Here is a 44,206-nt window from a genome sequence, read left to right on the forward strand (position 1 = left end):
GTAAAAACTTAACTTTAAAATATCTTCATGTCTATTTAATTAACTCTTGTCTACCAGAGTTCGTGGATAATATTAATTCTACTCATATAGGTTGTTAAACCGGTGAAAAATCCATTTTTAGGGTTTTTAAATAGTTTTCAAATTGTTATTTTCAATTCATATCAATAGGTTATGTTTTTTATATGTAGCTTAACTAATATTTCGAGTTGTGGTTCAGTTATATATTCTAAAAATAATTTAATTAACATGTTAATTCAGGCGTAAATGTTGAAATTAACATTTACACACAATTTGTCGCTAAAAATAACACACAAGATGCGTATGCGGGCTAAATGTTACGAATAACTACGAGGTGTGATAAAAATGCCTATTATTTATTTTCTATTAACACTTAAATTAATCTTGATCATTTTTTTGGTAACGTACATAGAACACCATTAATTAAAAGAAGATAGTTGTTAGCCTCATCGAAATAGAGGGAAATGTGAAAACAATGTTTTTCTATTTTTTCTCTGGGATTATTCTTATAAAAATTTGCTATTTCTGTTTATTCTGAGTTTCACACGGGGAGATACTCGTTATAGTATCTAGTGTATAAGTGAAATCACTAAGCGATAGTGTCTGATTATCATAAAGAACAATTGATACAGGCTGACTTAAAACAAGGGAAAACCATGATGCATTATTTTATAAGTGTTCTTTCATTAGTTTTTGTCTCTTTTTTGTCTGTTGGGCAAGGCCTTGATGAACAATTTCGTTTATGGGTTTCTGGTGAGAAAGACAATATTCAGTGTTTTGACAACCAATCTTATTTTCAATATTGCTTACGCAAACTATCGAATAAGGGGTTAGTTGTGGTCGATAAGAAGGGGGATGAGGTTTATCAACTTTATTATTTTGATAATTGGCCTGATGAACCTCAAGAGGGGTTATATCGGTTTCGTAAAGGGAACAAAATAGGTTTTGCAGACGAAGTCACAGGGAAAATTGTATTCGATGCTATTTATGATTGTGCTTACCCTTTTAAAGGTGGGAAAGCGAAAGTCGGTATTGGTTGTGAAACACAAACGGATGGCGAGCACAGTTGGTGGACAGGTGGTAAATGGACAACAATTACTCACTAGTAACGTGTTTTGATATTTAAACACATTAATTACGAATGATTGGCTGTTTTTACGTTTTATTTGCCATTTATTTACAATAATACTCATTTTAGTTAATTAATTTATAGTAATTAACTAATTGAAAACTAATTGTAATTGTTATTTAGATCACAGTTTTTATCTTGTTTACCCCCCCTAAAAACCATTCACAGCAAAAAATAAACCGCTTAAGTCTGTATAACACCGCTTAGCATAACTTTAAACAATGACGGCGTATAATTTATTACCATAGACCCCATGGCAGAACTCATTTTTATTTTTACCGTTCAACCACTGCCAATAAAAAATCATCAGTGATGAATGACACGCTAGCAATAAATAGTTATCCATTTTTCACTGATGGTAAATACAAAATCAAAGGCATGTTCGTTTTACCTCAGAAGGGTGTTCTATGAACAAAAATGGCATTTTAAAGCATATTCCGTGGATGATCCTTGGAATTATTGGTGCAGTCTGTTTAGGTGTAGTCGCGCTTAGACGTGGCGAGCACATCAGTGCGCTATGGATAGTTGTTGCTTCTGTAGCGGTCTATCTCATTGCATATCGATATTACAGTTTATACATCGCTAAAAAAGTGATGAAGTTGGATGAAACTCGTGCAACACCCGCCGTCATTAATAATGATGGATTAAATTATGTACCAACAAATAAAAACGTTCTTTTTGGTCACCACTTTGCTGCAATTGCAGGGGCGGGGCCATTAGTTGGGCCGGTGCTTGCTGCTCAAGTTGGTTATTTACCCGGTACGTTATGGTTATTGGCCGGGGTTGTGCTTGCGGGCGCGGTGCAAGACTTTATGGTGTTGTTTATTTCTTCACGCCGTAATGGGGCATCATTAGGGGAGATCGTTAAGGAAGAGTTGGGGCCAATCCCAGGTACTCTAGCACTTTTTGGTTGCTTCCTTATTATGATCATTATTCTTGCTGTATTAGCATTGATTGTGGTGAAAGCTCTAGCGGAAAGTCCATGGGGGGTATTCACTGTTTGTTCTACAGTACCAATCGCATTGTTTATGGGGATATATATGCGATATATCCGGCCGGGACGTGTGGGTGAAGTTTCGGTTATTGGTATTGTATTACTTGTCGCATCAATCTGGTTCGGTGGGGTGATTGCTCATGACCCATATTGGGGACCTGCACTGACCTTTAAAGATACAACTATTACCTACGCATTAGTTGGCTATGCATTCATTTCTGCATTATTACCTGTTTGGTTAATTTTAGCGCCACGTGACTATTTAGCGACCTTCTTAAAAATTGGGGTCATCGTGGGTTTAGCCATCGGTATTGTTATTCTTAACCCTGAACTGAAAATGCCAGCAGTAACACAATTCGTTGATGGAACTGGCCCAGTTTGGAAAGGGACATTATTCCCATTCTTGTTCATTACCATTGCATGTGGTGCCGTATCTGGTTTCCACGCATTAATTTCTTCGGGAACAACTCCGAAATTATTAGCAAACGAAAAAGATGCGCGCTATATCGGTTATGGTGCCATGTTAATGGAATCTTTCGTTGCTGTTATGGCGCTGGTTGCTGCTTCAATTATCGAGCCTGGTCTGTATTTTGCTATGAATACACCGCCAGCGGCTTTAGGTATTACAATGCCTAACTTGCACGAACTCGGTGGGCCTGACGGCGCAGCTATTATGGCTCAACTGAAAGATGTTTCTGTTCATGCGGCGGCAACAGTCAGCTCTTGGGGCTTCGTAATTTCACCTGAACAAATTATGCAAACGGCGAAAGATATTGGTGAGCCGTCTGTTTTGAACCGTGCGGGTGGTGCGCCAACTTTAGCTGTCGGTATTGCATTTGTATTCCATGAAATTATGCCAGCGGCAAATATGGGCTTCTGGTATCACTTTGGGATCTTGTTTGAAGCGCTGTTTATCTTAACTGCACTTGATGCAGGAACTCGTTCTGGCCGCTTTATGCTGCAAGATTTGTTAGGTAACTTTGTTCCATTCCTGAAGAAAACGGACTCATTGGTTGCGGGTATTATCGGTACCGCAGGGTGTGTTGGTCTATGGGGTTACTTACTGTATCAAGGTGTTGTTGACCCTCTGGGTGGTGTTAAGAGCTTATGGCCATTGTTCGGTATCTCCAACCAGATGTTAGCTGCGGTTGCATTAGTCTTAAGTACAGTTGTTCTGATTAAGATGAAGCGCAGTAAATATATAATGGTTACCGTATTACCAGCAGTATGGTTATTAATCTGTACTACTTGGGCGCTAGGTCTGAAACTATTCAGTGATAATCCACAATTAGAAGGCTTCATGTATTTAGCTAAATCTTATAAAGATAAGATTGCAGCGGGTGGTGCGGAATTAACGGCACAAGAAATTACTAATATGAATCACATTATTATTAATAACTACACCAATGCTGGCTTGAGTGTTCTATTCTTAGTGGTTGTTTACGGTATCATTTTTTATGGTATCCGCGTCGGGATGAAAGCACACAAAAATCCGCAGCGTACAGATAAAGAAACACCTTATGTTCCTGTACCGAAAGAGGGCGTGAAAGTTTCATCTTCACATTAAGTCACCCTTCAATCATGCTGAGTTACCGAAAGGTACTCGGCAACTGAAAGGTCGCCCTACATTGTGTATTCATAATGTAGGGCATTTACATTGGAGAGGCTGATGTTTGGAAACCTCGGCAAAACAGGTAAGTACCTTGGGCAAGCTGCGCGTATGTTAATCGGTATCCCTGACTATGATACTTATGTGCAGCATATGAAAGATAATCATTCCGATAAACCGGTGATGACGTATAACGAGTTTTTTCGTGAAAGGCAGGATGCACGATATGGTGGCAGTGGCAAAGGCGGGTTTCGCTGCTGTTAATGATTACTTCGGTAAATGAATGCGGTGGGGGTAATAATGAAACCAATTAATGTCACAATTTTAACCGGTTTTCTCGGTGCAGGTAAAACGACACTCCTTAGTCATATTCTTCATACAGAGCATGGCCATAAAATAGCGGTGATTGAAAATGAATTTGGCGAAGTGCCTATCGATAATGCATTAATTGGCGATCGAGCGACACAAATTACCACATTAAGTAATGGATGTATTTGTTGCAGTCGTTCCAATGAATTAGAAAATGCATTATTAGACCTATTAGATGGGTTGGATAGTGGGAAATTAGACTTTGACCGTTTAGTGATTGAATGTACTGGCATGGCAGATCCAGGGCCAATTACTCAGACGTTTTTTTCCCATGAGGTATTGTGTGAACGTTATTTGTTAGATGGTATTATTACTTTAGTGGATGCCGTTCATGCAGAGAAACAACTGAATGATTTTGCTATTGCTCAAGCGCAAATTGGTTATGCTGACCGCATTTTACTCACCAAAACAGATATTGAGCCGAATACTGAAGCTTTAATTGAACGCCTACAACGGATCAATGCGAGAGCTCCGATTTACCCTGTTATTCATGGGGACATCAATTTAAATTTATTATTAGATATTGAAGGTTTTTTACTCGATTCAACACTGAATGTGAAACAACCTACTTTCCGTTTTGCACCTAAACAACAAAACGAGGTGGGGTCGATTGTACTTGAATTTGATTACCCTGTTGAACTGATGGAAGTTTCCCAAGTGATGGAAGATTTGTTGCTCAGTTTTGCTGATAATCTATTGCGGTATAAAGGTATTTTATCCATTAAGGATGAACCTAAGCGGCTCTTATTTCAAGGGGTTCAGCGTCTTTATAGTGCAGATTGGGATAGAGATTGGGAAGAGGGTGAACAACGTAGCAGTGTGTTAGTCTTTATTGGCATCGACCTTCCTGAAGCGATGATCCGTGAAAAATTTGCGGCATTAGAAGCCAAATAAAGCATGGCTGAAAAACGGATTTAAAGCGGTTTATTTCAACGAAAAGTCATTAGCGCTGATGGGGAGCAATGAATTTTAAGGTACCATCAGCGTTCAAGACGAAGAGTTAACGTGCTTTAGCAGCCATAATCTCAATGATTTGCACATCCGTATATTTCATTGAACCAGCAGCAAGTGAGCATAAATTAGCGATAGATTGGTCAACATCGTCAGAAACAATCCCATCAGACCCTTTGACACAGCTATTATCTAACGCCATGAGTACGGCTTTATAGGCTGCACTTGCACTCGTGGAAACTTTCATTGCACAACTGTTTGATGCACCGTCGCAAATCATCCCACTGACATCGCCAATCATGCTAGAAATTGCCATAGCGACAACTTCATAGCGGGATTCTAATAACCAGGCTATCCCCGCGGCAGCACCCATTGCAGCGGTAGTTGCTGCACATAGCGCCGACAGGGCTGGGAGTTGATTATGGATGTAAATTGCCATTAGGTGCGACAACATTAATGCACGAGCCAGTTGCTCCTCAGAGGACTGTAAATAATCGGCGGTGACAACAACAGGCATGGTTGCGGCAATACCTTGGTTACCCGAACCTGAGTTGCTCATCGCGGGTAAAACGGCCCCTCCCATTCGCGCATCAGAGGCAGCGGAGGTGCGGATCATAATTTCTGACATTAGATCTTTTGACAGCAAGCCACGGTCACGTTGAGTTTGCAGTGTTTTACCAATATGTAAACCATAGACATTACGTAGCCCTTCTTGAGATAACGCTTCATTTAAATGTGCGGCTTCTAAGATGAAACGAATATCTTCCAGTGGTGCTTGGGTCGCAAATTGATAAACTGACTTCGCGGTGACAGGGGGAAGGGCAACATCTGCTGCACAGTCAGCAGCATCATCGGATTGAGGTTTGTTTAATGTAGCATCGAAGCATATTTGCTGGTTATGAATGATTTTAACGATATTTGTGTGAGAACCCGCAATAATAACGGTAGCTGAACCCGTTTGTGTATACACCGTTGCTTCTGAATATATAACGTCACTGCATGGATGTTTAATATCAACGGTGATAGCTCCTTGTTCTAACATCGTTTTACTTAGCGCAATGGCCTGCGCTGATGCGGATTTTAGAACTTCTAAACCCGCTTCTGCATCACCGCCAATGGCGCCTAATGCTGCTGCGATAGGCAAACCCACCATGCCGGTTCCAGGAACGGTGACACCCATACCATTTTTCATTAAGTTTGGTGAAACAAAGGCACAAACACGAATAACTTGCCCATCAAGGAGGGACGCCGCTTTAGCCGCTGCATATGCCAATGAAATTGGCTCAGTACAACCTAAGGCTGGTTTGACTTCTTGTTTTACCGCATTGATAAAATATTGCCAAAGTAATGGTTGTGATTGAGCATGCATGGCAAGTCCCCCTTAATAAAATCTTTTTTGATTTTGTTATTTTAAACAACAAGCTGGAGAAAAACTTCGCTATGTTTGGGGGGATATAAGATGCAAAGAGAAAAATTTTCCCTAATTTAATTTATAAAGAATAAATTTTCCCAATGTTGAACTCGGTCACTTTGCCCTGCTGCTTAAAAATGAGCAAGACAAAGTGATCATAGTAGGTTACTAACTTTCAAGGTCTAGGCGTTTGCTTTGCCATTTGCGTGAACGCCAGCGCCATGCATTGGTTAAACCACGTAACCATTCATCGGCGAAGAAACCGAGCCAAATACCGAGTAAGCCCATTTCCATTTTAATGCCTAAGAAATAACCTAACGGAATAGCGACACCCCACATAAAGATAATTGCAGTGCACAGTGGAAAACGGGCATCTCCTGATGCGCGTAATGCATTCACCATCACAATATTAATGGTCCTACCTGGTTCTAAAAAGACAGACAGTAAGAACAGTGGCAATAGTAGTTCAATAATACCTTGGTCATCAGTAATGTTATTTAGGATAGGGTCACGTAATAACCAAAAGGCGATCACCACACCAATAGTGACGTAGAACCCCATCTTGAGGCTTTTCACTCCCCGATTAAAGGCATCTTCAAAACGTTTTGCACCAACAAGGTGACCAACCATAATTTCATTACCAATACTGATAGAAATACCAAATAGCATGATAAATAAGGATAATTGAAAATAGAGTGTCTGCGCTGCTAGTGAGGTTTCGCCCATTAAACCAATAAAGGCAGAAGCCGTCATAAAGTGTAGGATCCAGACAAGGTTTTCCCCTGCAGAGGGGAGACCAATATGCAAGATTTTGCCCAGCATTTTACGTGACCAGTGGACCAACATTATCGGCACAAATTTGATACGTAGGCCATAAAACAGCAGGCAAAAGAGTAGGATCACGGCAACAACACGACCGACAACTGTCGACCATGCAACGCCTTCAAGACCGTATTGAGGTAAGCCAAAGAAACCATAAAGTACAATAATATTTCCAAAAACAGTAATTACGTTGGCAATCAATGTAACCCACATGGCTGGCTGAGCCTTTCCATAAACCCGCAAGCATGCGGCTAAAATAATGGAAATGGCTTCAGGAATTAAGCAAATACCTAAAATACGTAAATAAGTATAACCGTCAGCCATCAAATGTGATGGCATATTCATAATGGTTAAAATACTGTAACCAAAAAATAAAGCGACGAGGGCACTAGAAAAGCCAAGAATAAAGTTAAATGCGATAGAAATATGGATCGCTTGGCTTGCCTTTTCACGGCGTCCAGCCCCTAAATATTGAGCAATAACAACACTGCACCCCACACTAATAAAGTTAAAAATAGTAATAAAAAGGTCAAACACTTGGTTACCTACACCCATTGCAGCTAAATAGGCAGTAGAAACGTGGCTGACCATATAGGTATTAATTAATAAAGTGGCCAAATGGAGAAAAATATCGATAAAAATTGGCCAGCTGAGCGAAAAGAGTGATCGCTCAGTCACATCGGATTGATGCATTGAGAACCTTTATATTCATAAGTATTTGGGAAAGTATTCTGAACCGCTAATTCTACATGGATTCCAACAATGAAAATAGGGTTAAAATGCTTCCATCTGAATAAAGCTAATGTTTTGTTTACTTTTACTTATTCTGTTAGATTTAATTTCGCTATAAATTAATTAATAAGCAACATCAGAACTGTATAGGAGTAAAAATGACAAAAATTAAAGCAGCAATAGTGGGCTATGGCAATATTGGTCGCTATGCACTAGAAGCTGTTCTAGCCGCTGAAGATTTTGAGCTGGTTGGCATCGTGCGTCGTAATACACAAGATATTCCTGCTGAACTTTCCGCTTATAAAGTGGTTGATGATATTGAAAAGCTAGGGAAGGTAGATGTTGCTCTACTGTGTTCGCCAACGCGTGCGATCGCGCCATTAGCAGAAAAAATACTGGCCAAGGGGATTAATACTGTTGATAGCTTTGATGTTCACTCAGATATTGTGGCGTTAAAACACCGTTTAGATGACGTGGCTAAACAGCATAATAGTGTGGCGGTTGTCTCTGCTGGCTGGGACCCCGGCTCAGATTCTATCATGCGTACTTTAATGTTAGCTATGGCGCCAAAAGGTGTGACTTATACTAACTTTGGTCCCGGTATGAGCATGGGGCACAGTGTGGCAGCCAAAGCCATTGATGGGGTAAAAGATGCTCTATCTGTGACTATTCCGTTGGGAACAGGGGTTCACCGCCGCATGGTATACATTGAACTTGAAGCGGGTGCAAAGTTTGATGATGTGGCTCAAGCCATTAAAGCGGATAGTTATTTTTCATCAGATGAGACGCATATTCGCCAAGTCGATAGTATTGATGCACTAAAAGATGTTGGTCATGGCGTTCATATGACCCACAAAGGGGTTTCAGGGGCAACACATAATCAGTTATTTGAATACTCAATGCGCATTAATAACCCGGCGTTAACCTCACAGTTTATGGTTTCTGCTGCTCGAGCTACCATGAAGCAAGCTGCGGGTGCTTATACTGTGATTGAAATCCCACCAGTGAATTTCCTGCAAGGTGATTTAGATACATTAATTGCCAAATTGGTTTAATCACAATAGGTAATTTTTCATTAATGGCATGGAGGTTCATTCCATGTCATCTTGTCTTAATTTATTACAGTTGTTCTTACGCTAAGTTTGTTATTCAGATTTAAGGCACTGTTTATTATTTGTATTATCAAGTAGCTTATAAAGAAAAAATATATTGTTGAAAAACGGAGTAAGATAATGGCGAAGTCGTCAGGGAATGGACAAGTGGAAAGCAAAACAAATAAAAACCAAGGTTTTTTCCCAAAAGAACCAGCAGTAAAAAGTGTGCAAGAAAGTTCACATTCTTTTAGTCTTATTCGCGTTTTTTCAAAGCTAATTAATTATGGTTTCTCTCTTTTCTATGTTGGCTTTATTTTATCAGTGTGGTTTTTTCCTGAGTATTACACGGTGGAAATTATCTATAACCTAACGCTGATCCTGATCTTTGAATTTATTTTAGTTCACTCCGGTGTATTTATGGCGGTATTTCGTGATTGGCGGATATTAATGCTATTTGCGTTGCTATATGGTTTATTTGCATTAGCAATTAATATGGCAGTATTAGGTGACTCTCCGCTAATCTTATACTTGTATAGTGCTACTGTGGCGAACCGAATGCTTTTTGGTATCAGTAGTCGTACAGAACAAGAACGCGGAGAAAATATGGGCTATTCGGCTTTGATGGCATTAAATTTCATGTTTTGTATTTTCTTTGTAATTATTTTGTCTTTTCTTGTTCCTTATGGTGGATTAACGCCAGAGTATTTAAGGTCCATTGATTATTATTCCAGTATTTCTTCAGGCGGTGAATTTCCAGAAAAACCTCATGTGGCTTTTGCTTTTGGTGTTCTTTACTTTGGAATGCCGTTATTTATGGCCTGCCTAATGCATTTTTTGTGTAAAGGGCACTCTATTTACCAAAAAAAAGAGAAGTAATATTGTGGCAAGGAAGATCAGAAATAGAAAACATGCCAATAAACGCTCGACATCATTTACAGCGAAAGGGAAACGTCATTTTGTTGCATCAGACAAACAGCAAGGAATGATGAGTTTTTTACCTGAGTTAGTGGATCATGGCTTAACTATTTTTTATATCGGTTTTTTATTGTCTTTATGGTTTTTCCCCGATTGGTCGGGGGTTGAAGTTGTTTACAATATGGTGTTGATTCTGCTGTTCGAATTTATTTTAGTGCATATGGGCACGATGATGGCAGTGTTACAACGTGGTTTTTTCTTTGTTTTTGTGGCTGCTATTTTAGGCGGTGTGGCCTATATTTTTCATACAACACAGATTAATTCTTCTGCTATTCTTTATATTTACGCTGCTACGTTAATTAATCGAATTATCATTGGACGCCAACAAGGGAGCCAATTTGATAATTTTAATGCCTTCGATGAAGGGATTGCAAAATTACGCCATTATGTTGCGTGTTTTATCATTGCTGTATTTCTAACGCATTATTTACCCCAAGGGGGGCTCACTGAGCAATACCTTGAAGAGAATAATTATTATGGCATGTTAAAAATGACAGGCATGACAGAAAACCCATTAATCATTATTCAATTTGGCGTTTTGTACTATTCTACTTCTCTGCTTTGGGTGTTGTGGCGTTTTTTAAAACGGCATAAAAAATAAAAAAGCGCCTATCGAAATAGGCGCCTGGTGTTGGCAAAACAAAAAAATAATAAAAATTAACGTGTTATTGTTTTAAATTGCTGTGTAGTCTTTGTGAGTGCAACTTCGGTAGGCAAACGTTCCATTGAACTTGCGCCATAAAAACCATGGCAGTCAGGGCAGTTTGCTAAAATATATTCGGCATCTTCAGGTGTTGCGATAGGGCCACCGTGACAAAGCACAATAACATCATCACGTACTGCTTTAGCGGCTTTAGCCCATTCATTGATTAGTGGCACACAATCTTTCAGTGTCAGTGCGGTTTCTGCACCAATATTACCACCTGTTGTTAGCCCCATGTGTGGCACGATGATATCAGCGCCTGCTTCAGTCATCGCTACAGCATCTTCAGCGCTAAATACGTATGGCGTTGTCAGGAGGTCTTTTTCATGTGCCATACGGATCATATCGACTTCTAGGTCATAACCCATTCCCGTTTCTTCCAAATTAGCACGGAAATTACCATCGATTAAGCCAACTGTTGGGAAGTTTTGTACGCCCGCAAAGCCTGTTGTTTTGATGTCATCTAAAAACTTATCAAATTGGCAGAATGGGTCAGTACCGTTTACACCAGCAAGAACAGGGGTGTGCTTAACTACTGGTAATACTTCTTTTGCCATATCCATGACAATTTCATTGGCATTGCCGTAAGCGAGTAAGCCTGCGAGTGACCCACGACCCGCCATACGGTAACGGCCTGAATTATAAATAACAATTAAATCAATACCGCCAGCCTCTTCACACTTAGCAGATAGACCCGTACCAGCACCACCGCCGATAATTGGTTCGCCACGAGCAATCATTGCTCTGAATTTTTTTAATAAATCTGCGCGGTTATGTTTCATAATTAACCTCTATTATTTGTTCAAAATATCCTGGTGTAGTTGAATAACCTGCTCACAAAACTCTTGGGAGTTAATGTGATAAGGACTCAAAATAAGCTGTCTTTTTTCTGTTTTAATTAAATTTTCATTGAGCGCATCAATAAAGGCTTGGTCAGCAATTGGGTCCCAGAAAGGAGCCCCATCGATATCTAATGCTGAAAACCCTGCTGTTGGAACAATAAAACGGATCTCTCCCTCACAACGATTTAATTTTTCGGCGATCCAGCGGCCCATCTGTTGGTTTTCTTCTTTTGTTGTTCTCATCAATGTGACTTGGGCATTATGATGATAAAATAAGCGGTCTTGGTAATGTTCGGGAACCGTAGAAGGGCGGCCAAAATTGACCATATCCAAAGCGCCACAGGACATAACGCAAGGTGTCTGAGTGCGTTCGATAGCGCCAAAACGATCTTCATCACAGGCTAACACGCCGCCAAAAAGGTAATCACAAACCTCAGTCGTCGTGATATCTAATACGGAATGAAGTAGCTTACTATCAATCAGTTTTTCCATCGCTTTACCGCCACTGCCCGTTGCATGGAATACAAGGCAGTCATATTGTTCTTCTAATTGCGCGGTTAATTGCTGAACACATGGGGTGGTGACACCAAACATAGTTAAGGCAATTGCTGGTTTCAAATCAATGTTTTCTTCGGTGTCTTGATCAAACCAAACAGCCCCAGCGATTTGGTTCGCGGCATTTTTTAATACCTTACGGGAAATTACATTTAATCCTGATACATCTGTTACGGAGTACATCATAGAAATATCACTGGCTCCGATATAGCCAGAAATATCTCCTGAGGCCATAGTGGATACCATGAGCTTAGGAATACCAACGGGTAATACTTGCATTGCTGGTGTGATTAGCGCAGTACCGCCTGAGCCGCCTAAACCAAGAATTGCAGCTACATCTGTTTGGGCTGAAAGATATAAGCTAAAGGCTTGTGCCATCGCTTCTATTGCTTTACCTCTATCGCCACAGAATACGGCGTTTGCACCAAGAGGGTGAAAACTTGCTACAGTACTTGCACTGACATCTGCATTTTTTTCTAATTGAGTCTTTTGTGTTGTCAGGTCAACAGTACGCACAGCTAATCCGGCACTTTTTATTAATTCACTGACATAAAAAACTTCAGCGCTTTTGGTATCAAGTGTTGTTGCAACATAGATAAAACCCTGATTTTTTTTCATTGAAAAATCCTTTCAGATAGAAGCAGGTCGTTGAATTTCCCATCACAATGAGACTATAGTATCATTGTGGATAAATGTAAAATGAGACTGCCGTCTCATTTTTAGGTTTGTTGTAGAGGTAAATAGTTGTTAGTATCTATATCTTATTGATAAATATTAGTAATTGTTTTTTATGATGGTGAATCAATGATTAGGTTGGTAATACAAAGTTACAGTATAATTTATCATGAATGATAATTTGTTTTATGGAGAGCAGGGAAAAGCTCGAGGTGACAGCGTAAATTCATCTTTTTAATAGAGATGGTTACTTGCTTGTTGTTGTGCTTTATTAGTGACATTGACTAAACTTGTGGTAAGAAACAGTATTTTAAGGGTAAATAATGCCGAAGATTAATTCAGAACTACAATATAAGGGCACTCGAAAACGTACCTATGTACTATTGGTCACTACGGCTTTAGATTTATTTGAAAAGGGAGCTATGCCTTCTGTTTCGGAACTCGCTTTAGAAGCAGGAGTTTCTCGTGCAACTGCATATCGATACTTTCCAACACAAACTGATTTAATTACCGCAGTAGTTAATGAGAGTTTAGGGCCTATTTTAACTTGGCGCCCACAAAGCGTAAAAACGGAAGAGCGCATTGATGAGCTATTAACATATGCTTTTCCTCGAATGTTTGAACATGAAGGAGTATTGCGAGCGGCGTTACAAGCATCATTACAACAATGGGCTCAAGGTCGGTCTACCCCACTCAGTATAAAAGACAAACGGCTGGAAAGAGGTAACCGTAAAGATATCCTAACGATGGTGACGTCACCAATGAAATCAGAATTTCCGCAAGAAATTATTGATAAAGTGATCCGTGCTTTTTCTGTTATTTACGGCTCTGAAATATTTTTAGTGTTGAAAGATATTTGGAAAATGGAAGATTCCCAAGTCACCGAATTAGCGCAGTGGATGGCAAAAGCGATCATGAACCAAGCCGTTGCAGATAATGCGAATAAGTAAATATTCGTTAACGGACTTAACTGGTTTTTATCGACTGAAGTCAAAAAGATAAAATCAAAGTCTGATAAATAATCAATTAGTAGTGAATAATTACTATGGTGATAATTAAATCGATACTAGCCCCATATGGCATCGTTAATATGATATAAACTAAGGCTATAAATAATCTGAACGGTTAATGCCATATGATGAAGTTATTGAAAATGATAGGTGGGATTGCCATCTGTTCATTGATCGGCGGTGGGCTTACTTACCTAGGTATCCCACTTGCACTTATGTTTGGGCCGATTATCGCTGTTATTATTTTTCATCGTTTTGGTGTTTCTTTTGCTGTACCTAAGCATACGATTACTTTCGTTCAAGTTACCTTAGGGACTTCTGTTGGGTTGATGTTTAATCAGGTTTCCCTTAATGAGGCAGATAATTTATTTCTTTTATTATTAATGTTAGTTGTATGTTTAGCGGTACAATTTTCATTTAGTTTTTTTTGGTTTTATCGAAAAGTTGGTTGGACGAAACAAGAAGCAATGCTTGGCTCAGTGCCTGGGGCAATGGCAGCTATTTTAGCCTTAACTGACCATACCCATACGCCGCCACAAAAAATTGTTATTTCACATACAATTCGCTTAATTATCCTGATTCTATTAGCAGGGATTGTTGTAGGTAGTGATGGTGATCCGCAACCTATCATAGAATTACCAGTACTAACTTTAACCTCAACGCTATGGTTATTGGTGATTATAGCGGTTGGTTTGGGGGCAGGGCTTATTTTGCAGCGTTTAAGGGTTCCAGCCCCTTTTATGCTAACGTCATTAGCTGCAGCAACGTTGATTCAAAGTTTTCTAGATATCCCATTAAGTTTCCCATTGATGTTAACTGAACTGAGTATGGTATTAATTGGGATGAACATTGGTAATCATTTTATTGTTTTCCCACTTTCCTCATTGATTAAAAATATTTACTCCTCTGCACAAGTGGTTATCATTAATATCGCATTAACTTTCCTGATTACTGTATTTGCCTCTTGGGTAACGGGTTATGATATTTCTGTACTCTTACTGGCTTGGGCTCCAGGTAGTATGGAAGCAATGACCTTTGCTGCGATTACGATGAACCTTGATGCTGGCTTTGTTATGTCAAACCATATTATCAGAATGGTTATTATCCAAAGTATTCCATCGATTGCTTTATTTTGGCAGGAGAAAAAGGCTAAAAGGCAAGGGTAATGTAGCGTGATAAAAAGAAAGAAAACAGACAGAAAAGGTACGGGTGTGTTTTCTTTCTTTTGTTATACTTGGTTTTAAACAACCTGTATTAATTCATTTTAGGGTTATTTAACGTAAGCAAAAAGGCCGAGGGAATCCCGAGCAAGTGATTGGCATTTAAACTCGGTTGTCAGTGGTATTCCTTTTAAGTCTTTATAACTTTCTTTATTGAGAACGGTCATTTTTTCAGAATTATAATTGCTCAGATCCCATTTATTACTTTTAGCGAAGTAAACAATAGCCCGTTCGATTTCCCTGTCAGGGATTTGGGAGTACCCACAGTCATATTTTAGATAAATGAAAACAGCCGTCAGATCAGCGAGATCTTCAGCTTCATTGTTAGAAAGTGCTCTGGAAGAATTGGTTATCCCTAACAGAGTCATCAGGCATGACATCAATATAAATTTGCGCATTCGTTATTCTATCTGTTTTCTATGTCAAGTTACGTTAGCATAAGAATAGAATTGTTAGTCAACTATATTTTTCTTAAATCCATGTAATAAACCCACAATTAGAGAGTGGATTTATTGACCTTCCTGTAAGGGGAGGCTTTATCATTCCTTTATTAAACCATGTTTTGCATAGAAAGGGTAATTTGCCATAACTTACTCTGATAATGATTATTTATTTGATAAACAAAAGGAAGGTTATCAATGCTACGTCGCGATTTTCTTAAGTTAAGTGCTATCACATACGCTGCAAGTGCGCTGCCTATTTGGAGCCGCATCGCGGTCGCAGCCGAAAATTACCCAACTCTTGCTATTCCGCCATTACTAGAGCCTGATGAGCAGGGAAATATTCAGTTAGCAATTCAGCAAGGTGTTTCTCAATTTGTCCCTGGAAAGAAAACGACAACATGGGGCTATAACGGAAATTTACTGGGGCCTGCGGTTAGTTTGAAAAACGGGCAAAGTGTGAATGTGAATATTATTAACCAGCTACCGGAAGAAACCACTGTTCATTGGCATGGTTTAGAAATCTCAGGTGAACAAGATGGTGGTCCGCAAGCGATTATCCAACCAGGAGCAAGCCGTAAAGTCAATTTTACGGTTAATCAAAGCGAAGCAACTTGCTGGTTCCATCCTCATACTCATGGAAAAACAGGCCACCAAGTGGCGATGGGGTTAGCGGGCTTAGTGATAATTAAAGACGATGATAGCACCAAGCAGGGGCTGCCAAGTTCTTGGGGAGTGGATGATATTCCTGTTATTTTACAAGATAAACGTTTAAAAGATGATGGTCAGATTGATTATCAACTCGATGTGATGAGTGCTGCGGTGGGTTGGTTTGGCGATATGATGCTAACTAACGGGGCTGTTTATCCAAAACATGTGGCACCTAAAGGCTGGCTACGCTTGAGATTACTGAATGGCTGTAATGCTCGTAGCTTAAATATTTCGACCAGTGATGGGCGTAAAATGTATGTTGTTGCCAGTGATGGCGGTTTACTCGCTGAGCCAGTTGCTCTAACTGAATTACCTATTTTAATGGGCGAACGCTTCGAAGTACTTATTGATGCTTCAGATGGTCGCGCTTTTGATCTTGTGACCTTACCTGTTGGGCAAATGGGTATGACTATCGCACCTTTTGACCAGCCATTACCTGTTTTACGTATCGAAACAACATTAACACCGAGTGAAGGAAAACTGCCTTCAACGCTTGCTGCAATACCGGCTATCCCTTCTCTTGCTGGTTTAAATCGCCGCCGGTTCCATTTAATGATGGATATGCGTTTGGATATGCAAGGTATGATGATGTTACGTGAAAAATATGGTCCGCAAGCGATGGGCAATATGGGCGGACATGGCGCTATGATGGGAAATATGGGTCATGGGGCGATGATGAATAATGGAGAAATGAACCATGGGAACATGGGACAAGGAAATAAACGTGGTGGGATGGGAAATGGAGGCCATTGTGGAACTAATTCAGGTGATTTAGACATTCACAATGCAAATACTATTAATGGACAAGTTTTCTCAATGACGCATCCTGCATTTAATGCCCCAATAGGTAAGCAAGAGATTTGGGTTGTTTCAGGGCGTGGTGACATGATGTTACACCCATTCCATGTGCATGGAACGCGTTTTCGTATTTTGAAAGAAAATGGCCAAGCGGTAGCGCCACACCGGCAAGGTTGGAAAGACATCGTTAAAGTTGAAGGGCAAGTGAGTGAAATTTTGGTGGAATTTAATCATCCTGCAACACAGCAGCATCCTTTTATGGCTCACTGTCATCTACTTGAGCATGAAGACACCGGCATGATGATGGGCTTTACTGTAAGTTAAGCGATATCCTAATTTTTAGGACAAAATGCAGTACTAAATTTTAGTACTGCATTTTCCTTTATTAGTATCTAGGTTCTGCCTATGCTAAAATTACGCGCTTTCCATTTCCATAGATGCGTAATTGAAGATGAAACATACCCTTGAAGTCATGATCTCTGAAGAAGAGATTGCACAACGAATCAGTGAATTAGCAGATAAAATTAGCACTCATTATCAACAAGTTGATGGTGAGTTAGTCCTTGTTGGTCTGCTAAAAGGTTCCTTTATTTTTATGGCTGATTTGTGCCGTAAAATTAATGTTCCCCATGAAGTCGATTTTATGACTGTTTCAAGTTATGGCAATGCAATGACATCGAGTCGTGATGTGAAAATTGTCAAAGATTTGGATGAAGATATTCGTGACAAACATGTCTTGATCGTGGAAGATATTATCGATTCAGGCAATACCTTAAATAAAGTCCGTGAGATTTTCGAATTACGTGGCCCTAAATCAGTCGCAATTTGTACATTACTTGATAAGCCTTCACGTCGAGAAGTGGATGTCCCTGTCGAGTGGATTGGCTATTCAATTGAAGACAAATTTGTGGTTGGTTATGGTATCGATTACGCTCAACAGTACCGTCATTTACCTTATATTGGTCATGTAACCTTACTTGAAGATTAAGGTATAAACAACGAATAACTAAAAAGGACAGCAATGCTGTCCTTTTGTTTATTCTCATTGAAATTTCAATGAATTATTTTTAGTTATTCTCGATAATTACAGGATAACCAGTAATCTTTCCATTCTTATTATCAAGGTAAGGCGTAATCAGTGTAGTGATATCTCCTGAACTGATTTTTCCATAATAATTAGAAATAGAATCGTCTGCTTTAGCCGTTAAATCAAGACCTGCACTCATAATACCGTCATAGTTAGAAATCTTGTTCGCACTCGCATTTAGATTTCCTGCACTATTAATTTGAGCATAGTTATTAATGATTTCGTTGCCCATTGTAATATCAATGTCAGCTTGCCCTGCTGCGGGGAAGATAGCATTTGTCTGAATAATCCCTGAATTATTATTCAGCTGATAACCTTTGATATTAATGCTACCATCATTAGCGATAATTCCGCCTTTTTGAGATGATGATAAGCCAAGGTGGAAGGTACCTCTTTTAAAGTCGGCAGCATTGGTATTGCTAACGTATTCAGCATTCATCACTATATTATTGTCAGCTTTAATTAATCCACTACTATTATCTAGATACTTAGAGATAAAGTTAAGATCAAAACCTTTAATATAGCTTAAATTGTTTACCAAATTACCAATGTTGAATGTGGACTTACCATTGTTAGAAACAATAGTACTACTCTTAACATTGGTTAGCTTCGGTGATGTGATATTCATCAATTTGTCGCTACTAATAGTCGATACAGTATCGTTGATGATTTCTCTGCTGGCGGTGATGTCCATTCGACCCGTTTCCGCTTTAATTACCGATTCTTTGTTTGATAGGTAAGTACCGTCAATATTCACACGACGATTAGCATTAATGGCACTAGAACGATTCTCTAATTCAGTGCCCGTAAAGCTAAAGTCCCTCCCAGCTGTTATAGCTGAATGTTCATTTATTATCCGAGCATCAGTAATATTGATATCTCGGCCTGCGATCAGCCTATTTTTTCCGTATTTACTATTGCTATCTTGCCTGTTATAAACAAAACCGTTCTTAATATTAATATCGCCTTGTTCAGCTAAAACTAAACCGCCTGTATTGTTAATGGTGGAGGTGGAGTGAAGATTCAGGTTGACGTTTTTCTTTGCACTGATTAAGCCATCATACATATTAGCTATGTAACCAGTAATAGCGGTAATAGTGATGCTTCCATCAGTTGAAATAATGGTTCCTTTATCATTCAGAAGCGCCATTTCAGTTCCATGAAGGTAGTTGACATCTGGGGTGCCAGTTATATTAATATCCCCTTTACTTTTTATGGTTCCTGTATTATTTATCGAATAAGAATCCACAGTTAACCCACCGTTTCCAGCATTGATTAACCCTTTATTCTTTAAATAATTGCGTTTAACATTAACATTCAGGTTTATTTTGTTGGCATTTAAGCTGCCTTTAGAGTCAACAGTGATACCATTGAAATTTGGATCATAAGAAGCTTCCGACAAGCTAGAAAGTGTCTTACCATTTGGGTCAAACAGACTCGCGCCTGCTGATATATTTAGCTCATTGGCTTCGACCTTACCCTTAACCAATACAGCAGAGGAAATAAGGTCAATAGTATTATTGGATGTTAGGTGGTTATTAACTGTGATTTTGCCTTTATTGACGTTATATCCAATTAAGTTATCACCAGCCATAAGAGGGGTGCCTGCTACAAAGGCACCACGTGATGCATTAATAAACCCACAGCTATTACAGGTAATACCGGAAGCATTAGCTACAATCACTTGCGCTGTTTTGCCTGCAACTTCCATCATCCCATTTATAACACTAGTTTTGTTAGAAACTACTTCATTTAAAATAACTTTAGCTTCATTACCAGCAGTTAAGTTACTATTACCGAAGATGCTTCCTGCTAATTGAGTGTTAGTCGTTGAACTACTGTTATTGAAAATAACACCCTTTTCACTCACATTGAAGCTGTCAAAAGTATTATGTGAAATACCTTTATCAGTTGGTTTTTTAATGTGAATAATATTAGGGCCATTAGTATTATAAATGATACCTGTACCATCTAGACTATAAGTTTGATTGTAATCAGTAGATGAAAAATAAGGAGTGTATAACTCTGTTACATCTTTAGAATTAAGCTCACTATAGCGGTGATAGATTCCATCAGAGCCTTTCAGTTTTATTTTTGCACCTGAATTTATTTTAGCATCATAGTTATATATCTCTTTGGCATTAATAACGATATCTCTATCGCTGTTTAGTTCACCTCTATTATTATCAAAGTTTCCTGTTAAATTAAACTCTATTCCACCTTTGCTAGCAGCTCTTTCTCTTATTTCGCTTTTAAAGAAACCATAGTCGCTGGATATTTTATCACCATTGACAGTGATACCGCCATCTAAAGTTTCAATCCCACCAACGTTATTAGCTAATCCAAATTTGTATGCAACTTGATTGAAATTATTCGAGTATGTGTTATATAACTGATTAACATTAAGCGTTATATCATTATATGAACGAATATATCCGCCACTGTTGCTTAGTGAGTTAGCATCAACATTGAGTTTGTTTGCATTAATAAAACCCAGTCCATTATCAATGGTGTTTGACTCAATATTTAGCTGGTCACCTGAGATATGCCCACCGTTATTCTGAATATTATTGACCTTAATATTGGATATATAGGTTGGTGTGGTGCTAGCTGTATTTGTCGCAGAAACTATTTTTCCTTTATTGGTAAGCTTATTAGCGGTAATATTTAATCCTCTTCCACTACTAATAATTGAGTTTGCATCATTACTAATTTCATCTGAAACGATTAAATCTAATTTAGCATTCTTCGCAGTAATTGATGATGCTTTATTTTTTAGTGTATAAGCATTAAGTGCTAGTTTACGATTGGCAGTAATGGATGAGTTAGTAATTTCACTATAACCTACAGTTATATTGACATCTCTACCTGCTTTAATTTTTGCATTTTCGTTATAAATACGGCCAGCATTAATATTGACATCTCTGCCTGCAATAATTCTATCTTCAGATCTTGAAGTATCACGCCATTGATAAAGAGTGTCTCTAGTATCGACATTAATATCGCCTGTTTCAGTTTTAATTAAACCACCACCATTCTGAATAACATTGGACTTAATGCCAACATTATTTTTAGCATTAATTATGCCACCCCTGGTATTTGATATCAGGCTATGGGATGTTAAATTGATATCACCAGAGGTTGAAGTAAGGCGGCCTCCCTGATTATTAAAAGTCGTATCAATTTCACCAGGTTTTCTAGCGATTATATTAAGATCTTGTTTGGCAGTAATAGCAGCTTCACTGTTATTCAAGGTGTCAGCATTGATATTAATATTACCAGAAGATTCAATTCTCTTATAGTTAGTCAACCCACCTGCCGTGTTAACGGATAGCCCTTGATCTCCGGCTAAGATAGTTCCTTGGTTTTTTACACCCACTCCACCTTCTGTGGTAATTAAGGTAATTTTATCCGCATACATACCACCTAACGCAGAGACATCAATACCGACAGATGGACGACTTCCTGTACCCGCAACAGACGTTACTGCAGTTCCATTCGTATCAACAAAATTATTGCCGGTAACCACTTTAATTTCTTCAGCTTTTAACCGCCCATTGATGAGCGCAGAACGAGAAATAAGCTCTGTTGGTGAGTCTGAATTTAAACTATTATTGACAATGATTTGCCCTTTGGCAACATTATAGCCAAGGAGTTCACCATTTGAAACCAAAGGCTTACCAGTCGTCAATGTTGTACTTTCAGTATTAATAAAACCACATGAGTTACAAGTAATACCTGATGGGTTAGCGACAATAACTTGAGCTTTCTTACCCGCAACTTCAACCATACCATTCAGGGTAGTTGCATTATTAGAGTTAACCTCATTTAGGATAACTTTTGCTTCACCACCTGATAGATTAAGGTTCCCGTTAATTAAACCGCCTAATTGTGTATTAACATTATCTTTACTGTTATTTAGAATAGCGCCGTTTTTATCAACATCGAACTTACTGTATATATTGTGAGAAACACCTTTATCACTAGGTTTGTTAATATGAACAATGGTAGGACCATTGTTTTGATTCATGACACCAGCACCGTTAGTATTGATTATTTCTGCGTGAGCAATAGAGGTAACTCCTAAAATTGCTGAAACGCATAAAACGATTGGTTTTAGTTTTAACGTGGGGGTTGATGACCCACTTTTAATAGGCAAACTCATAGAAATATCCCTAAATATAATTGGAGATTGATATTTATAAACTAATAATATTCCATTATAGCCAGTAAATTATGATAGAATTAAAAAATAAGTATATTTAAAAGTGTTTAACTGACTTTGTTTTTTATTTGATAAAATTAAATACCATTAATAAACTAAATATGGATTAAAATGTAGTTTTTCTTACTAAGTCCTTTAGTATCAATGAATAAGGTTTACTCTGCGGCAGGATAATTATGTGTTAATACTTAAATGTCTATACTTACATAATTTTTCTTATTTGGAGTTAATGTTAAGTTTCATTGAATATATATATTTTGTTATTTATTACCTTTAATGAATCTCTATTTTATTTTATTTTATTTTTATATTACTCTAATTTTGGATTAAATAAAAAAGCTCTCATATGAGAGCTTTGAATTTAAATTATTTTTTTTGAGTTAATGTTGCAATAGCTTCTCTATAACAGAGTTCAAGTTTTTCTCTGCTGTCTGCAGTGATATGTAAATCTTGTAAACGACCATTATTAATCCCGTAAACCCAACCGTGGATCATAACATTTTGTCCACGCTTCCAAGCTGATTGCATAATTGTTGAATGGCCTAAATTATAAACTTGTTCAACTACGTTTAGTTCGCATAAGCGGTTAAGGCGCTCGCATGGTTTGAGTTCACCTAACATTGAGCTGTGGCGATACCAAATATCACGTATATGCAGCAACCAGTTATTAATTAAACCGAGCTCGGTGTTATCAACAGCAGCTTCAATCCCACCACAGCCGTAGTGACCGCAGATAATAATATGTTCGACTTGAAGCACATCAACCGCATACTGTATAACTGACAAGCAATTGAGGTCTGTGTGTATAACCAAGTTAGCGACGTTACGGTGAACAAATAGATCACCAGGGGCTGCGTTAATTAATTTTTCTGCAGGTACTCGACTGTCTGAGCAGCCTATCCATAAGAATCTCGGCTTTTGCGCTTTTGATAATTCTTTGAAGAATTCAGGATCTTGTTCTTTTACTGATGCTGACCATGCTTCATTGTTAGCAAACAGCTCTTCGATTTTTCTCATCATGACTTATAGCCTAGTTGTGTTACTTTGCGATAAAATCTTATACAACATTTATTGATTAAATAATAATTAGTTATACTAATTACAGTATCCTTATGATGAACCTCTCTTTTAGACAAGACAACCATTAATTACTAACTCATTGAATTATTTTAAATAAATCAATTATCTCTTTTCTGCATAACATAGAACAGAAAAAAGTGGCATCATAAGATTATATTGCCTGTAAACCGTCTTAAGAATAAAGGTTTTTTTTACATATGACATATGCACTTGAGTTATCACAGTTAACCAAAACCTACCCTGGTGGAGTGAGAGCCCTAAGAGGAATAGACCTAAGCGTTGAAGATGGAGACTTTTATGCTTTGTTAGGGCCAAATGGCGCGGGTAAATCTACAACAATTGGCATCATCAGTTCATTAGTTAATAAAACTAGTGGTTCTGTAAAAGTTTTTGGCTACGATTTAGAAAAACAAGTTGTTCAAGCTAAGCAGCAACTTGGTTTAGTCCCTCAGGAATTTAATTTCAACCCATTTGAAACAGTATTACAAATAGTGCTTAACCAAGCGGGTTACTATGGCGTAGCTCGGCCCGTGGCTGTACAACGTGCCGAGCAATATTTGTCGCAGCTTGATTTATGGGAGAAGCGTAACGAGCGTGCGCGTAATTTGTCTGGGGGTATGAAACGCCGTTTAATGATTGCTAGAGCATTAATGCACCAACCGAAACTGTTAATTTTGGATGAACCAACCGCTGGAGTTGATATCGAATTACGCCGCTCAATGTGGACATTTTTAAAAAGTTTAAATGCGCAAGGGACAACCATTATTTTAACGACACATTATTTGGAAGAAGCTGAAATGTTGTGCCGTAATATTGGTATTATTCAACATGGCGAATTAGTTGAAAATACCAGTATGAAACAATTGTTAAGCCAACTGGAATCAGAAACTTTCATTTTCGATTTAGTACCCAAAAGTCCTATCCCTCAGTTATTGGGGTATGAGTCCCGTTTAATTGATACATCAACTCTTGAAGTTGATGTCAAAAGGGAACAAGGGCTGAACAGTGTTTTTAGTCAACTTAGTGAGCAAGGTATTCAGATTTTAAGTATGCGTAATAAAGCTAACCGTTTAGAAGAGTTATTTGTGAACTTGGTTAAAAAAGAAAATAATGTGACTGAAAAGGGGATAGTGTCATGATCTCATTATATTGGGTTGCATTGAAAACCATTTGGATAAAAGAAGTTACTCGATTTGGTCGTATATGGGTACAAACCTTGTTACCACCAGTTATTACAATGTCATTGTATTTTGTCATTTTTGGTAACCTGATAGGTTCTAGAATTGGTGATATGGGGGGCGTGGACTATATGCAATTTATAGTACCAGGTCTGATAATGATGGCAGTGATCACGAACTCATACTCAAATGTATGTTCTTCATTTTTTGGGTCTAAATTTCAGAAAAACATTGAGGAATTACTTGTTGCTCCAGTTCCAACCCATATTATTATTGCTGGTTTTGTTGGTGGGGGGGTTGCAAGAGGGATTTTAGTTGGCTTCTTGGTTACTTTAGTATCACTATTTTTTATTCCATTACAGGTTCACTCATGGGTTATGGTCATAGTGACACTTCTATTAACTGCAATTGTGTTTTCATTAGCTGGGTTATTGAATGCTATTTTTGCCAAGACATTTGATGATATTAGCATTGTTCCTACCTTTGTATTAACACCACTAACTTATTTGGGGGGTGTTTTTTATTCATTGTCATTACTACCGCCATTTTGGCAAGCAGTATCCAAGCTGAATCCCATCGTTTATATGATTAGTGGTTTTAGATACGGTTTCTTAGGTATTGCTGATGTTTCTATCGGAATTACCCTTGGGGTGCTTATGATTTTCTTGGTTGTTTTCTATTTGCTGACTTGGTATTTAATTGAGCAAGGTAGAGGGTTACGCAGCTAACTTAGCATATTTTATTTTTCTTAAGGCCATATCTAAATTTGTTATTTAATTAATTAGATATGGTCAGTTTTTAAGTATAAATACGCAGGTGATTTAAAATTAAATTAACTGGTAAAAATACTTAGTTTATTAGAGATTAAGTTTGGTAGTATAAATTTTGGAATAAATTTAGCGATTATTTACATATGAAATAGTTTTATTGGGAAACTGCAAGGTTTATAACATCTCATTCGGAATATTCCGAACTAAATCTATAGCTTTTTTCAATAAATAAACGGTTATTTATAACACTCCCTTCAAAATATATAGTTATTTATCTCTGGTGTAATTAAAATTTAGAGTTAAAGACTCAAAATACAATTAAAGTATTTATATTATTAACTCGTGCTTATTATAAGTAGATAAAGTAGTTGTTATAGCTGGTTATAATTATATTTTAACTTAATTAGCTTGTTTTGTTATCGTTAACAAATGGTTTTTCTTTATTTTTTGATATATTTCTCTAAATGATCATTGTCAATAAGTTTAATTATGGATTTAATTCTTTCTTTAAATTAAATTTGCGAGTTTACTCTTAATATGGATTTTATTTAAAAAAGCTAATATACTTTTTGTGAATTAAATATATGGGGTATTAAGTATTCAAAAGTAATTTAACTACTAGTCTTGTACATAATTAATAATTATTTACTGGTATATAAGAGGTTTATATGATTTTAAAAAAATCTGTATTAATGACATCAATTATTATTGTGTCATTATCGGGCATGGCACATGCAGCGGTTGATAGTGGTAATGCTAGAGGTACGATAAATTTTAAAGGGCAATTTATTGATACAACTTGCACTATTGAAGTTAATAATACAAATAAAAATGAAGGTACTGTGCAACTGGGTACTTGGATGACAAATACCTTTGATAAAATCGGTGAATTAACAGAAGCTGTTCCTTTAACAATAGGCTTAAGTGGCTGCCCTGCAACATTAACTCGGGCACGAGTTACTTTCGGTGGGACGGCACATGCTGATGACAACAAACTATATGCGGTTAGTGAAGCAACAGGTGTTGGTATTGGTATTTCTGGTGATGTAAATGGAACAAATTTTTATACTCCAGACACTGAAGCTGATGGTATTGATTTAACGAGTAATGGCGGTGAGAAAACCTATTACGCACGCTACGTTACAACTGCGAATGAAGTTACAGCAGGTAAAGCGAATGCTGATGTCACAGTAACTATTCAATACAACCAATAATTAACTTAATTAGGGAACGATTGTTCCCTCTTTTTGATAGGGGAAAATTTTGAAAAAATCTCTTATTTTACTAGTACTTCTATGTATGACAGCAGTTAACGTAAATGCTAGTGTGGTTTTAGGTGGTACGCGCGTCATTTATGAAGGTAATAAAAAAGAAGCCTCTATATCAGTTCGGAACGATGAAAAAATCCCTTTTCTTGTTCAGTCGTGGGTGAATAGTTTTGATGATAGTGAAAAACAGAAAATACCATTTACAGTAACACCGCCTCTTTTTCGTATTGAGCCTGAATCAGTAAATGCAATTCGAATTGTATTAACGGATCCTAAATTACCATCAGATAAAGAGTCTATTTATTGGTTAAATGTTAAATCAATACCGCCGTCTGACCCTAATGCAACAAATAATTTAACTATCTCAATTAATAATAAAATTAAGTTAATTTATCGCCCAGTGGATTTACCAACAGCAGATGCATTTACTGCCTATGAAAAGCTCACCTTTGAAAAGAAAGGAAATAGCTTAAAATCTAAAAACCCAACACCTTATTATGTGTCATTTGGTGAACTAAAAATTGGCAATAAAAAAATTACTGATCCTGGCATGGTGCCTCCAATGGGAGAAGCAACTTGGAATATTTCAGAAATCCAAGCAAATCAGGTGACTTGGAGTGCTGTTAATGATCATGGAACGATAACAAAAACAAAAACTCAGACATTAAAATAATTCGTTGGAAGAATATACATTATGCGTTGTATTCCAAGAAAACAACTCTTATCAATTTGTTGTGCTAATGCTATAACCTGTTCGCATAATTGGGTAATGTATTTTCGGTTAAAGAAAGTATGTCAGGCAGTGGCTGCAATTATTTTCACTGGTATGAATGTTAATTATGCATTTGCTGATGACTATTTTAGCCCAAGCTCATTAAGTGTGGTTGATGGTCAAAATATTGCAGATTTACCGAATTTAAATCAATTTGCTAATCCGGGTGGCCAGCTTGCAGGGGAATACCATGTTGATGTAATTGTAAATGGTATTTTAATGGAATCGAAGGTCGTTGAGTTCATTAAGGATAAGTCGTCAAATCAGCTAATTCCCCTATTAACGAAAGAAGAATTAGCACTTTGGGGTGTTAAAGTTGATGCGATTCCTGCGTTAAAAGCTCTTCCTGAGAAACAAGAAATTGTTCCTATCAGCGAATATATACCTGATGCAAAATCTATATTGGAATTGAATCAACAAAAGTTAAATATTTCGATCCCTCAAATTGCGATGGACAAGCAAGCATTAGGTACTGTGCCAACAAGTCAGTGGGAAAACGGTGTTCCCGCTTTGGTCTTAAATTATTATTATAGTGGTTCAAATAATTGGAGCCGCAATAAGTCTAAAGACTCCAATTCTCATTACTTTAATTTGCGAAGTACTGGAAACCTAGGTCCGTGGCGTTTAAAAAACTACTCAACCTATACAGATAATAATGGGAAGCGTGAGTGGGAGAACATTGAAACCAGTTTAGAAAGAGGAATTAATTATTTAAAATCACAATTAACAATAGGTGATACTGCTACACCAAGTGAAATATTTGAAGGATTTCAATTTCGAGGCGTACAGTTACGAAGTGATGAATCTATGCTACCTAGTTCAATGAGGGGATTTGCACCCGTTATTCGTGGTATAGCACAAAGTAATGCAGAAGTTACAGTTAAACAAAATAACTATGTTATTTACCAATCTTATGTTTCGCCCGGAGCATTTGAAATTGATGATTTATACCCAACAGGAACCAGCGGTGATTTGACTGTTTTGATTAAAGAAGCAGATGGTTCTGAACGTTCATTTGTAGTTCCTTTTTCATCAATTGCCATAATGCAACGTGAAGGACAGCTCAAATATTCACTAACTGGAGGGAAATATAAATCTAATACTTCAGGTGAGGTTGAGCCAAACTTTTTGCAAAGTACATTTATTTATGGATTACCCAAAAGTATTACGGGGTATGCAGGGACTTTATTATCCAAAAACTACCAGTCTTATGCGGCAGGAATGGGGATTAACTTAGGAAGTTTTGGGGCATTATCGGCAGATATAACACAAGCTAATAGCCAAAACTTATTAGGGAAAGACAATACTGATAGCGGGCAGTCATATCGTTTTCAATATTCTAAAAATGTCACGTCTACAGGTACTTCAGTAACGTTAGCAAACTATCGTTATTCAACTGAAGGGTTTTATACATTTAGTGAAGCAAATAGCAATCAGCCTAAAATCTATCGTAATAATAAAAAAAATCGTTTTCAGGTTTCGCTTAACCAATCACTAAATGAATTCGGTAATGTCTATTTTTCGAGTTATCAGCAAGATTATTGGAACCGTTCAGGTAAAGAACGCTCATTGAATGCAGGTTATAATAATAATATTGGCGGGATCACTTACAATTTTAGCTACAGTTATACTGATAGTGCTTATCAACGTAAAGCGGATAACTATTTTTCTTTTTCAATGACTATTCCTTTGAATGATTCATCAGGCAACTACACATCGATAAACAGCAGCGTTACAGCTGATAACAGTGGTAATACGGATGCAATGATGGGGATAAGTGGTACTTTAGGTGAGAGTAATAATTTTAATTATGCTATTCAACAATCCTATGGGAATAAAGAAACACGTGCGAGCGGAAATGCATCAGCATCTTATCGGGGAAGCTATGGGGTTGCAAATGCGGCTTATGGATATGATAAATATTCACAACGAGCGAACTATGGTCTAACGGGGGCCGTTGTCGCTCATCCACATGGAATCACATTGTCTCAGCCAATCAATGATACTTTTGCTATTGTCCGTGCTCCTGGGGCGAAAAATGTACAAGTTTCAAACCGAGCAAATATTTCAACGGACTCTCGTGGTTATGCAATTATTCCTTATTTAAACCCTTATACGAAAAATGAAATTACGCTCAACATAGATTCATTACCAGATAATGTTGAATTAAAAACGAATACCGTGAGTGTCGTACCAACGAAAGGTGCAGCGATTCTGGCAAGTTATCAAACGCATGTGGGTTACAGACTATTATTTACTGTAACGCATAATGGCAAACCTGTGCCTTTTGGTGCAATGGCACAATTCTCTCAAAGTGATGATCAAAATATAAGTACAGGTATTGTGGGCGATAATGGTGATGTTTATCTCAGTGGAATGCCGGAACAAGGGCAATTACAGATAAAATGGGGGAAAAGCTTACAAGAACAATGCATTGCAGAATACCAATTAACCGCGGAACAATTAAAACAGCATTTACCTATATTGCCTGTTAATTGCCACTGAGAATAGGTTTTTAATATGAATATAAAACAGATTATTACTTCGATTGGTATTACATTGTTTTCATTTAGTGCATGCAGTATTGGGCAATTTCGTGTCAATTTAGGGGATTTAGAAATTGATTCAGCGGCACATAAACTTCCCCGTGAATCTATACTCGGTAATGGATGGAAGCAATTTGAACCTAGCGCTAACCATGAATTATGTGTTGCAGAAAATGCGGGAAATTTTAAATTTATGTTACAAGCTAATAGTCAGCCGACCGGAATGACTATTAATGATGGTTCAGGTAGTTACCCTGTTTTTAGTACTGGGATTGATGGTGTTGGTTATGTGGTTGGTGTAAGGCAAAAAGGAACGAGTCAATGGTATCCATTAACGGGAAGTAATAGCGAAATTAATGCAGTTGATGGCTCATCGGCACTACAACTTGAAACGCGGATGATGTATATCAAAACGGTTCAAGGGGATATTGAAGGGTCAGAAAAGGTTGCTACACATTTTAGCACAATTAAAGTGCAATGCACTGGTGATATGAATTGGATATCATCAGTTGGCGAAATATTACCTGCATCAACTTTAATTTCATGGGCACAGCGTACTTGCTCTATTTCATCTGTTCGTCAATCTGTTGATCTTGGAGTTCACGATATTGCTAAAGTTCGTTCACTTAATATAGGTGATACTTTTGGTCATGCTCAGCAGTCGATCACGATTAATTGTCCAAAAATAATGTCTGTTGCCTATACGATCGCAGATAATTTGCACCCCAGTAACATCAATACAGATATCATTTATTTGGAAAATAACAATGAGAACCCAGGATTTGCTGTACGTGTATATGAATCTGGGAAGTCATCTCCGTTGAGGTTGGGGGGAGATCGCTCATTATCTAATAGTTATGTATATTCTCTGCTAGATAAAACGAGTCTAAGCCCGATTATTACAAAGACATTTGAATTCAAATACGTCAAAACGTCTAATGAAGTGAAAGCGACTAATGGTAATGCACAGGTCACGGTTACCCTTGTGTATAAATAGAAAAGGTAAATTATCAATGAATTATATAATTAATTTGCTCGTTTTTTTATTTTCTTTAACCTATATGAATGTTCTTGTCGCGGACGAATATATCAAGGTGAATTTTAGCGGCTCAATCAAAGCTAAGTCGTGTACCGTGTTCTCTGCAGCACAGAATATTGATTTAGGGACTTGGTTTTTAGAGGGAAATGGGCGTAACTTTGCTCGCGATTCAGTCACTGATTGGGTGGAATTTGATTTGGCGTTTAATTGTTCACCGGACAAGCGGCAAGTGGTCGGTGTATTAGAAGGTACGCCAGCCGAGTTAGATAATAAACTATTTGAGTTAGATAAATCAGCTGGTTCAGCAAGCGGAATGGCCATTCAAATTGAAGCTTATTCACCAGAGAATAAGCGTTGGGAAGAAAAAAATGCGAATGAAGTGAGCACATTAATTAGTTTTGCGGGAACAACATCAGGAATGAATACGGTTCAATTGCGCGCACGTTATAAGCAACTAGCAGACAGTGCAACAGGAGGAGATGCAAATGCCTCTATTACATTTGTTGTGCGAAATAACTAAGGAAAAGCAATGAATCAAAATATTAGATATGCGACTTATGTTTTTGCAATAGCACTGCTCTTTTTTTCTACAAAATCTATGAGTTATGATGCTATTTTTAATATTACAGGGCGAGTATCTGCAAACACGTGTTCAGTTCAATCTGCGAAAACATTCAATGTTAATCTTGGTGACAACATAATTGGTTGGAGTGGTTTTGGTTCTGGTATCAATACGAAATCTAAAAAGGTAGATTGGCGGATTGATTTTAACTGCGATAAAGATGCTACCATTTACTTTAATTTTCGGGGAAATAATTCTAGTAGAGATCGTGAATTACTAATGTTGAGTCCTTTGCCTGGAAGTGCTAAAGGGGTCGGAATAAAGACGGAATTGGATTTCGGAACTAGCAGTGTAACCATAGGATTTTATAGCAGTATATTGGCATCATATAGTGGCGTTGAAGGAAAAAGAACACTTATACTTAGATCGTATTATGTACAAACAGATAGTGTAGTTACTCCTGGTATCGCGAATGCTTCGATGGATATAGACGTGACTTACCAATAAATAATAGATATTGAATAAACTAAAGCGCCATTAATATGATGACGCTTTAGTCTTATGTTAAGCCACTTGTACGGGTACCGCTTTTGCCACACGACTCATAACGTTATTTTCATCAAAGTAAGCGACTTTAGGCTTATGAAGGCGAGCATCTTCATCTTCAATTTGTACATAAGAACAAATAATAAGTTTATCCCCAACAGCGGCACGACGTGCAGCCGCGCCATTCACAGAGATAATCTTCGAACCTCGTTCACCTGAAATCGCGTAAGTTGAAAAGCGTTCCCCGTTATCAACGTTATAAATATCAATCGCTTCGTATTCAAGGATACCGGCTGCATCCATAAAGTCTTGATCGATAGCACAGGAGCCCTCGTAGTGTAAGTCAGCCTGAGTAACAGTGACGCGGTGTAGTTTTCCTTGCAACATTCTTCTTAACATTTTTTCTTCCTCATTCGGCCCACAGCGTTGTTGGCGTTCTCCCTCCCTAGTCTTAGGCTCCTAGAGATTTGTTTACTGAACGCCTAGCTGTAAACTCTGTAATTGCAGTGTGTTGTTTTATTGTTATAAGTACTTTGTTTCTATGCAATATCGACGGGAAGGTCAACTTGCAAATTGTCAATTAGTCGAGTCTGCCCTAACCATGCTGCCATCAGGATGACGGCTCGTTTACTCGACCCATTAAGGGGTAACAAGGTTTCTGCATCACGAATAAATAGCTCATCTGGTGTAAAACCAGCTTGGCGTAAAGACTCTTCCATTTCATTGACAAGGTCATTTGCAATGCTAGGGGTTTCTGCTAATTTTTGCCCGGCTTGTAACATAATTTGATAAAGCTGAGGGGCTATTTTTTGCTCTTCAGCAGATAAATTATTATTGCGAGAACTTAAGGCTAGCCCATTTTTTGCTCTAACTGTTGGAATACTGATGATTTGGGTATCGAATGATAAATCATTAACTAATTTACGAATCAATTGTAATTGCTGATAATCTTTTTTACCAAACAGCGCAATATCAGGTTGTACTAAGTTGAACAGCTTAGTAATAACAGTTGCGACACCACGGAAATGCCCCGGACGACTTGCGCCTTCTAGTATCGTTGATAGTTCAGGGACTTCAACATATGTCTGCTTTTCCATCCCGTCAGGGTAAAATTCGAGAGGAGAAGGTGCAAAAACTAAATTGATACCAAGACGTTTTAATTTCTCACAGTCTTCTTGCAACGTTCGCGGGTAATTTGCTAAATCAGACTGCCTATCAAATTGCATTGGGTTAACAAAGATACTGGCAATAACAATATCAGCTTGCTGTTTAGCTTGGTCAATGAGTGTTAAGTGACCATCATGCAAATTGCCCATTGTTGGCACAAGTGCAATACGTTTGCCTTCTTGTTTCCAGCGACGGATTTCACGGCGTAGTATAAGTGCCGTTTCAACGATAAGCATACGTGTGTTCCTTATGGTTTTTTGTAGTCAATTAGGAAAAGGAGTGAGCTTCACTTGGGTAAATCCCATCTTCCACTTCTTGAATATACATGCGGATAGCATCATTGATATTACCCGCTTGCGCTAAAAAGTTTTTAGCGAATTTTGGTGGGCGGGCTGTAATACCAAGTGCATCATGCATAACGAGAATCTGACCATCAGTTTCATTTCCTGCGCCAATACCAATAACGGGGAGCAGTAATTCTTCAGTGATATGACTCGCTAATGAAGTAGGAACACATTCAAGTACTAATAATTGCATTCCTGCATTTTCGAGGGCGATTGCATCTTTCAAGACTTGATTAGCAGTCACTTCATCACGCCCTTGGACTTTATAGCCCCCGAGTATATTGACGGCTTGTGGTGTTAAACCAAGATGGCCACAAACAGGAACGGAGCGTTCACATAGCATTTTTACGGTGTCACACAACCAACTGCCGCCTTCAATTTTTACCATATTGGCGCCTGCTTGCATTAAAATAGCGGCATTTGCACAAGCTTGTTCTGGTGTGGCGTAGCTCATAAAAGGCATATCAGCGATGATAAAGGCGTTTGGAGCCCCTTTACGAACACAACGTGTGTGATAAGCAATTTGTTCAACGGTAACGGGTAATGTGGAAGACTCGCCCTGAATAGTCATGCCAAGTGAATCGCCAACGAGCATGACTTGAATTCCTTGCTCATAAAATAATTGAGCAAAACTAGCATCATAGGCTGTCATGGTTGCGAACTTGCGTTTGTCTTGTTTAAACTGACATAAATCAGCCAGAGAAATTGGTTTCATTATAATAACCTCCGGAAATGATCTCCTTGCGACCATACCTCATAAGAGGTTGCACACTTTAAGGGGTAATGTCCCAAAGCGTCAGGCCATTGCGAGGAACTTGTGTGAGTCTTTCCAAAAGCGTTTCGCCATCAGGAAAAACTAGGGTGGGGGCAATTTCACTGAGCGGATACAACATAAATTCCCGCTCTTTTAGCCCGTAATGTGGAATGGTTAACCGGGGGGTATGGATAACTCGGTTACCAAAAAGCATGATATCAAGGTCAAGAGTGCGAGGACCCCAACGTTCTTCTTTACGCACTCGTCCAAGATCTAATTCGATTTTTTGTGTGTGATCAAGTAGCTCTTCGGGCTCGAGATCTGTTTCTAGTAATACAGCCAGATTGAGAAAATCTGGCTGATCCTGTGGCCCTAAAGGCTTAGTTCGATAAATAGAAGAGATTGAAACGACACGACTGTTAGGGATCGCATCTAATGCTGCAATAGCTTGCTGAGCCTGTTGTAGTGGCTTACCAAGGTTACTTCCTACAGCAATATAGACTTGTTCCATGGTACTCTCTCTATGTATTACTATGACTTATTAGGCTTGCGAGCCCCAGCGTTTGATGAGCGTTGTGGGCGGTGACGCCGACGCGTTGGCATATTGCCTAATTCGGAAATCATCTCACGCTGCTTGCTATTATTAGCTTGTTGGAAATCCGCCCACCACAATGTTAATTCTTGTAGTTCATTCCGGTTTTCGACATTGGCTCTTAGTTCTAATAAATCAAACGCAGCACGGAATTTAGGGTGCTCCATTAGTTTATTTGCACGGCGGCCTTGACGACGAGGTAATCGAAGTTGTAATAACCAAATATCACGCATTGTGGTTGTGATACGTTTCGGTATTGCAATCGACCGACATTGTTCGTCTAAAATGTCATTCATGGCCAGCGCAAAGGCATCATAATAAGCCAATCCGCCCTCCTGAGTAAGCTTTTCAGCATGCTCGGTTACGGGGTACCATAACATAACCGCAAATAAAAAAGCAGGGTTAACGCGTTTATCATTTTTAAGCCTGAAATCGGTATTTTTCAGGACTTGCTCAATGATTTTTTCCATTGGTGAGTCACCGTTTTCAGTGAAACGGCTGGCAACAACAGGGAATAGCTGCTCAAATAAACCATATTTTTTGAGCATCATATAAGTGGTATAACCTTGCCCAGCTTGTAGCAACTTAAGTGATTCTTCAAACAGCCTTGCCGACGGTATCTCTTTTAATAAATGAGCGAGTGAATAAATAGGATCTGCGGTTTTTGGCTCGATACTCATATTGAGTTTGCATGCGAAGCGTACCGCTCTTAGCATCCTAACTGGGTCTTCACGGTAACGGGTTTCAGGGTCGCCAATTAAGCGAATAACCCCATCCTTTAAGTCTTTTAACCCATTAACGTAGTCACGTACGGAGAAATCATCAATATTGTAATAGAGACTATTCACTGTGAAGTCACGACGAATCGCATCTTCTTCAATAGAGCCGAAGATATTATCACGCAGCAACATGCCGTTTTGTGCTTGAGAAGACAGGTTTTTATCTTCTGAAGCATTTTGGTCATGATTCCCCCGGAACGTTGCCACCTCAATAATTTCAGGACCGAACATGATATGAGCCAAACGGAATCGGCGGCCGACTAGGCGACAATTACGAAATAGCTTACGAATTTGTTCCGGTGTTGCATTGGTGGTGATATCGAAGTCTTTAGGTTTTTGACCTAAAAGTAAATCGCGAACCCCTCCGCCGACTAAATAGGCTTCAAAGCCACTTTTATTTAATCGATAGAGGACTTTTAGAGCATTATCACTAATATCACTACGGGAAATAGAGTGCTCCGCACGGGGAATAACAGTAATGTTTTCGTCGTTAACGGTTGTCATTATGGTGTGTTTCTCAGGCGTAGGGTCGGCACGTTGAGATTGACGAACCGTTTTTTTAATAGGCGCTGTTTTATGAGTTTGCTTAGTGTTCTGTTCTTTTGATGCAGTTTGCGCATCAGCAGAATGAGTGACTGGCCTTTTACCGGCTGCCTGAGTATCTCGTAAAATGTCACGATGCTGTGATGCATCTTCATCTGATGCATTTGTATTGCGAGATAAAATATTACGGCAGAAATTTGCTACACGGTTAAAAATAGTACACCTCGATGTGATTACCAATATTCATTAAACAAAATAAGCGGCTAATCATAGCTCACAGAAGTTTCTTTGAGAATGGTTAAACGCATAAAAGTCATGTCTAATCATTAATTTTACCAATAAAATTAACTCAAAAAATAGCATAATTTATTTTTGCTTTCGTAAGATATGACCTGCAATGCCCTATTTTAAGCTATTTTAGGGCGTTAGGTTATTTGTTTTTTTAATCATTGGCCAAAAAAATGGCTAATTTTAAGCCCTCTAAAATTTTAGGTGTAATGGATGAGTATTATTTAGTATTAATGATAATACTAAATTTAGATAAAACAGCAAGATAGCTTAAAAATACCATAAAAATGCAGGGGGTAACCAATATAAACCATGACTAACGGGGAGGAGAATGCTGGGAGAGCATGTTTTCACGGTGACAAAACCTTATAACGGCGCACGTAATATGCGCCGTTTAGGACTCCATCTGAGCTATTAGCCTGCCATTTGCTTTTCGCGAATTTCAGCTAATGTTTTACAGTCGATACATAAATCAGCAGTAGGACGGGCTTCCAAACGGCGGATACCAATTTCTACGCCACATGATTCACAAAAGCCAAAGTCATCATCTTCAACTTTTTTCAGGGTTTTTTCTATTTTCTTGATCAGTTTACGCTCACGATCCCGGTTACGTAATTCAAGGCTGAACTCCTCTTCCTGAGCGGCTCTATCAACGGGGTCTGGAAAGTTAGCTGCCTCATCTTGCATATGAGTAACAGTCCGGTCCACTTCATCTCTGAGTTGATTGCGCCATGCTTCGAGAATGAGCTTAAAATGCGCCAACTGGGCCTCGTTCATGTACTCTTCGCCAGCTTTTTCATGATAGGGTTCAACCCCAGCAATGGCGAGAATGCTTAAGGACGATGTCTTACGTTTTTGCCCTTCTTGCATAATGCTTCTCCTACACACGCAAATTTTACAAAAACCCCAAAGGGGAAAAATTAAGGTCGCTATAAATAGCAGAAGAGAGCTCTCTTGGCAATCGTTCCTGCAATGAGTTTTGTAATGCTGTGAGGGCGAGCGTGTTTATTCCCTTTCTAGCGCCCAGAACTCAGCGGCCTCGTATAAAAATTGGTTAAAAAAACTTTATTTAATAGAGTTAAAGCGAATCTGCTTCCCTAACGCCATTTGTTGAACAGTTATATCAGCTTGATAACAAAGTACTTCAACACCACTTTGCCGTGCCTCCTCTAATAACTGCGCATATTTTTTATCAATATGTGCAGCCGCAGATGCTACGTGAATACCTGTGTGTAAAGCAACAAACAATAGTATGGCTCTTTTTCCTTCTTTAGCAATCTGTGATAGCTCGCGTAAATGTTTTTGCCCTCTTAGCGTGACGGCATCAGGGAAAAAACCGTGGCCATTTTCAAGTAAAGTTACTGATTTAACTTCAATAAAGCAATCTGGTAATTCACTGTTTGAGAGAAAAAAGTCAATTCGGCTATTTTCTGAACCATATTTCATTTCTGGCTTTATTACGCTGTACTCGGATAATTCTGGAATGTGTTTTTCGGCTAAAGCTTGAGCAACTAATTGGTTCGCACGCAGCGTATTAATACAAATAAAATCGCCATTAGCTGTTTGGGTAAGTTCCCAGCTGTAGGGATATTTACGTTTTGGGTTATCAGATGTGGAATACCAAATAGTATCACCCGGTGTCGCACAGCCAGTCATTGCGCCGGTGTTAGCACAATGAATAGTGATTTCTTCACCATTAGGCAGGGTGACATCAGCCAAAAAGCGTTTATAGCGCTTAATTAGCGTGGCCGATTTTAAACAAGGATTAAACTCCATATATTCTCCGCTGTCATACGAGGTGAGTTGTCAATACACTGATTTTAATATGATTGAAAGTGGCTAATGCTACAATGTCTGATAGTAAAAGTTAAATGCATGGAGTGATAACCAAAGTGTTCCCCATATTAGACGTCAGAGAATCACTAATTACCGCATTAAAATCATCCCCTCAAGTGCTATTACATGCACCGACGGGAGCCGGTAAATCCACCGTTTTGCCATTAGAAATCTTAAAAAGCGGGGTGGTTAATGGGCGGATTATTATGTTGGAACCTAGGCGTCTTGCGGCTAGAGCAGTTGCCGCGCGTTTAGCGGAGCAACTTGGGGAAGAAATTGGCCATACCATTGGTTTACGTATGCGTTCAGAAACTAAAGTTAGTCGTGATACTCAGTTAGAAATCGTAACGGAAGGCGTCTTAACACGGCTATTACAAAATGACCCTATGCTTGAAGGGGTTGGGTTGGTGATTTTAGATGAATTTCATGAACGCAACTTACAAGCAGACCTTGGCCTTGCATTATTACTTGATTCACAACAAGCTCTACGGGATGACCTGCGGGTGTTATTGATGTCTGCTACCCTTGATAACCAAGGGCTCTCCCAGTTGTTCCCTAATGCTCCAGTGATCACTTCACAAGGACGCAGTTTCCCCGTTATTCGTGAATATCATCCCATAAATCCTAATAAATTATTTCATAAAGAAGTCGCGGCAGCAGCATGGCTGTTTTTGCAGCAAGAGAAAGGGTCACTATTATTATTTCTCCCGGGCGTGGGGGAAATAGAAAAAGTAAGAGCTGAATTAGCTTCGATAGTGAGTGAGGACATACTTTTGTGTCCTTTATATGGAGCTTTATCTCTTAAAGCACAGCAGCAAGCAATCCAAATAGCTCCCGAAGGGAAACGTAAAGTTGTGCTAGCGACTAATATTGCGGAGACCAGCTTAACTATAGAAGGTATTCGCTTAGTGATGGATAGCGGCCTGGAGCGAGTAGGGCAGTTTAACCCTCGTTCAGGGATAACAAAATTAGTTAAGCAACGCATTAGCCAAGCATCAATGACACAGCGAGCTGGACGAGCGGGGCGCTTAGAAGCTGGGGTATGTTGGCATCTATTTAGTGAAGAGCAAGCGGAGCGTGCGGCTCAATTTAGTGAAGCACAAATCAACCAAAGTGACCTCAGTGGGCTATGGCTTTCTTTACTACAGTGGGGCTGCCATGATGTGACACAATTATCATGGCTCACCTTACCCCCAGCCCCCGCGATTGGGGCGGCAAAAAATCTACTTGCTAAACTTGGCGCGATTGATGCACAAGGGAAACTGTCTATCATGGGACAGAAGATGGCAGAACTAGGTAGCTCAGTACGTACTGCCGCGATATTGTATAAAGCACAAGTCGCTAAAGATGAGTCAGTTTTGCAATTAGCCGCATTATTAGTGGCTATTATTGAAGAGCCGCCAAGAGGTGGTGAGTGCGACTTACGTTATTACTTAGACCGGCCAAGCGAAAGCTGGTGCCGGCGTGCGACCATTTTAAGTGGGCGAAAAGTTAACGCGAGTATAGGGCAGCAAACCGCACTGATAAGTAAGTGGTTACCAACATTATTAGCAGCCGGTTTTCCCGACCAAATAGCAAAAACGAGGGACAATCAATTGCGTTATCAGTTATCCAGTGGGCTTGGAGCATCGCTACACGAAACGGATAGGCTATTGGGAACTTCTTGGTTAATCGTGCCATTGTTGTGGCAACCAGAAAATAGCGCAGATGCACGAGTGGCACTTGCGTACCCCATTGATATACAAGAATTGCAAAAAGATTGTACTGAACTATTTAATGAGCAAGAAACCGTTGAATGGGATGAGCAAAAAGGGACATTGCTAGCATGGAAGCGCTTGCAGTGCGGCCAGTTAGTGGTGAAATCAGAACGCATGAGTAACCCAGATAAAGCTGATATCAGTAAAGCGTTGGTTTATTGGCTAAAACAAAATGGGCTGCAACAATTGAATTGGCAAGAGGATGCGTTGCAACTGTGTATTCGTTGTACGTTAGCACAGCAATATTTCCCTGAGTTTGAATTACCATCCTTTGATGAAAGTACATTGTTATCAACATTAGATGAATGGCTTGAGCCTTATCTTATTGAGGTAACCAATAAACAAAAGTTGCAGCAAATTAATTTAGCAGAATTGCTAATAAACCGGTTAGATTGGCAACAACAGCAGTGGCTAGCGAACATGTTCCCTACAACTTACCGCGCACCTTCTTCACATGATGTGAGTATTCACTATGCATTGGATAAGCCGCCTGTCATAGAAATTCGTATGCAAGAAATGTATGGTGAGAAAACGAATCCAACTGTTGCGCAAGGGAAAATCACGTTAACGGTTTGTTTGCTTTCCCCTGCGATGCGCCCATTACAAATTACACAAGATCTCGGCGCATTTTGGCATGGAAGCTACAAAGAAATACAAAAAGAAATGAAAGGCCGCTACCCAAAACATTTATGGCCCGATGACCCAGCAAATACAGCACCAACGCGGCAAACAAAAAAAGCGATGATGGGTGCGAAATAAACTATTTTTATGCTCTAATAGCAGGTTCATAAAAATGGCTTATCCCTGCTTAATGTGAGTAAGGAAATGTAATTAAGAGCTTTCTTTGGTGAAATCTCTAAGGTTATGAGCCAAAATTAACCACTAAGCTATTCAAATAGTGAATGATTATGTTGTTAAGTTATTTTGTAAGGTGATATGGAGCGACCATGTCAGGTAAAGATTTTGAACCAATAGGCAGACGCAACAAAAAATCTGCTGGGAAAAAACAATCTTCATCCCGCCGTCGCAGAGACCGCGATGATTATGACGATGAAGATTTATTCGAAAATGATGATATTGACCAACAATATCTCGATGATGAAGACGAAGAAGAGCAAATGGCTAAAAAAGGCTCGAAAAATAACAAACCACGTAAAGTGAAAAGCAAATGGCGTTGGTTCTGGCTGTTAGTCAAACTAATGATTGTGTTTGCTGTTTTATTAGCAGCATACGGTTTTTATTTAAATCAACAAATTAAAGAACGTCTCGATGGTAAGGTGTGGGATTTACCTGCGGCAGTATATGGCAGGATGGTTAACCTTGAACCGGGAATGGACTATAGCCAAGCTGAAATGGTTCGCCTGCTCGAAGGTATGCAATACCGAAAAGTGAGTAAAATCACCACCTCCGGCGAATTTGTGGTTCGCGGTAATAGCATTGAAATTTTACGCCGTCCTTTTAATTTCCCTGACCAAAAAGAAGGGCAAATATTAGCGCGTATGGTGTTTGAAAATAATGGGTTAAGTAAAATTGAAAATATGGAAAATGGCCGTTCATTTGGCTTTTTCCGATTAGACCCTAAACTGATCACGATGATGCAATCGGCGAATAATGAACAACGTTTAGTATTGCCATTGTCTGATTTCCCCGAATCGTTGGTCAAAATTTTACTGGAAACCGAAGATCGCAACTTCTATGAGCACGATGGGGTCAGTTTATACTCTATTGGCCGTGCTGTTGTTGCCAACTTAACGGCTGGGCGTTCGGTTCAGGGGGGCAGTACCCTGACGCAGCAGTTAGTAAAAAACTTATTTTTAACTAATGAACGCACATTAAAACGTAAAGCCAATGAAGCTTACATGGCTATTTTGCTGGATTATAACTACAGCAAAGAACGTATTTTAGAGCTGTATCTAAACGAAGTGTTCTTAGGCCAAAATGGTAATGATGAAATTCGTGGCTTCCCGCTAGCAAGTTTGTATTATTTCGGTCGTCCAATTAATGAGTTAAGTTTTGACCAGCAGGCACTGTTAGTGGGTATGGTACAAGGGGCATCAACTTATAACCCATGGACTAAGCCACAAAATGCAATTAAACGCCGTAACATTGTGTTGAAAATCTTGGAAACACGCGGCGTAATCGACCAAGAAATGTACCAAGTGCTCAGTGCAAGGCCTCTTGGCGTGAAAAATAAAGAAGGGTTGGTGGCTTCTCAGCCTGCCTTTATGCAAATGGTACGTTTAGAGTTAAATCAAAAACTGGGTGATCAAGTTAAAGAGTTATCCGGTGCAAAAATCTTTACAACCTTAGACCCTGTCGCTCAAACGGCTGCGGAAAATGCGGTGGAAAATGGAGTCGCTGATTTACGTAAGGCTCGTAAGTTAGACGATATCGAAGGCGCAATGGTGGTCGTTGACCGTATTAATGGTGAAGTTCGTGCCATGGTTGGTGGCTCTCAACCTCAGTTTTCTGGCTTCAATCGAGCATTGAATGCACGCCGTAGTATTGGTTCGTTAGCGAAACCTCCTGTTTACCTTGCTGCACTGAGTGAGCCTGATCGCTATCGTTTAAATACATGGTTAAAAGATGAACCACTCACTGTTAAGGTGGGTAATCAAAATTGGAGCCCAAGGAATTATAGCCGTAATTTTAATGGCCGTATGATGTTAGTCGATGCACTTGCTCGCTCACAGAATATCCCAACAGTAAACTTAGGGTTGGAAGTTGGTCTAGATCAGGTATTTAATACCTTTGTACGTCTAGGAGCGCCAGCTGCAGCAATGGAAAAAGTGCCTGCGATGCTACTAGGGGCGGTAAATTTGACGCCAGCTGAAGTCGCACAAGTTTATCAAACCATTGGCGGCGGCGGTAATCGCGCTAAATTATCTGCGCTGCGTTCAGTGATTGATGGTGATGGTAAAGAGATTTATCAAAGCTATCCATCTGCAGAGCGTGCTGTACCTTCACAAGCTGCCTACTTAGCGTTATACGGTATGCAACAAGTGGTTAAGCAAGGGACTGGCCGTGTATTATTGTCTAAATATGGCAAATATAACTTAGCAGGTAAAACAGGGACAACTAACGATTTGCGCGATAGCTGGTATGCCGGCATTGACGGTAAGGAAGTCGCGATTGTATGGGTAGGTCGTGATAACAATGGTCCTACGCAATTAACTGGTGCAACAGGAGCACTGAAGGTATATCAACGTTACCTTGATAATCAAACACCTTTGGCATTAATCAATCGTGCCCCAGAAGGGGTTGTAGATATGCAAGTGACTGCCGATGGGCAATTAAGCTGTTCAAATTTTGGTGGGGGTAGAATGCTACCAATCTGGACGGATAACCCCGATGCTTTATGCCAAGCATCAGAAAACCAAGACCCAGTTTGGAACCTAAATGGCAATAACGATGAGCCACAAAATGATGCACCGGATTGGGTTAAGGATATGTTTGGCAATAATCCCTAAATTCTCGTCATACTTCAACCTGTAGCGTTGTTGGTTGCACTCGCTAGACCTAGTCACATACTATTGTATGCTCCTAGGTTCTAGCTCACTTACCGCCTAGCTACAGGCTGAATTATTTAGAGAATTGCCGCGTAACGTTTCACTTTTTAGCGTTGTTGGCTGTATTCACTAGATTTAGCCCCACACGGTTGTATACCTTAAGTTCTAGCTCACTTACCGCCTAGCTACAGGCTGAATTATTTAGAGAATTGCCGCGTAACGTTTCACTTTTTAGCGTTGTTGGCTGTATTCACTAGATTTAGCCCCACACGGTTGTATACCTTAAGTTCTAGCTCACTTACCGCCTAGCTACAGGCTGAATTATTTAGAGAATTACCGCGTAACGTTTCACTTTTTAGCGTTGTTGGTTGCACTCGCTAGACCTAGTCACATACTATTGTATGCTCTAGGTTCTAGCTCACTTACCGCCTAGCTACAGGCTGAATTATTTAGAGAATTGCCGCGTAACGTTTCACTTTTTAGCGTTGTTGGCTGTATTCACTAGA

35 protein-coding genes are annotated in these 44,206 nt (G+C 39.0%); 21 read left to right on the forward strand and 14 right to left on the reverse strand.

Translation table 11 applies throughout. The features are described from left to right. The first annotated feature begins 674 nt into the window (after positions 1-674). The 4 genes from ACPEH5_RS19740 (at position 675) to yjiA (ending at position 5,013) form a co-directional block, all read left to right on the forward strand. Complete coding sequence (locus ACPEH5_RS19740) at positions 675-1,124, forward strand: WG repeat-containing protein (protein WP_281110631.1); 450 nt, start codon at positions 675-677, stop codon at positions 1,122-1,124. A 430-nt stretch (positions 1,125-1,554) separates the two neighbouring features. Continuing rightward, complete coding sequence (locus tag ACPEH5_RS19745; protein ID WP_042848244.1) at positions 1,555-3,708, forward strand: carbon starvation CstA family protein; 2,154 nt, start codon at positions 1,555-1,557, stop codon at positions 3,706-3,708. A 102-nt stretch (positions 3,709-3,810) separates the two neighbouring features. Further along, complete coding sequence (locus ACPEH5_RS19750; RefSeq protein WP_042848243.1) at positions 3,811-4,014, forward strand: YbdD/YjiX family protein; 204 nt, start codon at positions 3,811-3,813, stop codon at positions 4,012-4,014. A gap of 36 nt (positions 4,015-4,050) precedes the next feature. Next, positions 4,051-5,013, forward strand: a complete 963-nt coding sequence (gene yjiA / locus ACPEH5_RS19755) for a GTPase (protein ID WP_048608108.1) — start codon at positions 4,051-4,053, stop codon at positions 5,011-5,013. A gap of 106 nt (positions 5,014-5,119) precedes the next feature. On the opposite strand, the gene ACPEH5_RS19760 is transcribed toward yjiA, so the two are convergent. Together ACPEH5_RS19760 and ACPEH5_RS19765 are read right to left on the reverse strand one after the other, a co-directional pair. Next, positions 5,120-6,439 carry a serine dehydratase subunit alpha family protein gene (locus tag ACPEH5_RS19760; protein ID WP_042848237.1) on the reverse strand — a complete coding sequence of 440 codons (1,320 nt, stop codon included), beginning with the start codon at positions 6,437-6,439 and terminating at the stop codon, positions 5,120-5,122. Between the two features lie 210 nt (positions 6,440-6,649). Next, complete coding sequence (locus ACPEH5_RS19765) at positions 6,650-7,996, reverse strand: MATE family efflux transporter (RefSeq protein ID WP_042848235.1); 1,347 nt, start codon at positions 7,994-7,996, stop codon at positions 6,650-6,652. A 197-nt stretch (positions 7,997-8,193) separates the two neighbouring features. Between ACPEH5_RS19765 and ACPEH5_RS19770 the strand changes: the two genes are divergently transcribed. The 3 genes from ACPEH5_RS19770 (at position 8,194) to ACPEH5_RS19780 (ending at position 10,705) form a co-directional block, all read left to right on the forward strand. Continuing rightward, positions 8,194-9,090, forward strand: a complete 897-nt coding sequence (locus tag ACPEH5_RS19770; RefSeq protein ID WP_042848233.1) for a diaminopimelate dehydrogenase — start codon at positions 8,194-8,196, stop codon at positions 9,088-9,090. A 177-nt stretch (positions 9,091-9,267) separates the two neighbouring features. Continuing rightward, the gene (locus ACPEH5_RS19775; RefSeq protein ID WP_129466341.1) at positions 9,268-10,005 is read left to right on the forward strand and encodes a hypothetical protein; all 738 of its coding nucleotides are present in this window, start codon (positions 9,268-9,270) and stop codon (positions 10,003-10,005) included. Positions 10,006-10,009: 4 nt separating this feature from the next. Beyond that, positions 10,010-10,705, forward strand: coding sequence for a hypothetical protein (locus tag ACPEH5_RS19780; protein ID WP_166686042.1), 696 nt, complete (start codon positions 10,010-10,012; stop codon positions 10,703-10,705). Between the two features lie 56 nt (positions 10,706-10,761). Here the strand turns inward: ACPEH5_RS19780 and ACPEH5_RS19785 are convergent, their stop codons facing one another. Both ACPEH5_RS19785 and ACPEH5_RS19790 read right to left on the reverse strand, forming a co-directional pair. Beyond that, complete coding sequence (locus tag ACPEH5_RS19785) at positions 10,762-11,589, reverse strand: phosphoenolpyruvate hydrolase family protein (protein ID WP_042848226.1); 828 nt, start codon at positions 11,587-11,589, stop codon at positions 10,762-10,764. A 12-nt stretch (positions 11,590-11,601) separates the two neighbouring features. Further along, positions 11,602-12,822, reverse strand: a complete 1,221-nt coding sequence (locus ACPEH5_RS19790) for a Tm-1-like ATP-binding domain-containing protein (RefSeq protein ID WP_042848224.1) — start codon at positions 12,820-12,822, stop codon at positions 11,602-11,604. Positions 12,823-13,202: 380 nt separating this feature from the next. Between ACPEH5_RS19790 and ACPEH5_RS19795 the strand changes: the two genes are divergently transcribed. Next, positions 13,203-13,829: a TetR/AcrR family transcriptional regulator gene (locus ACPEH5_RS19795; RefSeq protein WP_042848223.1), complete on the forward strand. Its 627-nt coding sequence runs from the start codon at positions 13,203-13,205 to the stop codon at positions 13,827-13,829. A gap of 185 nt (positions 13,830-14,014) precedes the next feature. After that, positions 14,015-15,055, forward strand: a complete 1,041-nt coding sequence (locus ACPEH5_RS19800; RefSeq protein ID WP_042848222.1) for an AbrB family transcriptional regulator — start codon at positions 14,015-14,017, stop codon at positions 15,053-15,055. Positions 15,056-15,159: 104 nt separating this feature from the next. Here ACPEH5_RS19800 and ACPEH5_RS19805 read toward each other — a convergent pair whose 3' ends face one another. Next, a complete protein-coding gene (locus tag ACPEH5_RS19805; protein WP_042848221.1) occupies positions 15,160-15,507 on the reverse strand; it encodes a YacC family pilotin-like protein in 348 nt (115 codons plus the stop codon). A gap of 240 nt (positions 15,508-15,747) precedes the next feature. Between ACPEH5_RS19805 and cueO the strand changes: the two genes are divergently transcribed. Beyond that, positions 15,748-17,382, forward strand: coding sequence for a multicopper oxidase CueO (gene cueO, locus ACPEH5_RS19810; RefSeq protein WP_042848220.1), 1,635 nt, complete (start codon positions 15,748-15,750; stop codon positions 17,380-17,382). A gap of 127 nt (positions 17,383-17,509) precedes the next feature. Beyond that, entirely contained in the window at positions 17,510-18,046 is a 537-nt protein-coding gene (gene hpt, locus ACPEH5_RS19815; RefSeq protein ID WP_042848219.1) for a hypoxanthine phosphoribosyltransferase, read from the forward strand. 79 nt (positions 18,047-18,125) lie between these two features. On the opposite strand, the gene ACPEH5_RS19820 is transcribed toward hpt, so the two are convergent. Both ACPEH5_RS19820 and can read right to left on the reverse strand, forming a co-directional pair. Beyond that, on the reverse strand, positions 18,126-22,310 hold the full coding sequence (locus ACPEH5_RS19820) for a filamentous hemagglutinin N-terminal domain-containing protein (protein ID WP_166687287.1): 4,185 nt from the start codon (positions 22,308-22,310) through the stop codon (positions 18,126-18,128). A 426-nt stretch (positions 22,311-22,736) separates the two neighbouring features. After that, positions 22,737-23,390, reverse strand: a complete 654-nt coding sequence (can, locus tag ACPEH5_RS19825) for a carbonate dehydratase (RefSeq protein ID WP_042848217.1) — start codon at positions 23,388-23,390, stop codon at positions 22,737-22,739. A gap of 257 nt (positions 23,391-23,647) precedes the next feature. On the opposite strand from can, the gene ACPEH5_RS19830 reads away from it, so the two are divergent. The 8 genes from ACPEH5_RS19830 (at position 23,648) to ACPEH5_RS19865 (ending at position 32,092) form a co-directional block, all read left to right on the forward strand. Continuing rightward, positions 23,648-24,589, forward strand: coding sequence for an ABC transporter ATP-binding protein (locus tag ACPEH5_RS19830; protein WP_042848216.1), 942 nt, complete (start codon positions 23,648-23,650; stop codon positions 24,587-24,589). Next, positions 24,586-25,356: an ABC transporter permease gene (locus ACPEH5_RS19835; protein WP_042848215.1), complete on the forward strand. Its 771-nt coding sequence runs from the start codon at positions 24,586-24,588 to the stop codon at positions 25,354-25,356. The genes ACPEH5_RS19830 and ACPEH5_RS19835 overlap by 4 nt, the downstream gene beginning before the upstream one ends. Positions 25,357-26,066: 710 nt before the next feature. Then, the gene (locus ACPEH5_RS19840; protein ID WP_042848214.1) at positions 26,067-26,612 is read left to right on the forward strand and encodes a fimbrial protein; all 546 of its coding nucleotides are present in this window, start codon (positions 26,067-26,069) and stop codon (positions 26,610-26,612) included. A 49-nt stretch (positions 26,613-26,661) separates the two neighbouring features. Next, positions 26,662-27,339, forward strand: coding sequence for a fimbrial biogenesis chaperone (locus ACPEH5_RS19845; RefSeq protein ID WP_042848213.1), 678 nt, complete (start codon positions 26,662-26,664; stop codon positions 27,337-27,339). Positions 27,340-27,468: 129 nt separating this feature from the next. After that, positions 27,469-29,943 (forward strand): fimbria/pilus outer membrane usher protein, encoded by a 2,475-nt coding sequence (locus ACPEH5_RS19850; protein WP_226619096.1) that lies wholly within the window; start codon positions 27,469-27,471, stop codon positions 29,941-29,943. 15 nt (positions 29,944-29,958) lie between these two features. Continuing rightward, complete coding sequence (locus ACPEH5_RS19855) at positions 29,959-30,981, forward strand: fimbrial protein (RefSeq protein ID WP_042848207.1); 1,023 nt, start codon at positions 29,959-29,961, stop codon at positions 30,979-30,981. A 16-nt stretch (positions 30,982-30,997) separates the two neighbouring features. Next, entirely contained in the window at positions 30,998-31,543 is a 546-nt protein-coding gene (locus ACPEH5_RS19860; RefSeq protein WP_042848204.1) for a fimbrial protein, read from the forward strand. A 9-nt stretch (positions 31,544-31,552) separates the two neighbouring features. Beyond that, positions 31,553-32,092 (forward strand): fimbrial protein, encoded by a 540-nt coding sequence (locus ACPEH5_RS19865; RefSeq protein ID WP_042848202.1) that lies wholly within the window; start codon positions 31,553-31,555, stop codon positions 32,090-32,092. Between the two features lie 57 nt (positions 32,093-32,149). Here ACPEH5_RS19865 and panD read toward each other — a convergent pair whose 3' ends face one another. From panD to sfsA, 7 genes are all read right to left on the reverse strand, one after another. Beyond that, positions 32,150-32,530 carry an aspartate 1-decarboxylase gene (panD, locus tag ACPEH5_RS19870; RefSeq protein WP_042848200.1) on the reverse strand — a complete coding sequence of 127 codons (381 nt, stop codon included), beginning with the start codon at positions 32,528-32,530 and terminating at the stop codon, positions 32,150-32,152. Between the two features lie 140 nt (positions 32,531-32,670). Next, a complete protein-coding gene (panC, locus tag ACPEH5_RS19875) occupies positions 32,671-33,534 on the reverse strand; it encodes a pantoate--beta-alanine ligase (RefSeq protein ID WP_048608094.1) in 864 nt (287 codons plus the stop codon). Between the two features lie 31 nt (positions 33,535-33,565). Continuing rightward, on the reverse strand, positions 33,566-34,357 hold the full coding sequence (gene panB, locus ACPEH5_RS19880) for a 3-methyl-2-oxobutanoate hydroxymethyltransferase (RefSeq protein ID WP_042848196.1): 792 nt from the start codon (positions 34,355-34,357) through the stop codon (positions 33,566-33,568). 58 nt (positions 34,358-34,415) lie between these two features. Further along, entirely contained in the window at positions 34,416-34,907 is a 492-nt protein-coding gene (gene folK, locus ACPEH5_RS19885) for a 2-amino-4-hydroxy-6-hydroxymethyldihydropteridine diphosphokinase (RefSeq protein WP_042848194.1), read from the reverse strand. 20 nt (positions 34,908-34,927) lie between these two features. Continuing rightward, on the reverse strand, positions 34,928-36,271 hold the full coding sequence (pcnB, locus tag ACPEH5_RS19890; protein WP_206074972.1) for a polynucleotide adenylyltransferase PcnB: 1,344 nt from the start codon (positions 36,269-36,271) through the stop codon (positions 34,928-34,930). A 741-nt stretch (positions 36,272-37,012) separates the two neighbouring features. Beyond that, positions 37,013-37,468: an RNA polymerase-binding protein DksA gene (dksA, locus tag ACPEH5_RS19895; protein WP_042848193.1), complete on the reverse strand. Its 456-nt coding sequence runs from the start codon at positions 37,466-37,468 to the stop codon at positions 37,013-37,015. A gap of 195 nt (positions 37,469-37,663) precedes the next feature. Next, complete coding sequence (gene sfsA, locus ACPEH5_RS19900; protein ID WP_042848192.1) at positions 37,664-38,374, reverse strand: DNA/RNA nuclease SfsA; 711 nt, start codon at positions 38,372-38,374, stop codon at positions 37,664-37,666. Positions 38,375-38,469: 95 nt separating this feature from the next. On the opposite strand from sfsA, the gene hrpB reads away from it, so the two are divergent. Beyond that, entirely contained in the window at positions 38,470-40,950 is a 2,481-nt protein-coding gene (gene hrpB / locus ACPEH5_RS19905; RefSeq protein WP_166696570.1) for an ATP-dependent helicase HrpB, read from the forward strand. A gap of 188 nt (positions 40,951-41,138) precedes the next feature. Next, positions 41,139-43,661 carry a bifunctional glycosyl transferase/transpeptidase gene (gene mrcB, locus ACPEH5_RS19910; protein WP_048608088.1) on the forward strand — a complete coding sequence of 841 codons (2,523 nt, stop codon included), beginning with the start codon at positions 41,139-41,141 and terminating at the stop codon, positions 43,659-43,661. Positions 43,662-44,206: the final 545 nt, after the last annotated feature.

Origin of the sequence: Providencia sp. NPDC089933, from assembly GCF_049545585.1 — a bacterium.
GTDB classification, from domain to species: Bacteria; Pseudomonadota; Gammaproteobacteria; order Enterobacterales; family Enterobacteriaceae; genus Providencia; species Providencia huashanensis.

Coding starts and splice junctions, on each gene's coding strand:
- ACPEH5_RS19765 (WP_042848235.1), bottom strand. CDS start 7,996: ATGCATCAATCCGATGTGACTGAGCGATCACTCTTTTCGCTCAGCTGG.
- panB (WP_042848196.1), bottom strand. CDS start 34,357: ATGAAACCAATTTCTCTGGCTGATTTATGTCAGTTTAAACAAGACAAA.
- dksA (WP_042848193.1), bottom strand. CDS start 37,468: ATGCAAGAAGGGCAAAAACGTAAGACATCGTCCTTAAGCATTCTCGCC.
- ACPEH5_RS19760 (WP_042848237.1), bottom strand. CDS start 6,439: ATGCATGCTCAATCACAACCATTACTTTGGCAATATTTTATCAATGCG.
- ACPEH5_RS19770 (WP_042848233.1), top strand. CDS start 8,194: ATGACAAAAATTAAAGCAGCAATAGTGGGCTATGGCAATATTGGTCGC.
- ACPEH5_RS19860 (WP_042848204.1), top strand. CDS start 30,998: ATGAATTATATAATTAATTTGCTCGTTTTTTTATTTTCTTTAACCTAT.
- ACPEH5_RS19830 (WP_042848216.1), top strand. CDS start 23,648: ATGACATATGCACTTGAGTTATCACAGTTAACCAAAACCTACCCTGGT.
- ACPEH5_RS19775 (WP_129466341.1), top strand. CDS start 9,268: ATGGCGAAGTCGTCAGGGAATGGACAAGTGGAAAGCAAAACAAATAAA.
- ACPEH5_RS19740 (WP_281110631.1), top strand. CDS start 675: ATGATGCATTATTTTATAAGTGTTCTTTCATTAGTTTTTGTCTCTTTT.
- ACPEH5_RS19820 (WP_166687287.1), bottom strand. CDS start 22,310: ATGAGTTTGCCTATTAAAAGTGGGTCATCAACCCCCACGTTAAAACTA.
- ACPEH5_RS19865 (WP_042848202.1), top strand. CDS start 31,553: ATGAATCAAAATATTAGATATGCGACTTATGTTTTTGCAATAGCACTG.
- mrcB (WP_048608088.1), top strand. CDS start 41,139: ATGTCAGGTAAAGATTTTGAACCAATAGGCAGACGCAACAAAAAATCT.
- ACPEH5_RS19795 (WP_042848223.1), top strand. CDS start 13,203: ATGCCGAAGATTAATTCAGAACTACAATATAAGGGCACTCGAAAACGT.
- cueO (WP_042848220.1), top strand. CDS start 15,748: ATGCTACGTCGCGATTTTCTTAAGTTAAGTGCTATCACATACGCTGCA.
- can (WP_042848217.1), bottom strand. CDS start 23,390: ATGATGAGAAAAATCGAAGAGCTGTTTGCTAACAATGAAGCATGGTCA.
- ACPEH5_RS19855 (WP_042848207.1), top strand. CDS start 29,959: ATGAATATAAAACAGATTATTACTTCGATTGGTATTACATTGTTTTCA.
- panD (WP_042848200.1), bottom strand. CDS start 32,530: ATGTTAAGAAGAATGTTGCAAGGAAAACTACACCGCGTCACTGTTACT.
- folK (WP_042848194.1), bottom strand. CDS start 34,907: ATGGAACAAGTCTATATTGCTGTAGGAAGTAACCTTGGTAAGCCACTA.
- ACPEH5_RS19840 (WP_042848214.1), top strand. CDS start 26,067: ATGATTTTAAAAAAATCTGTATTAATGACATCAATTATTATTGTGTCA.
- pcnB (WP_206074972.1), bottom strand. CDS start 36,271: ATGACAACCGTTAACGACGAAAACATTACTGTTATTCCCCGTGCGGAG.
- ACPEH5_RS19790 (WP_042848224.1), bottom strand. CDS start 12,822: ATGAAAAAAAATCAGGGTTTTATCTATGTTGCAACAACACTTGATACC.
- ACPEH5_RS19835 (WP_042848215.1), top strand. CDS start 24,586: ATGATCTCATTATATTGGGTTGCATTGAAAACCATTTGGATAAAAGAA.
- ACPEH5_RS19750 (WP_042848243.1), top strand. CDS start 3,811: ATGTTTGGAAACCTCGGCAAAACAGGTAAGTACCTTGGGCAAGCTGCG.
- ACPEH5_RS19805 (WP_042848221.1), bottom strand. CDS start 15,507: ATGCGCAAATTTATATTGATGTCATGCCTGATGACTCTGTTAGGGATA.
- ACPEH5_RS19785 (WP_042848226.1), bottom strand. CDS start 11,589: ATGAAACATAACCGCGCAGATTTATTAAAAAAATTCAGAGCAATGATT.
- hpt (WP_042848219.1), top strand. CDS start 17,510: ATGAAACATACCCTTGAAGTCATGATCTCTGAAGAAGAGATTGCACAA.
- sfsA (WP_042848192.1), bottom strand. CDS start 38,374: ATGGAGTTTAATCCTTGTTTAAAATCGGCCACGCTAATTAAGCGCTAT.
- hrpB (WP_166696570.1), top strand. CDS start 38,470: ATGCATGGAGTGATAACCAAAGTGTTCCCCATATTAGACGTCAGAGAA.
- ACPEH5_RS19745 (WP_042848244.1), top strand. CDS start 1,555: ATGAACAAAAATGGCATTTTAAAGCATATTCCGTGGATGATCCTTGGA.
- panC (WP_048608094.1), bottom strand. CDS start 33,534: ATGCTTATCGTTGAAACGGCACTTATACTACGCCGTGAAATCCGTCGC.
- ACPEH5_RS19800 (WP_042848222.1), top strand. CDS start 14,015: ATGATGAAGTTATTGAAAATGATAGGTGGGATTGCCATCTGTTCATTG.
- yjiA (WP_048608108.1), top strand. CDS start 4,051: ATGAAACCAATTAATGTCACAATTTTAACCGGTTTTCTCGGTGCAGGT.